General features: G+C 62.8%; 48 protein-coding genes and 1 pseudogene (1 of these 49 running past the window's edge). 32 read left to right on the top strand and 17 right to left on the bottom strand.

What is annotated here, in order from left to right:
* Positions 1-334, bottom strand: a pseudogene (locus LK12_RS17795) (nitric-oxide reductase large subunit); the annotation flags it as partial.
* A 583-nt stretch (positions 335-917) separates the two neighbouring features.
* On the opposite strand from LK12_RS17795, the gene LK12_RS17800 reads away from it, so the two are divergent.
* Positions 918-1,523, top strand: coding sequence for a cytochrome b/b6 domain-containing protein (locus LK12_RS17800; RefSeq protein WP_039287101.1), 606 nt, complete (start codon positions 918-920; stop codon positions 1,521-1,523).
* A gap of 327 nt (positions 1,524-1,850) precedes the next feature.
* On the opposite strand, the gene terL is transcribed toward LK12_RS17800, so the two are convergent.
* The 3 genes from terL to LK12_RS17815 all read right to left on the bottom strand — a co-directional run bounded on the left by terL (position 1,851) and on the right by LK12_RS17815 (position 5,469).
* Positions 1,851-3,311 (bottom strand): phage terminase large subunit, encoded by a 1,461-nt coding sequence (gene terL / locus LK12_RS17805; protein ID WP_052223575.1) that lies wholly within the window; start codon positions 3,309-3,311, stop codon positions 1,851-1,853.
* A complete protein-coding gene (locus LK12_RS17810) occupies positions 3,308-3,904 on the bottom strand; it encodes a DUF5681 domain-containing protein (protein ID WP_052223576.1) in 597 nt (198 codons plus the stop codon). The genes terL and LK12_RS17810 overlap by 4 nt, the downstream gene beginning before the upstream one ends.
* Positions 3,905-3,972: 68 nt before the next feature.
* Positions 3,973-5,469: a site-specific DNA-methyltransferase gene (locus tag LK12_RS17815; protein WP_231568413.1), complete on the bottom strand. Its 1,497-nt coding sequence runs from the start codon at positions 5,467-5,469 to the stop codon at positions 3,973-3,975.
* Between the two features lie 938 nt (positions 5,470-6,407).
* Between LK12_RS17815 and LK12_RS17820 the strand changes: the two genes are divergently transcribed.
* From LK12_RS17820 to LK12_RS25210, 3 genes are all read left to right on the top strand, one after another.
* Entirely contained in the window at positions 6,408-7,841 is a 1,434-nt protein-coding gene (locus tag LK12_RS17820) for an MFS transporter (RefSeq protein WP_039287103.1), read from the top strand.
* 79 nt (positions 7,842-7,920) lie between these two features.
* A complete protein-coding gene (locus LK12_RS24975) occupies positions 7,921-8,118 on the top strand; it encodes a hypothetical protein (RefSeq protein WP_197063585.1) in 198 nt (65 codons plus the stop codon).
* Between the two features lie 63 nt (positions 8,119-8,181).
* Positions 8,182-8,268: an Arm DNA-binding domain-containing protein gene (locus LK12_RS25210; protein WP_231568423.1), complete on the top strand. Its 87-nt coding sequence runs from the start codon at positions 8,182-8,184 to the stop codon at positions 8,266-8,268.
* Positions 8,269-8,460: 192 nt separating this feature from the next.
* Here LK12_RS25210 and LK12_RS17825 read toward each other — a convergent pair whose 3' ends face one another.
* From LK12_RS17825 to LK12_RS17840, 4 genes are all read right to left on the bottom strand, one after another.
* A complete protein-coding gene (locus tag LK12_RS17825; RefSeq protein WP_039287105.1) occupies positions 8,461-9,693 on the bottom strand; it encodes a cytochrome P450 in 1,233 nt (410 codons plus the stop codon).
* A gap of 299 nt (positions 9,694-9,992) precedes the next feature.
* On the bottom strand, positions 9,993-10,823 hold the full coding sequence (locus tag LK12_RS17830; protein ID WP_039287106.1) for an alpha/beta fold hydrolase: 831 nt from the start codon (positions 10,821-10,823) through the stop codon (positions 9,993-9,995).
* Between the two features lie 57 nt (positions 10,824-10,880).
* Positions 10,881-11,801 carry a catechol 2,3-dioxygenase gene (locus tag LK12_RS17835; protein ID WP_231568414.1) on the bottom strand — a complete coding sequence of 307 codons (921 nt, stop codon included), beginning with the start codon at positions 11,799-11,801 and terminating at the stop codon, positions 10,881-10,883.
* Between the two features lie 34 nt (positions 11,802-11,835).
* On the bottom strand, positions 11,836-12,171 hold the full coding sequence (locus LK12_RS17840; RefSeq protein WP_231568415.1) for a 2Fe-2S iron-sulfur cluster binding domain-containing protein: 336 nt from the start codon (positions 12,169-12,171) through the stop codon (positions 11,836-11,838).
* A 273-nt stretch (positions 12,172-12,444) separates the two neighbouring features.
* Between LK12_RS17840 and LK12_RS17845 the strand changes: the two genes are divergently transcribed.
* From LK12_RS17845 to LK12_RS17865, 5 genes are all read left to right on the top strand, one after another.
* On the top strand, positions 12,445-14,148 hold the full coding sequence (locus LK12_RS17845; RefSeq protein ID WP_039287109.1) for an N-acyl-D-amino-acid deacylase family protein: 1,704 nt from the start codon (positions 12,445-12,447) through the stop codon (positions 14,146-14,148).
* A gap of 40 nt (positions 14,149-14,188) precedes the next feature.
* The gene (locus tag LK12_RS17850; RefSeq protein ID WP_039287111.1) at positions 14,189-15,808 is read left to right on the top strand and encodes a GMC family oxidoreductase; all 1,620 of its coding nucleotides are present in this window, start codon (positions 14,189-14,191) and stop codon (positions 15,806-15,808) included.
* Positions 15,809-15,938: 130 nt separating this feature from the next.
* Positions 15,939-17,360 (top strand): hypothetical protein, encoded by a 1,422-nt coding sequence (locus tag LK12_RS17855; RefSeq protein WP_052223577.1) that lies wholly within the window; start codon positions 15,939-15,941, stop codon positions 17,358-17,360.
* Positions 17,360-18,796, top strand: a complete 1,437-nt coding sequence (locus tag LK12_RS17860; RefSeq protein WP_039287114.1) for an acyl-CoA reductase — start codon at positions 17,360-17,362, stop codon at positions 18,794-18,796. The genes LK12_RS17855 and LK12_RS17860 overlap by 1 nt, the downstream gene beginning before the upstream one ends.
* A gap of 101 nt (positions 18,797-18,897) precedes the next feature.
* The gene (locus LK12_RS17865) at positions 18,898-20,034 is read left to right on the top strand and encodes an epoxide hydrolase family protein (RefSeq protein ID WP_039287117.1); all 1,137 of its coding nucleotides are present in this window, start codon (positions 18,898-18,900) and stop codon (positions 20,032-20,034) included.
* A gap of 43 nt (positions 20,035-20,077) precedes the next feature.
* On the opposite strand, the gene LK12_RS17870 is transcribed toward LK12_RS17865, so the two are convergent.
* The 3 genes from LK12_RS17870 to LK12_RS17880 all read right to left on the bottom strand — a co-directional run bounded on the left by LK12_RS17870 (position 20,078) and on the right by LK12_RS17880 (position 24,133).
* Positions 20,078-20,842 (bottom strand): SDR family oxidoreductase, encoded by a 765-nt coding sequence (locus tag LK12_RS17870; RefSeq protein WP_039287119.1) that lies wholly within the window; start codon positions 20,840-20,842, stop codon positions 20,078-20,080.
* A 60-nt stretch (positions 20,843-20,902) separates the two neighbouring features.
* On the bottom strand, positions 20,903-22,615 hold the full coding sequence (locus LK12_RS17875) for an FAD-dependent oxidoreductase (protein ID WP_039287122.1): 1,713 nt from the start codon (positions 22,613-22,615) through the stop codon (positions 20,903-20,905).
* A gap of 318 nt (positions 22,616-22,933) precedes the next feature.
* Positions 22,934-24,133, bottom strand: coding sequence for a helix-turn-helix transcriptional regulator (locus LK12_RS17880; RefSeq protein ID WP_039287125.1), 1,200 nt, complete (start codon positions 24,131-24,133; stop codon positions 22,934-22,936).
* Between the two features lie 289 nt (positions 24,134-24,422).
* On the opposite strand from LK12_RS17880, the gene LK12_RS17885 reads away from it, so the two are divergent.
* The 13 genes from LK12_RS17885 (at position 24,423) to LK12_RS17945 (ending at position 39,091) form a co-directional block, all read left to right on the top strand.
* Entirely contained in the window at positions 24,423-25,373 is a 951-nt protein-coding gene (locus LK12_RS17885; protein WP_082010626.1) for a zinc-binding dehydrogenase, read from the top strand.
* A 13-nt stretch (positions 25,374-25,386) separates the two neighbouring features.
* Positions 25,387-26,217: a sugar phosphate isomerase/epimerase family protein gene (locus tag LK12_RS17890; protein WP_039287127.1), complete on the top strand. Its 831-nt coding sequence runs from the start codon at positions 25,387-25,389 to the stop codon at positions 26,215-26,217.
* Positions 26,218-26,376: 159 nt separating this feature from the next.
* Positions 26,377-26,802, top strand: a complete 426-nt coding sequence (locus LK12_RS17895; RefSeq protein WP_039287130.1) for an ester cyclase — start codon at positions 26,377-26,379, stop codon at positions 26,800-26,802.
* An 84-nt stretch (positions 26,803-26,886) separates the two neighbouring features.
* A complete protein-coding gene (locus tag LK12_RS17900; protein ID WP_197063586.1) occupies positions 26,887-27,879 on the top strand; it encodes an MDR family oxidoreductase in 993 nt (330 codons plus the stop codon).
* Between the two features lie 15 nt (positions 27,880-27,894).
* Positions 27,895-28,767 carry an enoyl-CoA hydratase/isomerase family protein gene (locus LK12_RS17905; protein WP_197063587.1) on the top strand — a complete coding sequence of 291 codons (873 nt, stop codon included), beginning with the start codon at positions 27,895-27,897 and terminating at the stop codon, positions 28,765-28,767.
* Positions 28,768-28,827: 60 nt separating this feature from the next.
* The gene (locus tag LK12_RS17910) at positions 28,828-30,081 is read left to right on the top strand and encodes a cytochrome P450 (protein ID WP_039287139.1); all 1,254 of its coding nucleotides are present in this window, start codon (positions 28,828-28,830) and stop codon (positions 30,079-30,081) included.
* Positions 30,082-30,107: 26 nt separating this feature from the next.
* The gene (locus tag LK12_RS17915) at positions 30,108-30,626 is read left to right on the top strand and encodes a VOC family protein (RefSeq protein WP_082010628.1); all 519 of its coding nucleotides are present in this window, start codon (positions 30,108-30,110) and stop codon (positions 30,624-30,626) included.
* Positions 30,619-32,124, top strand: coding sequence for an FAD-dependent oxidoreductase (locus LK12_RS17920; protein ID WP_052223579.1), 1,506 nt, complete (start codon positions 30,619-30,621; stop codon positions 32,122-32,124). The genes LK12_RS17915 and LK12_RS17920 overlap by 8 nt, the downstream gene beginning before the upstream one ends.
* A 25-nt stretch (positions 32,125-32,149) precedes the next feature.
* On the top strand, positions 32,150-32,557 hold the full coding sequence (locus LK12_RS17925) for a VOC family protein (RefSeq protein ID WP_039287144.1): 408 nt from the start codon (positions 32,150-32,152) through the stop codon (positions 32,555-32,557).
* 147 nt (positions 32,558-32,704) lie between these two features.
* A complete protein-coding gene (locus tag LK12_RS17930; protein ID WP_039287145.1) occupies positions 32,705-33,544 on the top strand; it encodes an alpha/beta fold hydrolase in 840 nt (279 codons plus the stop codon).
* A 160-nt stretch (positions 33,545-33,704) separates the two neighbouring features.
* Entirely contained in the window at positions 33,705-35,804 is a 2,100-nt protein-coding gene (locus LK12_RS17935; RefSeq protein ID WP_039287147.1) for an acetate--CoA ligase family protein, read from the top strand.
* Positions 35,805-35,850: 46 nt separating this feature from the next.
* Entirely contained in the window at positions 35,851-36,570 is a 720-nt protein-coding gene (locus tag LK12_RS17940; protein WP_039287149.1) for an alpha/beta fold hydrolase, read from the top strand.
* A gap of 199 nt (positions 36,571-36,769) precedes the next feature.
* Positions 36,770-39,091 (top strand): arylsulfatase, encoded by a 2,322-nt coding sequence (locus tag LK12_RS17945; RefSeq protein WP_082010629.1) that lies wholly within the window; start codon positions 36,770-36,772, stop codon positions 39,089-39,091.
* Between the two features lie 57 nt (positions 39,092-39,148).
* Here the strand turns inward: LK12_RS17945 and LK12_RS17950 are convergent, their stop codons facing one another.
* The 3 genes from LK12_RS17950 to LK12_RS17960 form a co-directional block, all read right to left on the bottom strand.
* Positions 39,149-41,545: a membrane-bound PQQ-dependent dehydrogenase, glucose/quinate/shikimate family gene (locus LK12_RS17950; RefSeq protein ID WP_039287763.1), complete on the bottom strand. Its 2,397-nt coding sequence runs from the start codon at positions 41,543-41,545 to the stop codon at positions 39,149-39,151.
* A 42-nt stretch (positions 41,546-41,587) separates the two neighbouring features.
* Entirely contained in the window at positions 41,588-42,070 is a 483-nt protein-coding gene (locus LK12_RS17955) for a nuclear transport factor 2 family protein (RefSeq protein WP_039287154.1), read from the bottom strand.
* A gap of 85 nt (positions 42,071-42,155) precedes the next feature.
* Positions 42,156-43,310 (bottom strand): acyl-CoA dehydrogenase family protein, encoded by a 1,155-nt coding sequence (locus tag LK12_RS17960; protein ID WP_039287765.1) that lies wholly within the window; start codon positions 43,308-43,310, stop codon positions 42,156-42,158.
* A gap of 311 nt (positions 43,311-43,621) precedes the next feature.
* On the opposite strand from LK12_RS17960, the gene LK12_RS17965 reads away from it, so the two are divergent.
* Together LK12_RS17965 and LK12_RS17970 are read left to right on the top strand one after the other, a co-directional pair.
* Positions 43,622-44,332: an SDR family NAD(P)-dependent oxidoreductase gene (locus tag LK12_RS17965; RefSeq protein WP_039287157.1), complete on the top strand. Its 711-nt coding sequence runs from the start codon at positions 43,622-43,624 to the stop codon at positions 44,330-44,332.
* Between the two features lie 198 nt (positions 44,333-44,530).
* Positions 44,531-46,255 (top strand): FAD-binding protein, encoded by a 1,725-nt coding sequence (locus tag LK12_RS17970; RefSeq protein WP_052223583.1) that lies wholly within the window; start codon positions 44,531-44,533, stop codon positions 46,253-46,255.
* Between the two features lie 139 nt (positions 46,256-46,394).
* On the opposite strand, the gene LK12_RS17975 is transcribed toward LK12_RS17970, so the two are convergent.
* Positions 46,395-47,285, bottom strand: coding sequence for a VOC family protein (locus LK12_RS17975; protein ID WP_039287159.1), 891 nt, complete (start codon positions 47,283-47,285; stop codon positions 46,395-46,397).
* A 57-nt stretch (positions 47,286-47,342) separates the two neighbouring features.
* Positions 47,343-47,570 carry a ferredoxin gene (locus tag LK12_RS17980; protein WP_039287162.1) on the bottom strand — a complete coding sequence of 76 codons (228 nt, stop codon included), beginning with the start codon at positions 47,568-47,570 and terminating at the stop codon, positions 47,343-47,345.
* A gap of 233 nt (positions 47,571-47,803) precedes the next feature.
* On the opposite strand from LK12_RS17980, the gene LK12_RS17985 reads away from it, so the two are divergent.
* From LK12_RS17985 to LK12_RS18020, 8 genes are all read left to right on the top strand, one after another.
* Positions 47,804-48,760: an NAD-dependent epimerase/dehydratase family protein gene (locus LK12_RS17985; protein ID WP_039287165.1), complete on the top strand. Its 957-nt coding sequence runs from the start codon at positions 47,804-47,806 to the stop codon at positions 48,758-48,760.
* A gap of 60 nt (positions 48,761-48,820) precedes the next feature.
* Positions 48,821-49,807, top strand: a complete 987-nt coding sequence (locus tag LK12_RS17990; protein WP_039287168.1) for an aldo/keto reductase — start codon at positions 48,821-48,823, stop codon at positions 49,805-49,807.
* A 44-nt stretch (positions 49,808-49,851) separates the two neighbouring features.
* A complete protein-coding gene (locus LK12_RS17995) occupies positions 49,852-51,093 on the top strand; it encodes a cytochrome P450 (protein ID WP_052223584.1) in 1,242 nt (413 codons plus the stop codon).
* Positions 51,094-51,146: 53 nt separating this feature from the next.
* Positions 51,147-51,527: a nuclear transport factor 2 family protein gene (locus LK12_RS18000; RefSeq protein WP_039287171.1), complete on the top strand. Its 381-nt coding sequence runs from the start codon at positions 51,147-51,149 to the stop codon at positions 51,525-51,527.
* 109 nt (positions 51,528-51,636) lie between these two features.
* Positions 51,637-53,130: an FAD-linked oxidase C-terminal domain-containing protein gene (locus LK12_RS18005; RefSeq protein WP_039287174.1), complete on the top strand. Its 1,494-nt coding sequence runs from the start codon at positions 51,637-51,639 to the stop codon at positions 53,128-53,130.
* Positions 53,130-54,293: a glycolate oxidase subunit GlcE gene (gene glcE, locus LK12_RS18010; protein ID WP_039287177.1), complete on the top strand. Its 1,164-nt coding sequence runs from the start codon at positions 53,130-53,132 to the stop codon at positions 54,291-54,293. Before LK12_RS18005 ends, glcE begins: the two co-directional genes overlap by 1 nt.
* The gene (gene glcF, locus LK12_RS18015; protein ID WP_039287179.1) at positions 54,294-55,622 is read left to right on the top strand and encodes a glycolate oxidase subunit GlcF; all 1,329 of its coding nucleotides are present in this window, start codon (positions 54,294-54,296) and stop codon (positions 55,620-55,622) included.
* The gene (locus LK12_RS18020) at positions 55,619-56,044 is read left to right on the top strand and encodes a GlcG/HbpS family heme-binding protein (RefSeq protein ID WP_039287182.1); all 426 of its coding nucleotides are present in this window, start codon (positions 55,619-55,621) and stop codon (positions 56,042-56,044) included. The genes glcF and LK12_RS18020 overlap by 4 nt, the downstream gene beginning before the upstream one ends.
* A 43-nt stretch (positions 56,045-56,087) precedes the next feature.
* Here LK12_RS18020 and LK12_RS18025 read toward each other — a convergent pair whose 3' ends face one another.
* On the bottom strand, positions 56,088-57,671 hold the 3' portion of the coding sequence (locus tag LK12_RS18025; protein WP_039287184.1) for a malate synthase G. It continues 483 nt past the right edge of the window; 1,584 of the gene's 2,067 nt are visible here — the last part of the coding sequence; its start codon lies beyond the right edge, outside the window — the gene reads right to left on this strand; it ends in the stop codon at positions 56,088-56,090.

Genomic DNA, 57,671 nt, shown 5'->3' on the forward strand with positions numbered 1-57,671 from the left:
CGAGCTTGGCAAAGGGCATGCCGTGTTCGCGCCGCGCCCAGATGTCGAGCAGGGCCGTCGATTCCCGGTGGAGCCAGTCTGCGCCCCAATCGGGCGCGACATAGCCGCCGTGTCCCCACACGGTGCCAAGTTCCATGCCGCCCAGTGTCTGCCAGACTTCACGGCCATCCTGGATATCGGCCTTGGTGTATAAGGTCGTGCCCTGCGTGGTTGCGACCCGAGAAGGTACGGGCGGAGCCTGCATGAAGATATCCCGGCCCAGCCAGCCGAGTACGGCGAACGAGGCGCAGAATATCACGCCCAGCCACAGCCAGAGTTTCCTTGAGTTGATCATCGTGTACCCCCGAAATCGGACGAAATACGGATGATTGCTCAGTAGATTGATGCCCTTCGGCGCAAAATTCGGGAGCGCGACCTAAGGGCCGTACCGGAGGCGCCAACCGTCTTCTCGGTGAGGCATTTGACTGCTCCGAAACAGAGGTCGGCCCGCTGTTCAACGACGAGATAACTGACCGGCCGGAGCATCAGGAAAAGCTCTGCGCCTCCTGTTACGCCGTAGGTGACAGAGCAGGCTTCCACCCTGCCACAGTTTCGCATCGCGTTAAGGAGGCTCGTTTTTGCAACGACCAAAACGGCCGAAGCGTCGATTGCGCTGAACGCAAGCGTGTTCTCAATACCCAAACCGCCCCGATGAACGGATGGCCGGTTTCGGGTTTTAAACTTGGACAGCTGAACGTCGGGTTTGGCGGCTTTGCGGCTTCTGGCGAAAAGTCTCGATTAGCTGCCTTGTCGGGTTTCATGGCGTGCTCCGGTCGACTTTAGGGCCGAAATGTAGGGAAGAATAGCCGATGCTGTCAGGCTGCCGTCAGCGCGGCGCGGTATCAGGGAGCCGAGGGGGCAGTCCATCCGAGGTTGCCATGAAGACATTCCGTATCTTTCACATCCTGCTCGCAGCGACGGTTGCGGCCGCCTATTTTACAGCGGAAGAACTTGGGCTCGTCCACGCTTGGGTCGGCTATGCCGTCGCCGCGCTCATCGCGCTGCGGCTGGCTCTGGGCATGGCCCGCGCGCGAGTCTTCGAGTTCCGCCGCCTGGTCCCGTCACTTGGAGCCCCGCCGCGCGGACAGACCGGCATCCGCCATCCGGCAATTGGGAGATCGCTGACCCTGGCGCTGCTCCTCGCGATCGCTGGAACCGCGACGACCGGAGTACTGATGGACCGTGGCGGTACGTTGGTCGGCCAGAGCATGCGCGCCCATGACGACGAGCGCCACCGGGGCGGCCGCGAGGGAGAGGAACGCGAAGCCAGCGCCAGTTTCATGACCCTGGTGGCCCCACCCGCCAACGCGCGCGAGGAAGGCGAGCGCGGTGAAGGACAAGAAGGCGCGCTGAGCGAGATCCACAAAACGCTCGGGAATGCTGTGCTGCCACTCGTCATCGCGCATCTGCTCTATCTGCTGGTATTCCGCTTCGACCTGGCGCGTTTCATGTTGTTCATTTCACGCAAGCCCTCCATGCGGTAACGAACCGGCGACGGAGGCGTCCCCCGCTTTCGTCGCCGCTTGGCCGGAGTCGCGCAAAGAAGTTCTAACTGAACGATCGGCCGCTTTTGAGAGAGCGCGGACTGGTGCCGAATTACGAGAATGTCGGCGGCACCGGACGGTACATGGACGACTGTTTCGCGTCCGCCATTGCCACCTCGATGCTCTTAAGCTGACCGTCGCGAAGGTCCCAGAGCCGGTCATTCACGGTCGCCCACAGTCCAATACCGCATATAACCTAAGTTTTCTCGTAAGAACCAAGGGATGCAGAAAACACAGGGCCGGAGAAATCCGTGAGCACCTGGCTTTCTACCAAGGCCTCCTTTCCAGGCGCACGACGTTTGATGCACGCCCATCAGGCTCGTATTCGGTCAGAAGCCACGTCCAGTGCTTCAGCTGATGCCGAACAAACTGGCTGAAGCTGTCGGCCTGATCGTCTTGCTTGCCATGAGGAAAGGCGCGCAGTTCGTTCCGGAAATCATCGAGCCACGGAGCCTGCCGCGGGAGAAGAAAGCGCCCCGACTCCACCTCGGCAAGGCAAGCATTGAAGCGGTCTTCCTTGCTTGTCACGGGCCTGACTGCCATTGGACACCACTTGTTCGTCGCCCGCAGCTCCTGGATGAGCGCATGCCCGCTTCCGGCCTTTTCAATGATGACCCGGTCCGCCCTGTACCGCCGGTGAAGATCAAGCACTGCACGATAGAGGTCAGGATAATCCAGCCGCCTGCGCAGGACATCGAGCAGGTACCATTTCCTCTCGTGGCGCTCGAAACCCCAGGTCGTGCAGACAGAAAAGTCACTGGTGGGAGCCGAACTCATGCCCGTGTCCCAGCTCTGGATCACCTTGAGGAACGCGTGCCGCTCCGGGGTCTCCTCGTAGCTTCCAAACCACTCGAGCCGGATCATGTTGCCCTCGGCCGTAACCGGTTCCTGCTGGTACTGGGCAGAAAAGACGACCGGTCCCAGATCGCGCCGCAACTGCTCGAGCGTTGAGTGGTCCTCTCGGGCTGGGTTCAGCAGGCCTCCGACAGGGCGAAGGTGCTCGCGCCCTCTTCCAGTCGGAATTCGCTCTTCCTTCTCCCCGATCGCGGGCAGGTTGAGGTGCCTATACCCCTTCTCGAACATGTACGCAGGCAGGTCATCCTCGTGCAGCCGTTGCTGGATCGAGATGATGCGCCCCGTTGCCTTGTTGTTGAGGCGGCTCAACAAGGTGTTGTCGAACCAGTCGCGCAAGTTCTGCCGCTCAATCGCGCTCTTCGCCTCGTCCGCTTTCATGCAGTCATCGACGATGATGATGTCGGCTCCGAAGCCCGTGATCGAACCCTGCACGGAGACTGCCTTGCGTACGCCGCCTGCCGTCGTCTCGATTTCAAGGGCGCGGTTGCCGCGATCGCTTATCCGCGTGTCCGGAAAATCCTTCCGGTACCACACGCTCTCCATGAGCGTGCGGGTCTGGTTCGAATGGTGCCGGGCAAGGTCCTGGCTGTAACTCGCAACCATGATCTTGGCTTTTGGCTCGTGCCCGAGGACCCACGCGACAAACGCCACCGACGCGGTCACCGACTTCAGGTGCCGCGGCGGAACGGTGATGACGAGGCGCCGCTCTTCTCCAGATTGTGCCTGCATCAGGGCATGGCAGATCGCCTCGAGGTACCATGCCAATTCGAGGGGCGGGTCTCCGGGGTGAAGCGTCTCGAACGCCTTGATGAGGAATAGCTCGAACCGCTGGCGGCGCATGGCGGAAAGGAGGGCAGGGGTTGGCAGTTTCATGACCTCACTCCTGCCTGCTCGGTCAGCTGTGCTTCGAATGCAGCGAGTATGGCGAGGTCGGCAGAGGAGAGACTTGCCCCGTTCTCCGCCGCGTCAGCGGCTTCAGGAGCATCCGGGACCGCGACCCGCCACAACTTCATCAACTCGAACTGGGCGCGGGCATCGCCCTTCAGGGCCTTCTCGAGAGTTTTCTGCAGCACCGCCTCGATCTTGCTGATCTTCCTGGTCCCCTCGGAAGTCCGGACAGCCAGCTTTCCGCCAAGGGTCTCGCGCACGATGGTGTTGAGGCTCTTCGCGCCCTTGGGCCGTCCCCTTGGATTTCCGGACTGGCCGGGCTTGAAGCGGGTCCTCACTGGCGGTTTCCCGTAGCCCACTTCGTAGACCGTATCTTGTGAACCCATTTCAGGCTCTTCATCCGCCTTTACTGGAATGGGCTCGGCAGGCTTGGCGTAGCCGGTGTCCGGATGCGGGTCGGGAGTTTCTATCGGCGGCATTGTGCGGGTGCGTTTTCTTGCTGGCGGCAATCGGCGGGGCTGGTCTTCGTCCTCCTCGGGAAAGGCACTGATCCAGTCGGAAGCAGGTTTGAATGGCATGGGGCGTCTCCGGAAAATCTGGAAAGGCGCGCCAGCCCCTTGTGCGGGGCGGCGCGCCAATGAGCTGCTCAGGCAGCGTCGGTCGTCACTTGGCTTGGTGTCAGAGCTTCATTCACGGCTGGGTTGTCCGTGCGGAGCGCAGCAACTTCGGCGAAGGCCTGGCCGGTTTCGAGCAGCACGGCTTTTGCGCCTGTCATTGCTTCCCATCGCCGGATGGCGACATCGACATATCCCGGCTCGATCTCGATGCCGTACGCTCGACGCTTCGTGCGCTCGCAGGCCAGGATCGCGGTGCCGGAGCCCATGAAAGCATCCAGCACAATCTCACCCGGATGGGTGACGTCGCGAATCGCATCGGCAACGAGGGCCGTGGGCTTGACCGTCGGGTGGTCCGCAAGATCCTTCATGCGGTCCCTCCCGAAGGTGTTGATCCCTGCGTAGTCCCAGACGTTTGTGCGATAGCGCCCGTGCTTGCCCAGCTTGACGTTGTTGGTGTGCGGGGCCTTGCCTTTCTTCGTGATGAAAACGAGTTCGTGCTTCGACCGGTACAGGCTGCCCATGCCCCCGTTGTTCTTGTTCCACGCACACAGGTTGAGCAGCGAAAGCCCGTTACCCTCGATGGCGGACAGCATCTCGCCGAGATGCCGCCAGTCCATGCACAGGTCGAGCACCGCGCCGTCCTTGCAGTGCGGAAGCATGGCCGCGAGAAACTCAGAGATGAATGCAGTAAACTCGGCCCTGGTCATCTCGCCCGAGGCCATTGCAAACTCGGCATGGCTCACCTTGCCAAGCCCACACACGTGGCCAGACACCGGGACGTTATACGGTGGGTCGGTAAACGCCATCGCTGCAGTCTTGCCTTCGAGCAGCGTCGACCAGTTTGAAGCATCGAGGCTGGAACCACACAGGAGGCGGTGCTCGCCGAGAAGCCACAAGTCGCCAGTACGACTGACTGGCATTGTCGGCAGTTCGATCTGGTCGTCAGCAGGGTCCGCGCTGGACTCATCGGCCGGCCCGAAATCTTCGTCGAGGAGAAGGTCGATCTCGGCCGTTTCCCAGCCCAGTATCTCGACCGGCGACTCATCGAACTCGATGATCGCGGCCAGCTCGATCGCCAGCGCCTTGCTATCCCAGACCCCGAGTTCAGCCAGCCGGTTGTCGGCGAGCCGATAGGATCGGACCTGCGCTGCGCTCCATTGATGGGCCACGATAACAGGGACCTCGATGATCCCGACGCGGCGAGCTGCTTCGAGCCGTGCCTCGCCGGCAATGATGATGTCCTGCTCATCGATTAGTATCGGCATCGCAAACCCGAACTCACGGATGGAACCAGCGAGTTTGACGAGCTGCTTCTCCGGATGCTTTCGCGGATTGTTCTCGTATCGCTTGAGCGAGGCCAGCGGCCGATACTCTATTGGGCCGAGCTTCTGCTCGATCGCAGCGATGTCATTTCGAATGCCGTTAGCGGCCCGCTTCTTTGGTTGGCTAGTCATTTGAAAAGTCCTTCGTTGCCGAGCAGGCAGCAAAAGGAGGGACGAGGCTTGCAGCACGCAGGCGACAACCAAGGTCCCGCCAGGTGCTGTGCACGGCGGTTGCTATTGGTTGTCCCGAGATTTGCTGCTGTGCGCCCAGGTGACGCGGTGCCTCTGCCTCGAAGGACAGCAATGAGGTTGGATTGGCCGCCCTGATCGTCAAGGTAACCGGGTAAAAATAGTCCGCGCAAACGAGAACTTATTTCCCTGCTCCTCCTCGGTTTGATCCCTGACCGCGCCTGCAAATTCCCTGTTAGCGTTTTAGGGAATTCCAGGTCGCAAATGGCTGATTTCCGACGTTCGCGCGTGCCCATGCGGTCCCTGTCTGGAGGGTGGTCTCATTTTTTCCCTGTAAATTCCCGCGTAGCAGGGAATTGAATGCGGAGAGCGGTTCGCCGCTGACTGCCTCCTCCGCCAGACACTCGTTGTTTTTCCAGTAAAAATTGCAAAACTATCGAAAGGTGCGCGGTTCTGCGGGCTTGCGGCGGGCACCCCGGTCTGGAGGGTGCGCATTCGCGCTAGCATTCAGCGCTCTCGGCGACTCTTTCTCTGTTGCCCCTTTTTGTCAGTAAGGACCTGGCTGGCGATCCAGGGGATGGCGGCTTTTCCAGCAGTGCGAGCGGGTCGTCGAAGGCTTTGGCCAGCATTGTGGTGACCGCGGCTTCGATCTCGCCTTTCGTTCATCCAGGCTGATCGCTGGCGAACGAACGGCCGCTCAGCCTGTTTGGAATAACGCTCCCGCTTTTCGAGCGCAGAAGTATCTTGCCGGTTCCATGCTCGATAAGTCGGTTCTTGAAACCAAGGGAGGAACTCGGTCGGGGACCTGAAATATCCGATCTAAACCCTGTCCGAATATTTTCAGACTTCTCTAATCAGGGCACGTATGGCTGCCACTGAACTGGTGGCACCCGCCAACGATCGCTTTTGGACCACCGCGCGATATAACGCCTTCTTTCTGCAGAGTATCAGACATGAAATCGAACTATTTCGCGATAATCACCGCGCTATTCCTGGCCGAAATCGCAGCAACTTTTGAATCGGCGATGCTGTATGCCGCGCTGCCGACATTGATCAGGGAGTTCGGCGATCCGATTACCGCGGGCTGGCTCGTTACGATGCACATGCTGATCGGCGCGGCGGCGGGTGTTCTTGTGGGCCGCATGGGCGATATTTACGGGCGCAAGCGAATGACGTTGCTGATGCTCGCGGTCGCCACGGTCGGGTCGGTCATGAGCGCGGTGACAGACGATTTCGGAGTCGTTCTCGCCGGCCGCGCGCTTCAAGGTCTTTCGGTCGCGGTTATCCCGCTAAGCATCGGCATTATCCGGGAAGCGCTTCCCAAGGAACGCGTGCCGGTAGCAGTGGGCCTGATGACGAGCGGATCGGGTGTCGGCGTGGCCATCGGTCTTGTCCTTGGCGGGGTCATCGTTGACAATTTCAACTGGCACTGGCTGTTCGTGGTCAGCGCGGCGCTGCTTGCCATATCCTATATCGCGATAAAATTCTGCGTGCCCGGCAAGCCCGGCATCCCGCCGAAGCAGCCCATTGACTGGGCGGAAGGATTGCTGCCCGCGCCCGGCATCATGGCCATGCTCTACGGCGTCAGCCAATCGAAAGCTGTAGGTTGGAGCGATCCCTGGGTCTGGGGAACGATTGGCGCGGGGGCGCTGATCATGGCTTATTGGGCGCGGCGCAGCCTTCGCGCCGCCGAGCCCTTCGTCGACTTGCGTTTGCTGACCACGCGTAACGTCGCCATCGCCAATCTTCTGACCATTTGCCTAGGCATGGGCACCATGCAGGTCGTGCTGGTGTTTTCGACCTATACGCAGTCGCCTGTCTGGACGATGGCGGGCCTCGGCCTCGGCGCGACGGTGGCAGGGCTCGCCAAACTGCCCTCGAACGTGCTGTCATTCTTTGCCGGACCGCTGTCGGGATGGCTCACCAAAACATTCGGCGACCGCCCCACGGTGGTGCTCGGCCTGCTGCTCGCGGTGGTGGGCTGGCTCATCGGCATCAGTCTTCCCGGCACACTGATCATGGTGATCGCCATCCTGTGCATCATTTCTTTCGGCACGACGATCCTCAACGCGGCAATCTACAATGTCATCGTCGGCAGCGTGCCAGAGGCGCGAACTGGAGAAGCAATCGGTACGATCGCGGTGACACGCGGAATGGCGGCGGCGGTCGGTGCGCAGATAATCGCGGTCCTTCTGGCTACGGCGACGCTGACCGACCCGGCGAGCGGGGCGCAGCTGCCCTCGCCCGAAGGCTTCCGCCTGACGATGGCGTGGATTGCCGGACTGACCGCGGCGGGAACGGTGATCGCGCTGTTCCTGCGCGTTCACTGCAAGGTCGCGGCTGATTCCGAAGCGGCGGCGCGAGAGCAGGCCGCTAGCGAGGGATGACGACCGCCCTTCTTCTTACAGTTGAAGTAGGTCGCCTGGCTGATCCCTGCCTTGCGACGGCACGGTCAAAGCAAACTGGTTGAGCGGGCAGGGCGGTGGTAGCGGGCTTGTGAGCAAGGCTGGCAACCCATTCAGCTACTTCCATTCGTCACCTGAGGTGATCCGCTTGGTCGTGCTGATGTATGCCAGGTTCCCCATGTCGCCGCACATGGCTCATTTTCTGGGCCTCGATGTATTCGACCAGTTCGCCGGCGATGTAGCTTGGGCCGTTGTCTGACGGCAGTCGGGGCTTGTGCAGCACGGTGGCGCTGTCACGTCAAACGGCGGCAAGCTGTGGCGGATGGACTACAGTTTCGATGGTAAGCGCAAACCTCTCTCGCTTGGCCCCTATCCGCTCGTGAGTCTTACGCAAGCGCGTGAGAAATGAGATGACGCCATGAGGCTGTTGGCTGGGGTGCGCATTTGATGGGCAATGAATTTTAGAATGCGGGACAGGGCAATATATCGGACCACTGATTGCCAACACAATTCAGCCCGCCCGACCAATTTGGTCAGGCGGGCGCTGGATCGTTCGACAGTTGAGTTTTGAAAGCGGTCGCCTGAACCGCTTCGCGATCATTCAGGGCAAGACGAGATGGACCTGCTCGTACCCATAGAAAAGACCGACGTCGCGCGCGAGGTACTTGTGCACATCGTCTTCGACCCGGAAGCCCGGGACGCGGGTGAGCAAGGCTTCCAGACACACGTTGATCTCGATGCGCGCGAGGTGTGACCCGAGGCAGCGGTGCGGCCCCATGCCGAAAGTGAAGTGACGGTTCACTTCGCGGTTGAAATCAAGCTCGTAGGGTTCGGGGAACTCCTTGGGATCGTGGTTCGCGCCCATGATGCTGACGAGGACCTTGGTGTCGGCCGCGATCGTCTCTCCCTCGACGACGACGTCCTCGACGGCTTCGCGCGCGATGTTCTGCGTCGGCGGCCAGGACCGCAGGAACTCCTCGATGGCGTTGGACATCAGTTCGGGGTGATCGATCAGCACCTGCTGCCGGTCGGGATTGTTCCCGAGATAGACCGTCGCCGACCCGATCAGGGCCTGGGTCGTGTCGAGGCCGCCGCCGAGCAGGATGAAGAAGATGTTCCAGATCTCGTCGAGCGTCAGTTCGCGTCCCTGGAAGCGGGCCTCCTCGCTCAGGTACTTGAGCAGTCCGGTCGCTTCCGGCGTTCCGATCCGCGAGCGCAGATCGTTCCACAGCCGCTCTTCCATTTCCTTGATCTGGACCGCGGCCTCTTCCAGGCTGATCGTGCGGAAGGCGAGGTTGTGGAAGGGAACCGCGTACTTGTCCCAGTCATCGGGATCGAGACCGATTAGACGCAGCGTCGTGCGCCCGGTGAGGGGCTGGGCCACGTCGTTGACCATGTCGACCGACCCCTTGGCCAAGGCCGCGTCGAAGAGTGCGAAGGCTTCCTCGCGAAGCTGCGGCGCCTGGGCCTGCATCAGCTTCGGCGAGAAGTGCTTGTTCAGGATGTTGCGCCATTCATAGAGGTCCGGCGGATCCTGATTGATGGGGATCATGGTATTTGGCACCGGCGTGGCCGGTACGGCAAGGCCACGCGAAGAAACGAACACTTCGGGCTTGTTGAGGATTTCGCGCGCGACCCTCGGCTCCATCGCATACCAGAAGCCGCCGTGCTTCGCGCTGTGCCCGAATGGACAGCGCGAGCGGTATGCTTCCACGTTGGCTTCGAGATTGTCGCGCCACTCGGCAGTGGTGTGATCCAGATCAGGCAGGTCCTGACCCTGTTGCGCTTCGAGATTCGCCGCCTTTGAAATCGCGCTCTCGCCTGATTCACTCATAGTGGACATCCGCTCTGCTTGTGATGCTTGTTGCATCCGGTTGTACGGGGCTGGCGATGCGCGAGCATCGTCCGCGTGGATGATCCGGGCATCGAGACCGTAACACGACAATCGCATCACGGTGTCTCTGTACGTCCATGCGCGCACGGACGTTTTGTCTGAGGCGGAGAATAACCCCTTACTTCAAAGTTTTGACAGGCCGCTGCGCCAGTTGGAAGCCTTGAAGCACCCAAAAAAAAGGGAGGCCGGCAAAGGGCCTCCCTCAAATTTCGTCGCTGCGATAACGGAAGTGGTGCTGTTCAATCGGCTTCCGCGAAAAAGCCCTTGAGCAGTTCCGTGAAGCGGGCCGAATGCTCGATCTGGGACCAGTGGCCGCATTGCCCGAAGACATGGAGCTGCGATCGCGGGATCCAGTCCAGCAATGTCAGCGAGGTCTGTAGCGGGATGACCAGATCGTCACGGCCATGAATGATCATCGTGTCCTGGGTAATGCCGCGGATCGCCTCTTCCGAAGAGCACATGGCATCGACCCACCGCTGCCGCGGGGCAGGGAACATCGCCGAAAAGGCTTCCTGGATACCGGGCCGAATGCTTGCCGCATAGCGGACCTGCGCCAGTTCATCGGTGACGATGGACCGGTCGTAGGCAAAAAGGTCCATCATCTTGCGCATGTTCTCGACGGAGGGTTCATAGCCCCAGACCGCGTCGAGCGCAGGCGTCAGTTCGAAGGGAACCCCCGTCGCGCCCATCAGCGCGAGCCGGCTTACCCGATCCGGATGGCGCGTCGTCAGGGCCAGGGCCAGTGCGCCTCCGAACGAGTTCCCGACCAGGTGGACCTTGTCGAGCTTCAGCGCGTCGAGCACGCCGAGCGCGTGGTCCACCCAGCCGTTCATGCTGTATTCGATGCCCTCAGGCCGATCGGTGAATCCGAAGCCCACCATGTCCGGCGCCAGCACCCGGTAATGTTCCGAGAGCTTCGGTATCACCAGGCGCCAGTTGGCATAGGCGCTGACGCCAGGCCCCGAGCCGTGGATGAGAAGTACGGGCTTCCCGGTTCCGACATCGTGAATGTTCGTCTTGATGCCGGCGGCAACGATGGTCTTGCCGATTTCGGGATTCGAGTCAGGCAACGCGGTTCTCCAGATGCGTATTGAAAGGGCAGGGCCGGCGTCAGGGACGCCGGCCGTTCAGGTCGTCGTTTCGAAAAACAGCGGGTCGACGTTGCGCTCGTGGAAGAAGACGGCCGAGCCCATTTCCTCGAATGTCCATTCGATCGGCTCCGCATCCGGATACGTCTCGTAGCCGCCGCTGAAGGTCTCGAAGCGGTTGCCCGAGGGGTCGAAGGCATAGACCGTCGCACCGCGCGTGACGCCGTGGCGGGTCGGGGCAATGTCGATGGAGACCTTGTTCATCGACATGATGTCGGCCGCGCGCAGCACCTGCTCCCAGCTTTCGAGGCGATAGGAGACGTGGTGAAGCCGTCCGGGTTCGGGGTGAAGGCCGAAGGCGATGTCGTGCGATTTTGTCGAGCATGACAGGAAGACGGCGGCACTGGTCACGCCGTCGTCGAGCAGGATGCGTTCGGTGACGTAGAAATCCAGCACTTCGGTGAAGAGCTTTTCGGTCTTTGCCACGTCGCCGCCGGCGAGGAACGAATGATCCATCCTGATCGGGGCAATCCCCTTGAGGCCCTGCGGCCAAGGATCGGGGTTGCGATTGCCCATCGGCGTTCCGACGTGCTTCTTTTCCGCGTAGAGTTCGAGCAAGTGGCCCGAGGGGCTTTCGAAGCGGACACGCTCGCCCGTCGCGAGCATTTCGCCTGCCGCAACACGCTCGGTGGAAATGCCCCAGGCCCGCAAATTGGATTCGAGCTTATCCAGCGAGGCTTCGTCGCGCACTTTGAACCCGAAGAAATCCAGCCCCGCACGGTCGGACTGGCGAAGCACAAGGCTGTTGTGATCGCGTTCGTCCCAGGCCTTGAAATAGACGCGCCCGAAGGAGTCGCGCCCGGTCTCCAGCATGCCCAGCACGTTGGTGTAGAAATGGACGGCCTCGTCCAGGTCCAGCACTTTGATCGCCGCGTGTCCGGGGCGCAGAACTCCGCTCATTCCCATGTTCAGATCCTCAACCTTGTTCGTCAGTTCATCTTGCAGCGGGCGTGTGCGCGGGGGCGAGCTTGCGCCCCATCTTTCCCAGCACCCGCACTGTCAGATCACCTTGGGGAAAGACCTTGCAGGCCAGCGCGACGCCGTTTTCCTCTTCCTCGGCCGATACGCAGGCCCGGCTCATCCGGCCTTTCTCGTAGGAGCCCGAAAGAACTTCGATCTTGCATACGCCGCATCCACCGTTGCGGCAGCCAACCGGGATGGCGCGGGCGGCGACGCGCTCCATGCCGCGCAGCAGGGACTGATTGGCCGGGCAAGCGAACTGCAGGTCGAAGTCGACGATCCTGACATCGTGCTTGGCACTGCCGGACACGTACATCTCTCCCATCCGTGCGCTCTCGATCCGGGTCGAATCTGCCGGTCTTTCCTTCAATGCGATCATATCGCTTCGGCCCGACAGCTCATCCTCTCAGCGGACTATTGCCGTTGGTGCCGCTTGGTGGGGATCAGTACGGAGGGGATGGCTTTCGCGCCGCAAGAATGTCGGCCCCGGACATGTCCTAGTCCTGCGGGACGTTGTTTGCGCGCGGCTTGTGCGTCGGTCTGGAGGGCAATGCAAAGAGAGCAAAAGGACCGGGAGAAGGCCATGGCTCAATACGATTGCGTGATCCGCGGCGGCACTGTCGTCGACGGGACCGGAGGACCTTCCTACCGGGCCGACGTGGCGATCAGGGATGGTGCCATCGCCGACGTCGGTACGGTGCATGAAGGGGGGGCGAAAGAGATCGACGCGGCCGGCGCGGTCGTAACGCCCGGCTTCGTGGACATTCATACCCACTATGACGGCCAGATTACCTGGGAGAACCGGCTCGCACCCTCGAGCAATCATGGTGTGACGACAGTCGTCATGGGCAATTGCGGTGTCGGCTTCGCGCCGGTCCGCCCGGACGATCACGAACTGGTGATAAAGCTCATGGAAGGCGTCGAGGACATTCCCGACGTGGTCATGGCATCCGGTGTCCCGTGGAACTGGGAGAGCTTTCCAGACTATCTCGATGCGCTCGACCAGCGCCGGGCCGATGTCGATTTCGCGGCGCAGTTGCCGCATAGTCCGTTGCGTGTCTTCGTGATGGGGGAGCGCGGCGCGGCGATGGAGCCGCCTACCCAGTCCGATCTCGAAACCATGAGGGCACTTACGTGCGAAGCCATCAAGGCAGGGGCCCTGGGCGTTTCCACGTCGCGCAACCTCTCCCACCGGTTTCGCGACGGCAGGCCGGCGCCTTCCGTCAAGACCGAGGCGGATGAATTGAAGGCCCTCGCGGCCGGGCTACGCGATGCACGAAGCGGGGTCTTCCAGCTGATCCCCAACCTCGAGACGTCCGCCAAGGGCGAAACCGAGCTTATGCGTGCCATTGCGGAGACGGCTGGCCGACCGCTATCGTTCAGCCTGATTTCCGATTTCAGGATGCCGGAGAACTGGGAGGTTTATCGCGAATTCCTGAAAGAGGCCGACGCGGCCGGGCTGCCTATCAAGGGGCAGTTCTATCCGCGTGCCATGGGGGTCCTGTTCGGCCTCGATCTCAGCTATCACCCGTTTTCGCTCAATCCCAGTTATCGCTCGATCGCGGATCTGCCGTTGCCCGAAAAGGTCGCGGCGATGCGCGATCCCGATCTGCGGGCGCGGTTGCTGGCGGAAGAGCCCGACGATCCCAGTCCCTTCTTCAAGATGATCGTGCAGGTCACCCATGCCATGTGGGCCCTGGGCGATCCTCCGGACTACTGCCAGCGGCCGGAAGACAGCATCGCCGCCCGTGCGCGCCGCGACGGCGTGCCGGAAAAGGAACTGATCTACGACGAGCTGCTGAAGGACGAAGGCCGGGCCATTCTGGTCTCGCTGGGGGATCCTGATCCCGCGGAATATGTGGCTCGGGTCAGCCCGCTGTTCGAGGAACGCGGGGCAATTGTCGGGTTGGGCGATGGCGGCGCCCACTATGGCATGATCTGCGATGCGGCCTACCCCACGTTCGTGCTGACGCAGCTGGTGGCCCCCGGCAAGGTATCGATAGAGAGCGCTGTTCGCGCAATGACCCGCGATACGGCGGCGGCAGTCGGTCTCAACGATCGGGGCGAGATCGCGGTGGGCCGAAAGGCCGACCTGAACGTGATCGATCTCGACAGGCTGCGCCTGGGGCGGCCGGAAGTCTCCCACGACCTTCCCGGCGGCGGCAAGCGCCTGCGCCAGCATTCCGAAGGATACCGCGCGACGATCGTGTCGGGTTTCGAAACCTACACAAACGGGACCGCCACGGGAGAACTGCCCGGCAGGCTCGTGCGGGGGGCACGGAGTTAGGCCCCTGTCTTGCGGGGTGCCCAGCGCGAGAGGAGACAGCGTGGAATTCGATTATATCGTCATTGGTGCCGGATCGGCGGGCAGCGTCGTTGCCAACCGCTTGAGCGCGAGGCCGGATATCAATGTTCTGCTTATCGAAGCCGGGGGCGACGACAGGATTCTGCGCAACCCTTCGCAGGCCGCGCAGAACATGCTGATCAGGGTCCCGGCGGGGTATTGGAAGAACACATCCGATCCGCGCGTCGACTGGGGCTATAGCGTCATTGAGGGCTCCGAGCAGGCGGGGCGCCCCTCCGCCTATCCGCGCGGCAAGGTGCTTGGCGGGACATCCTCCATCAACGGCATGCTCTACGTGCGCGGACAGGCCGCTGATTTCGATCGCTGGGCGCAACTGGGCTGCACCGGCTGGAGCTGGTCCGATGTCCTTCCCCTGTTCAAGCGATCGGAAGACCAGTGCCGCGGCGCGGATGAGGCGCATGGAGCCGGAGGGCCGTTGGCGGTGTCGGACACGGCAGCCCATCCCGTTTCGGATGCCGTGCTGGAAGCGGCCGAGCAGGCCGGTTATCGCAAGGTTGCGGATATCAACGGCGGCGATCAGGAAGGCTTCACAAGGGTCCAGACCAACATGCGCCGCGGACGTCGTTGCTCCACGGCCGTAGCCTATCTTCACTCTGCCGATCATCGCCGCAACATGCGGATCGTAACCGATACCCGGGTGACCCGCATCCTGATCGAGGGCGGGAGCGCGGTCGGTGTTCGCTTGCGCGATCGCAAGGCGGAAAGCGAAGTCAGGTGCCGCCAGGAAGTGATCCTGTGCGGAGGCGTGATCAATTCTCCCCAACTGCTCGAGGTTTCCGGCATCGGCGATCCGGCGATCCTGCGCAGGGCCGGAATCGAACCGGTCCACGCGTTGCCCGGGGTGGGGCGCAATCTTCAGGATCACTATTCGGTTGCCGGACGCTACCGCCTGAAGGCCGGCGCACCGTCGCACAATACCGTGGGATCGGGTGGGAAGCTTGCGCTCCAGGTGGCGCGGTACCTCATGGGTCTGCCAAGCCTGATGACGTCTCCGCCGAGCGACATCGTGGGCTTCGTGCGATCGACCGCCCAACTCGACCTGCCGGATATCCAGTTTTTCTCGATACCAGCGACTGCAGATCCTGAAACCGGGGAGATCGATACGTTTCCGGGCCTGACGCTTGCGGGTTGCCAGCTTCGGCCGGAAAGCCGCGGCCATGTCCATGTTACGGCACCCGACCCGGCCGAGCGTCCCAGGATCGTGACCAACAGCCTCACCGATCCGGAGGACTGCCGGATCGCCGTTCGCGCGCTGCGGCTGATCAGGCGCATGGCCGAACAACCCGCGCTGCAATCCTTGCTGCAAGAGCATGTCGGACCTTTCCCGGCCGACGGGGACGAGGAAGGCCTTGTCGACCACGCCAGGCGCGTCGGCTTCAGCATCTACCATGGGGTTGGAACATGCCGGATGGGCCTTGACGGGGATGCTGTCGTAGACCCGCGTCTACGCGTGCATGGGATGGCAGGGCTTCGTGTCGCCGACGCTTCGATCATGCCGCGCATCGTCTCTGGCAATACCAACGCCGCTGCCATCATGATCGGCGAGAAGGCAAGCGATCTGATCCTGAAGGACATGGCGTGAGCGCGAGCGACCGTAGGCCGTGGGGACTATGACACAGCCGGCCGGGTTGCCCTAGGTTCGATGCAAACCAGAAGCCGCATTCATGCGCGAGCGGAATGCGTCTGGCAAAACGATATAGCGGGAGACGCACTTGGCACAGGCACCGGTCGACGACGCCCTGGATGCGCGCAGCTTCTATGAAAATCCGCAGGACATGTTGCACCTGCCGGTGTCGGAAAGTCTCGCGATGCCATCGGACGATGTCGAGGCGCTGCAACTCCACGCAGTGCGCAAGCGCTTCGCGGAATTGCGCGACAGGCTTCCGCCGCTTGCCAAGCTGGCGGCCGAGCACGGGATCGACGAGATTGCGGATCTCAACCAGGCGGCAGCATTGCTGTTCAAGCATTCGGTCTACAAATCCTACCCCCTGTCCCTCATCGAGAAGGGGCGTTTCGACCGTCTGACCCATTGGCTTGGCAACCTCACCACCGCGGACCTGTCTGGCGTCGAGGCCAAATCCATCGGTTCGGTCGATGAATGGCTCGACACGCTGCTGGAACAGGCCAATGTGCGCGTGGTCCACACCACCGGGACGAGCGGAAAGCTGTCTTTCCTGCCTCGCGGTCCGGACGATGAGCCGATACAGGCGCGTAGCACGCTACTGCCGTACCTGCGCATCGGAGAACCCGAGCCGACAGATCTCGCGCAAGTGCCGGTGATCATCGTCGGCCATCGCACGATGTTCAACGCCTATGGTGCCGGTGTCGATGCACTGGCGAAGCATCTCTACGGGGATGATGAATCCATGCTTCCGGTCATGGATCCGGGCCGTCTCAGCGCGGATGTCCTGTCTCTGGCCGGTCGTCTCGCCTCGGCGGAAAATCGCGGGGAACTAGGGCGTTCGCAGATCTCGCAGGGTATCCTTGATCGTCTGGACGCGTTCGTGGAGGCACAGAAGTCCGCCCCTCAGCGGCGCGCCGCCTTCTTCGAGGACTTGTTCGAAAGTCAGCGTGGCAAGCGCGTGATGATGGCCGGGAACTGGGGCATGTATCTGGAGATGGCCGAGGCCGGCAGCCGGCTCGGGATCGACAAGGTCTTTTCTCCCGAGAGCCGCTTCCTGTGCTCGGGCGGCACCAAGGGCAAGACCCTGCCTGACGATTACCGTGAGCGCATTCTCGACTTCCTCGGCATCGAGGACATGCCGGAAGGCTATGGCATGAGCGAGATGACGACACTCATGCCGCGGTGCTCTGCGCGCAAGTACCACGCCCTGCCGTGGATGCTCGTCTTTCTTCTCGATCCGCGCACGGGCGAACCTGCGCCCCGTTCGGGAACCCACACCGGCCGGTTCGGTGTGATCGACCTGGCCATCCAGTCGCGCTGGGGCGGGATATTGAGCGGGGATGAAGTGACCATGACATTCGGCAAGTGCGCCTGCGGCCTCGACGGCCCCTATATCGAGGGTGACATACGGCGCTTCTCCGAGGCCGAGGGCGGCGACGACAAGATTACCTGTGCCGGCGCGCCCGAAGCCCATGACAATGCCCTCGCATTTTTGGCGGACCTGGATTGATGGCGGACGATACGCAATTCCGCGTTCCCCTGATCATCCGGGGAACGGTTATCGAGGACGCCGATGTCGACAATGGCGGGCGCGGCGGCGCGATCAGTTTCACCAGTCCGGACGTACGCCGCCATCTTGGCAAACTGGTGCTGCCCGAGCCCGGAGCGATGGAGGACCTCTATCGGCTTTCCATGGACGAGATCCTGGATTTTCTGCAGGAACTCGGCGGCCGGCTGACGCTGGGCAACAACCCGTGGGTAGAGCAGGCCTTCGAGATTTCCTGCCGAACTTCGGGCCTCAGCGAGCCGATACTGCGGCAGATGTACGCGACGATGGGGGCCGGGCTGCGGCGCGAATCCCTGCGCGAGGTCGCACAGAACGCCATCGGCATCGACTATCTCGAAGGCTGGGTCGAGCGGCCGCTTGAAGACGGTCTGATCTCGCGCACCCGCGCATTCGGAGCCCGGTGCGTCCACATCGTCGCCGGCAATGCGCCGGGGACTTCGGTACTGACCATCGCGCGAAATGCAATCACGCGGGGTGATGCGATCATCAAGACGCCGAGCAACGACCCGCTGACCGCGGCCGCCGTGGCGCGCACGATGATCGACATGGCGCCGGATCACCCGCTCACCCGGCATCTCAGTGTTGCCTATTGGAAGGGCGGTGATGCCGAGCTCGAGGAGCAGATCTACCGGCCGAGGAACATCGAGAAGATCGTCGCCTGGGGCGGGATGGCCTCGATCAAGCACATCTCCGGCTATATCCAGCCCGGCATCGAACTTGTCGCGCTCGATCCCAAGCTCAGTTCCACCATCATCGGCAAGGAAGCCTTTGCAGACGATGCCACCATGCAGGCGGTAGCAGGCAGCCTGGCAATGGATGGCGGCGGCATGAATCAGGAAGCCTGCTCGAACGCGCGCGTGGTCTGGGTTCAGAGCGGCACCGACGGCGAGGGGCTGGAACGTCTGAACAGGCTGGGAGCCATGGTCTACGATGCCATCCAGGCGTTGCCGGAGGGGATGAGCGGCCCCGCAGTGAGGCTGGATCCCCGTCTGCAGGAAGAACTGGAGGCCATACAGTTCGGCAGCGAAGACTGGTACAAGGTGATCGGCGGCGGAGCGGAAGGCGCGGTGATCGTTTCGCAGATGGACGAGCCGGTCGATTTCGCCCCCATCCTTGCCAACCGGGTGCTCAATCTCGTGCCGGTCGATGATATCGAAACGCCGGTTCGGGCCGTCACAAGTTACACGCAGACGATCGGGATCTATCCCGAAAGTCTCAAGCATGCGCTCAGGGACCGCCTGGCCATCTACGGTGCACAGAGAATCGTGACCCTGGGCCATGCCTTGGCGATGCCTGGCCATGGCCTGCAGGACGCGATCGAGCCCTGGCGGCGCATGTGCCGCTGGATCGTGGAGGAAGAGGCCGTCGAAAACGCTTGATCGTGGCTCCGGTCCCATCTTCGGACTGGACGATGCGCAACGGCGGCGACGGACTGGCTGCGTGAAACCTTGCCGAAAATGGCGAACGGGAGAGTATGCCCATGCGAATAGAGCCGTTCCAGCTTTCGGTCGAGGCCGATGCGCTCGATGATCTGCGCGATCGCCTTCGGCGCACACGTTGGCCCGAGGCGGAGACCGTTTCCGATTGGGGGCAGGGCGCGCCGCTCGATCGCGTAAGGGCCTTGTGCGAATACTGGCGCGACGAATACGACTGGCGACGTTGTGAGGACCGGCTCAATTCGGCCGGTCAGTTCATCGCGGAAATCGACGGCCTGCCGATCCATTTCCTCCATGTGCAATCACCGGTCGAAGGGGCCTTGCCGCTCTTGCTCACGCATGGCTGGCCAGGTTCGGTGATCGAGTTTCTGAAGGTCCTGGGTCCGTTGAGCGATCCGGCAGCCCATGGGGGAGACCCCGCCGACGCATTCCACCTGGTGGTACCCTCGCTGCCGGGCTTCGGGTTTTCAGGCAAGCCGCAGTCGAGCGGCTGGGGGGTTGAGCGGATAGCGCGGGCCTGGATCGAACTCATGGAACGACTGGGCTATGGCCGGTTCGTGGCGCAGGGCGGCGATTGGGGCTCGGCCGTGACCACGGCCATTGCCATGGCGGCTCCCCCGCAATGTGCCGGGATCCATCTCAACTTGCCGGTGGCGTATCCGACGGAAGCGGACCTTGCCGATTTGAGTCCGGACGAGGCCGCCTTGCTTAGCGCGATGGAAGAGGTGAATCGTACCGGCACCGCCTATGCCCAACTGCAGGCGACCAAGCCGCAAACGATCGGTTATGCGCTGACCGATTCTCCAGCGGGCCAGGCCGCCTGGATCTACGAGAAATTCCACGGCTGGACCGACAATCCCGGCACGCCCGAGGGCGTCTTGAGCCGCGATGAACTGCTCGACAACATCATGATGTACTGGCTGCCCGGGACGGCGGCTTCCTCGGCGCGGCTCTATTGGGAAAGCTATGACTTCTTCGAATCCCACACGATCGGCATCCCGGTGGGCGTGACGCAGTTTCCGAAAGAGATCTTGCGCACGTCACGCCGCTGGGCGGAGCGCTGTTACAGCAACCTGATCTATTGGAACGAGGCGGAGAAGGGCGGGCATTTCGCGGCGTTCGAACAGCCCGAGATCTTCGTCGACGAAGTGCGCAAGTGCTTCAGGCTCTTGCGGGGCTGACGACAGAGGGCGCCAAACTTTCCTTAGCGGGGCAACCGCCGCGCTACATCCCTGGGTGGGCTGCGAGCATGCCGCCGTCGACCTTGAACTCGGCGCCGGTGGAGTAGCTGGCATCGTCGGATGCGAGAAACACAGCCATTGCCGCCAGTTCCGAAGGTTCGGCGATGCGGCCCATCGGAGACATCCCGTTGATGGAAGCCACCACTTCCGCACCGAGATCCAGGTGGTCCTGCAACATGCCTGTGCGCGTTGAGCCCGGAATGAGCGCATTGCAGCGGATGTTCAGCCCACGGGCGCAATGCACAGCGACGGACTTCGTCAAGGCACGCACCGCGCCCTTGGTCGCCGTGTAGGCGAGGTCCTGGGCTATGCCCATGTAGGCGACGGTGGAGGCCGTGTTGATGATCGAACCCGAGGAGCCTCCGGGGTTCTTCTTCATCAGCCGGATGGCCGTCTGGCAGCCGAGCATCACGCCGGTCATATTGACGCCGATGGTTCGGTTCCAGGTCGCGAGATCGACCTCCTCGACGTTCTGCACGGGCGCGATGCCCGCATTGTTGAACATGACATCGAGGCGGCCGAAGCGGGCCCTTATCAGGTCTTCGATTTCGGCCCAGGCCCCGGCATCCGACACGTCATGCTCGACGAAGATTGCCCCGGCTTCCTCGGCGATCGCCTTGCCGGCGTCCACCTGGACATCGGTGCTGACGACCTGTGCGCCTTCCGCCGCGAATGCACGAACGGAGGCAGCTCCGATTCCCGAGGCGCCGCCGGTTATGACGGCAACCTTGCCGGACAGTCTGTTCATCTGGATTCTCCAAGTCGTATGGCTGCAGGCGGGAGCCCACAGCAAAGACGTATCGTTGGGCTACCGTGGCGGCAGGTTGGAAGTCGTCCGCGCGATGTGATCGGCTGCAACCATGCCGAAGACCATGGCTGGACCGATCGTCGAGCCCGGCCCGGGATAGGCACCGGCCATTACGGAGCCGGCGACGTTGCCAACGGCGTAAAGCCCCTTGATCGGCGTGCCATCGGCCTGCAGCACGTTTGCGTACTCGTCTACCTTGGGGCCGCCCTTGGTGCCGGTGTCGCCGAGATCGAGACGCATGGCGTAGAACGGCGCCTTCTCGATAGGGCCGAGATTGGGATTGGGCATAATCCGCTGGTCGCCGAAATAGCGGTCGTAGGCGCTCTCTCCGCGAGAGAACTCCTCGTCGATGCCGGTGCTCGCATAATGGTTCATGCGCTGCACGACCGCTTCCAGCTTGGCCGGTTCCACCTCGATCTTTTCGGCCAGCCCGCGCACGGTATCGGCGCGATAGAGAATGTTATCCCACCAGTCCTGCGGAATGAATCGATCCGGCTTGACGGCACTCGGCCAGATGGAGCCGATCGGATACTTGGCGCGGGCCTGGGCGTCGAAGACGATCCAGCAGGGCAGGTTGGCTCCCGTCTTCTCGTTGTCGGCAAGCATGGCCCAGCCAAAATCGTTGTAGTTCAGCGCCTCGTTGGCGAACCGGTCGCCATTGCGATTGACGCAAACCGTGTGGGGAAGGGCCCTGTCGCTGAACAGCCCGACACGCAAGTCCACGCTCGACATGACCGGTCCGGGAAGGCGAATCGACGGGCACCACCAGGCCTTGTCGAGAAATTCGGTGGCGGCGCCGATCTTCTCTGCTGCGTTCAGGCCATCGCCGGTGTTCGGTGCGGGCGTGATGCTCCATTCCACCTGGGTATGGCCCATTTCCCGGTTGCGCAGTTCCTGGCTCTTCTCGAACCCGCCGCTGGCAAGAATGACGCCCTTGCGCACGGCGACACGCCGGCGCGAGCCCTTGTACGTGACATAGGCGGCGGTAACCGCGCCGTCTTCGCGAACGAGTTCGTCGAGAGGGGTGGACAGGAACAGCGGAATGCCGCGTTCCAGCATGTTCTGGCGCAGCCCCGCCATCAGGGCGTTGCCAAAGGTCAGCCGCCGGTCGCGCGAGGATTTGAAGCGCCAGGGGACGTCGAGCGCATAGCGCGACAACAATTGGAAGACCTGCCGTTTCCAGCCCTTGGGCCGCTGGATCAGCGCCCCCATGTCGGCGAGATCGATATGGACCTTGCGCAGAACCCGGTAATAGGGTTGCGGTTCGCGCAGATGGAACAGCTCGTCGCCGAGCTTTCGCCCATCGCGCGGACTTGGCAGCATGTGCCGGCCTATCGGCAGCGCGCCAGGCAGCTCGAGCCGATAGTCGGGGTAGTGCGCCGTGTGGTAATAGTGGATGCCCAGCGTCGCCATGAGATATTCGACCAGCTTGGGCGCACTCTCGATATAGGCCTTGAGCTTGTGTTCGGGCACCTGACCGTCGGTGATGGCCTTGAGGTAAGTCAGGGCGAGTTCCGGACTGTCTACGTCCTTGATCGCATCGTTGTTGGGGATCCAGATGCCCCCGCCGGCGACAGCCGTGGTGCCGCCATAGCGATCCGACTTCTCCACGACAGCGACTTTCAGCCCATTGTCGTGCGCGCGAACGGCCGAAAGCAGGCCGCCCCCTCCCGAACCGACGACGAGGACATCACACTCTTCGGGCAGCGACATCAATCTTCCCCTTCTCCCAGGTACAGGTCGACATTCCGGTTGGTGCCCGGGGATGGCTGCCGGCCCGCTGGGGAGCAGGCAGGTCCCTGCCGATCATTGTCCATCGAATAGAGCCGGGGCCCTGCCGCCAACATCCTCTGGGAAGACGATGCCTTGCGTCGAACTTTTTGAAGCGGACGTCGCGAGGCGCGTCACCGCCATGCGATTCGTGGCAGTCTCAGGCAGCGGGAGAGGGCGGAAAGGCCCTGTGTTCCGGTCGGGCATGATGCCAAGGCCGGAGCACAGGGCCTCCAGGGGTTCGTGCGATGCCGGGAGAACTCAGCTGTTCAGCCGGATATTGCTATCGAGCGATGGCCAATCGACGTTCGATTGCGCGATGCGTCCGACCGGTATGGTGCGGCTTGCCAGCAAGTGGATGAGCTGTGCCATGCTGCTCACTTCCGCCTTCTGATAGATGGAGCGCAAATGTGCTCTCGCCGTATTGTGCCGAATGTTGATGAGCTGTTCGATCTCGTCGAGCGGCTGACCACGGGCAAGGTGGATGGCAATGCGCGCCTCTGCGGGCGTGAAATCGAACATCTGCTGGATCAGTTCGAGATCGGCCAGCGACAGCGATTCCGGTTTCCGCACGAATACGAGAGCGCAGTAGTCTTCATCGCTGTTGATCAGTGAGCGGTAGGGGCGCGACTTTACGACGACACCGAGGCCGTGGCGGCATCCCTCACGTGCGAACGTGAGGCCGAATTCGTGGAGCCTGCGCTGCGACGGACAAAGCGCCTCGTTGAGCATCTTCTGGAAGCGCACGTCGTCCGACTTGTCGGTCGCCACGAGGCGATTGTTGATCAGTTTGAGGCCATCCTTTTCGCCGACTAGGGTTTCGGCCAGCTCGTTCAAGCTATGGACAATACGGTCGGGCGTGATGAGGAAGCCTGCCACACCAAGATTGTCGAGCGCGGAAGCCTGATAGTCGGAGGTGATCATCGCATTGCCGAGCTTGCGCTTGAGGTCGAGCGCGCGGCCGAAATGGGGGCTGACACGCTTGGCGAAGCGCAGGTCGTCCTCCGTATAGCGGCCGTACTTTTCGACGCTGGAGGAACTGCGGGTGAACTGCAGGACGCACTTTGTCTTCTCGTAGCTTTCGACACACGTCGACAAGCTCGTGTCTATTGCGAACTGCTGGTAGTAGACGAGCGATCGTCCGTGGAGGTTGTGCGGGCTCCAGCGCGTGACGACAGCATCGTTCAGCGCCAGATCGGTTGGCAGGAACTCGGCTGCCTGCTCCTTGAGAAACTGCTCCTGTACGTCCGGCAGGCTGCCTGCTTCGCCGACGAAAGCTTCCTTGAGAATGGAACTTCTCATCGCTCCGCTGGCGGGCGAGATCATTCGCAGGGTGACCCAGTCCGACCGGGTAAGTTCCTGCAACGTGGCCAGAGCGGCCTGCCAAGGCGAACTGTCCTGAATTCCGCTATAGATCGCGCTGGCCAGCCGATCCGGAATCGTTTCGAATTGTTCAGTCATGGATTTACGATCCTCTCCCCAGAACATCGCACAAATCGGCTCATCATTGAGCTCTGTCGCTATAGTGACTAGGTTCTGCTTATAGGTTTGTTTTTCTTCAATTATTTTTACTTTGTGGAACGAAGCATACTCCTTTGTGAAGGTCCATACAAAGCAAATGTGTGTACCGTTTCGATCAAGTGCGGACACCATACACGCTCGCAACCCGAACTCTATCCTCCGCAAGGACGATGCGCCTGCAGACTTTATGTAGCTAACGCCGCGACCGACTCGAAAATGGAGCCCCCGAATGAGTGGAAGTATGAAGGCCTGGGTGGCAGACGGCGGTGGAACAGTCGCGCTCAGGGAGGTGCCTCGACCGCAGGCGGAAAGCGGCCAGGCGCTGGTCCGCTGCCATGCTACCACGATTGCACGGGGGGAAATCCGGTATCTCGGCCAGTTTACCGAAGGCCGTGTCCTGGGGCTTGATCTGGCCGGCGTTGTTGAGGTGCCCGCCGCAGACGGGAGCGGCCCCCCGGCAGGAACCCGAGTGATTGCCCAGACCGGCTACTGGGGCGGCGGCTGGGGCGAATATGCGGCTCTGCCGACGTCTGCATTGGGTGCCGTGCCCGATACGCTTTCGTGGAAGGATGCCGGCGCTCTCCCCAACTCCGGTCTTACGGCGCTTCTTGCGGTGCAGCGCGGCGGTTCGCTGCTGGGAAAATCCGTGCTGGTGACCGGGGCGACAGGAAATGTGGGCAGTATTGCCGCGCAGCTGGCAAAGCTGTCCGGCGGCGTCGTTACCGGGACTGTCCGTGGACCCGAGCGGATTGCGGCGCTCGACCATCTCGGACTTGCGCGTGTCGTGGTCGGCACCGAAGCCGAAGGCCCATTTGATTTCATCGTCGAGACCATCGGCGGCGGAGTGCTGGGCCATGCCATGACGATCGTATCGGGCGATGGCACTGTCGTAACCATCGGTGGCGGCGAGGGTTTTGATGCGCCGGATGAACCCGCAATCATCCCGCACGGCTGGTTCTTCAGCAAGCCGAATGCGCAGCTCGTTGCGGAGAATGTGGGAGTCCGCGTGATGCAGGGCGTCGGTGTGGCGCAAAACCTTTCCGTGCTGGGACAACTCGTTGCCGATGGTGCCGTTTCCCTCGACGTGGCTGGCGAAGAGCCCTGGGAAGCGATTCCGGATGCTATCGCCAGGCTGAAGGCGGGTGGTCCGCGTGAAACCGTGACGTTCCGCATCGCCTGAGCGGGGCGAGCACATGTCGCCGCGCCCGAGGCTCTCGCTCGACCATCTGACCGTACTCGACGCGTCGCCCCTCGAGGCGATCGACCTGGCGGTGGGCGAGGGGATCGGGCACGTCAGCGTCATCCCCGCTCTGCCCGGACTTCCCGCGTTGCGCGTTCCCGATATTCTCGATGATCGCGACCTGCACCGCTGCATCGCGAAGGCTTGCAGGGACGCGGGCGTGACGGTGCATACGCTCGAAGGTTTCGTGCTGACGCCCGAGACCGGGCTTTCGGAGTTCGATCGGCTTTTCGCGATGGCGGAAGCCATAGACGCGCGCAGCGGGGTCGTGGTTGTTTCGGATCCCGAACGGACACGCGCCGCCGATCTGCTGGGGGCGCTTTGTATCAGGGCCGCGCGGCAAGGCATGCGCCTCAACATCGAGTACGTGCCGGTGACGTGCGCGCCTACGATGGACGACGCGCTGGCCTTGATCGATGGGGCCGGTGCGCCTGAAAACGCCGGTCTCGTGATCGATATTCTCCACCATGTCAGGTCGGGCGGCACCATGGCCGATATCCGGCAAATCGATCCGGCACGGATCGGCGCCGCGCAAATTTGCGACGGTGCCCTGGCGTTCGACGAGCAGCTCTATCTTGAAACCGAGATGCTGTTCGAACGCCTTTTACCGGGCGAGGGCGAATTTCCCTTGCGCGAGTTTCTCGCAAGCCTGCCGGGCGACGTCGTTGTCGGCATCGAAGCCCCGATGGCCTCGCGCAAGGTAGCCGGCGTCTCCGCGCGCGAGCGCGCGGCCATGGCCGTAGCGGCTGCGCGGGATGTCGCCGGCGCGATCGGACCGGCTTAGCGCCCGGCCGAAAGCGAGGCAGGCGGAACACCGGATGCATATCATCCGGCCAGACGATGCCGCGTCGCATCCGGGCCACTAGGACCCGATTGTTGGACTGAGGCCGGCAGGCCGGTCGAACGCAAAAACAATCAAGACGAAGTCTTTGGCAGGATGCAAATGATTGAAAGCACCACCACCGCCGCAGCCCGGCATAACGAGGCGCTGGTCCGGGATTATCTGGGATGGACCGAGCGTGGCGATCTCGATGCCACGCTGCGCAGGGTCTGGGCCGAAAAGATCGCCTACCACGGTCGTGAACTCGGTGAGATCACGACGCGCGACGGCTTGTACAATATGCTTTCCGGCTTCGCGGAAGCCATGACCGGCATCGTTTGCGACCTCAAGACCGTCCTCGCCAATGACGAATATGTACTCGCGATCATGGATGTGACCGGGAGCCAGGGTGGGGATGACGGCGCCGCTCAACCCGTGACGTTCAGCGGGATCGATATGTGGCGCGTCAGGGATGGCAAGCTGGTCGAACAGTGGGTCATCGAAGGCATCGCCGATCACCTCAACCCCGACCGGGCGCGCGTGGAATAGGTCCGCGCTTGGCTGTCGGGACGGCCTTCTCGCGTTCGCCGATCGCTCCGGATCAAGCAGGACACAAGGTTTCGCAAGGGAATGATGGAAAAATTCAACGCTCTGGTAATTGCGGACGTCGATGGCAAGCCGCAGGCTTCGTTCAAGGAATTGGGCCTTGGCGATCTTCCCGATCTTGATGTGCTGGTTGAGGTGGCTTGCTCGACGCTGAACTACAAGGACGGGCTGGCGGTCAGTGGCAAGCAGAAGATCGCGCGCAAGCCGCCCCTTATCGGGGGAATCGACCTTGCCGGGAAAGTAGTGGAATCGGCAAGCCCGGACTGGGCCGTCGGGGATCGTGTGGTGGTGAACGGCTGGGGGCTCTCCGAAGTCCACAATGGCGGCTATTCGCGATACCAGCGCGTCAAGCCCGAGTGGATCGTGCGCTTGCCCGACGCGATCAGTTTCGAGCAGGCCATGGCTATCGGTACGGCCGGGTACACCGCCGCTCTATGCGTGAATGCGCTTGAGCGGTGGGGCGCCATAACCCCTGGTAGCGGCGATGTGCTGGTCACCGGCGCTGCAGGCGGCGTGGGATCGGTCGCCATAGCTCTGCTGGCATCGGCGGGTTACCGGGTTACGGCCTCCACGGGGCGTCAGTCGGAAGCGGAATACTTGCGCGGGCTGGGCGCGTCCGAGATCATCGACCGCGCAACGCTGTCCGAAAAGGGACCGCCGCTTCAGAAGGAGCGTTGGGCCGGCGCCGTCGACTCCGTCGGGTCGGTCACACTTGCCAATGTCCTCAGCCAGACCGTCTACGGTGGTGCCGTCGCTGCGTGCGGCCTTGCCGGCGGAGCAGACCTTCCGGCCACTGTGCTTCCGCATATCCTGCGCGGCGTCGCGCTGCTCGGCGTGGATTCCGTCATGGCGCCGCATGCGCTGCGGGCTGCGGCCTGGAGCCGGCTCGAGAAGGACCTCGACTTCGACAAGCTGAGTGCGATGACCACCGTCGAGCCCATGAGCCGCCTGCCTGAACTCGCCGTTGATATTCTGGCCGGCAAGATCCGGGGGCGCGTCGTCATCGACGTGACGCGCTGAATGGAGGACCGCGCCATGGACGCCCATGAACCAGGCAACGACGAAGCCGTCGGGCAGGTGCTCTACCGCAAGAAGGACGGTGTCTGCACGATCACCCTCAACTGTCCGGAACGTTTGAACGCGATCGATCACGGCCCCGGCAGCCTGCACCGCGACATGACCGATGCCGTTGCCCGGGCCAACCGCGAGGATGACGTGGGCTGCATCGTGGTGACCGCGGAGGGCCGGGCCTTTTCCTCGGGCGGGTTCGTGCGCGGCGAGATGCCCGATGACCCGATGCAGTGGTACGAATTCCTCCGCGTGCAGGACGAGGACAACGAACGCCTGCGCGAAATGGACAAGCCCGTGATCGGGGCGATCAATGGTCTTTGCTACGGCGCCGGGCTGATCATGGTCTGCAACTTCGACTTCCTGATTGCAGTCGACACCGCCGAATTCGGCTTCATCGAAATGCGGTACGGAGATCCGGCGGCAGAGGCGCTTGCCTATCTGGTCGGACCGCAGTGGGCCAAGTTCCTGGCGATCACCGGCGAACTGATCACGGCGCAGAAGGCCAAGGAGATCGGGCTGGTACTTGAAGTCTTCCCGGAGGCGACCTTCCGGGACAAGGTGCAGGACCTGGGCCGCCGTATCGCCAGCATCCCCACCAATGCGGTGGTCATGCAGCGCCGGCTGGTCAACTGCGCCATGGAGAACATGGGCTGGCGCAACCAGAAGAACACCGCGAATGCGCTGAACGCGTTGCTGGCCACCCAGGCAAAGGAACACAAGGCGCCCGACGGACGCCGCTATCTCGACATTCGCAACGATAGCTGGGCGGAATTCAAGAAAGTGCGCGACGCGCCCTTTCGGCCGCCCTGGCTCGAACGTCCCGAAACCGACGGCTGACTTATGCACCCGGCGGAGGCCTGTGGCCCCGCGTTCCGGGCTGGAGAGGAGTAAAGCACAGTGAACGATCTGGCAGAGCATCAGATTTCGGTATCCGATCCCGAGATCGTCAAGTGTCCCTACGAGGCCTACGAAAAGCTTCGTGAAGAGGCGCCGGTCTATCTTGATCCGGTTACGCAATTCTATGTCCTCACCCGCTACGAGGATGTTCGCAAGGCGTTTTCGCAGCCGAACCTCTATCTCAACGATGACTGGGTCCAGTCGATCCAGGACGAGGTGCAGATCGCGCGCAGGAAGCATGCGCATGAACGCTTCACCAAGGAAGGGTGGGTGCCGGGGCTCAGCATCGGTATGTTGCGCCCTGAGCGGCACGCGCCGGTGCGGGCGATCTTCAACAACGCCTTCCGGCCCGCGAAGATCAAGGAATACGAACCGTTCATCCGCGAAACCGCCTATCGGTTTGCGCGGCAGTTCGCCGAGAAGGGCTCGGGAGACCTGATCGCCGAATTCGCGATGCCTTATCCGCTGACCGTCATCGCGCGGCTCGTGGGTATTCCCGAAGACGACATGGACCGCGTCAAGGAGTGGACGGCGGCGTGGATCGAGCGCTTCGGAATGATGCTCGACGACCAGGCGGACGATCGCGCGGTCGGTAAGGAAATCGAGTTCCAGCACTATACCAAGAAGATCATCGATCGTCTTCGCGCGGAGCCGGATGGTTCGATCCTCAGCGAAATCATCAACATGCCGACGCCGGACGGCCGTTATCTCGATGACCAGGAACTGTTCACGCACATCCAGGCCGACCTGCTCGTCGCGGGTAGCGAAACCACCACGAACACGATGTCCGCAGGCGTGATGCTGCTGTGCCGCAATCCCGAGATCAACGCCATGGTGCGGTCGGATCCCGACAAGTACCTGCGGGTCTTCATCGAGGAAGTGCTGCGTCTGGAAAGTCCCGTGCAGGGCCTGTTCCGGGTGGCGGCCGAGGACATCGAACTGCATGGCGTGACGATCCCCAAAGGCGCGCTGATCCAGCTTCGCTATGGTTCCGCCAATCGCGATCCGGAGAAGTTCGGCTGCCCTGCCGAATTCGACATGACCCGCAAGGCCAATGCACATGTCGCGTTCGGCGGCGGTCCGCACAGCTGCGCCGGCGCTCCCTTCGCCCGCGCCGAACTCTACTGGGCCTTCAAGGCGCTGTTCGACACCATCGACAACGTGGAACTGCTTCCGGACAACGACTTCGAATATCTTCAGAGCGTCGTCCATCGCAGCCTGAAGAGCCTTAATATCCGCTTCACCAAGAAGTGAGCGGCCTGCCTCTGGAGAGGAATATCATGAACGCCAGCCCGAACTATCAGTCTATGTACCCTGGGTTCCAGCAGGTAGCCTACGTCACGAACGACGTGGACGCTGCCGTCGACAGCCTTCGCAAAGCCTATGCGGTCGAGAAATGGTTCCGGGTCGATGACTTCTCGTTTGCAATGGCATCGGGCAAGGATGTTCATATCCAGGTTGCGATCGCGAACCTTGGCGGGACCCAGTTCGAGATCATCAAGCCGGTCGGCGGGGACGACGCGATGTACCGCGATGCACTTGACGACAAGCCAGGCTTCCAGCTCGTCTTCCACCACTTGTGCAAGGTCTTCGACGAGGAAGCGCAACTGCGTGAACATCGCGATTACCTGAAGGGGCTGGGCGTACCGATGCCCATGGACAACTGCGACAGTCCGTCGAACGGCATCGCTTTCGCCCTGTATTGCGATTTCCGCGATACCCTCGGGCACTATCTCGAATATGCCTGGTTCACCGATGCGGGCAGGGAATGGGCCAAGCAGATTCCGCAAAATGGCTGATGTGCGAACCGGCCCCGAAGGCAGCGACGCGATCCTGATCGATGCCTCCACGATCCCGGGATGGGATAGAACCGCGGACGTGATTGTCGCAGGTTTCGGCATGGCCGGCGCCTGCGCCGCGATCGAGGCGAGCGAGAGCGGTGCAAGCGTTCTGATCGTCGAGGCGGCGGCTGGAAGCGGGGGCACGAGCGCGATCGCGACGGGGCATTTCTACCTCGGTGGTGGCACGCCGGTTCAAAAGGCCTGCGGCTTCGAGGATTCCCCGGAGGACATGGCCGCCTATCTCATGGCGGCGAGCGTGGACCCCGAACCGGAGCGTATCGCTCTTTACGCGAAGTCGAGCGTCGATCATTTCGCGTGGCTGGAGCGTCAGGGCATACCGTTCGAACGCAGCTACTTCCCCTCAAAGGCCGTGGCGCAACCGGGAACGGAGTGCCTGATCTGGACCGGTAACGAGAAGGTCGCCCCGTTCCGCGATGTTGCCCATCCAGCGCCACGCGGTCACAAGGTGGCGGTTTCCGATCCGGAGACGGGCGGCGGTCGGGCGATGCAGGTCCTGACCCGGCGAACCGAGGATCTTGGCGTCGAGGCGCTCTACGGTCATCGCGTGACGGCCCTCGTTCTCGAGGACGGCCGCGTCGTCGGGGTGCGGTGCCTGGCTGCCGGGCAAGTCACCTATCTGAGAGCCATGGGCGGTGTCGTCTTGACCACCGGGGGCTTCGGCCAGAACGAGAGGCTGCTGTCGAAGCATTTGCCCGATCTGATGAGCGAACATGTGGTCCGCATCGCCGATGCCAACGACCTCGGGCAGGGCATCGAACTGGGCATCGCGGCCGGCGCGGCGACGCGGCACATGGATGGCGCCTTCATCTCCACCTACTGGTATCCGCCTGAAAAGCTCATCAACGGCATCATCGTGAACAGCAAGGGCGAGCGATTCGTGCCCGAAGACAGCTATCATGCGCGCACAGCCGGACAGATCCTGGCCCAGCCGGACCGGCGAGCCTGGCTGATAGTCGATTCCGAAAGTTTCGACTGGCCGCTCTACGGCAAGTCGCTCGGGATCGATCTTGTCGACGGCTGGGAAGACGTCGCCTCGATGGAGCGCGATCTGGGCATGCCGGAAGGGGCCCTGCAAAAGACCATTGCCGACTACAGCGCGGCCGCGGCCGAAGGCAAGGACCCGCTTGGGAAGAATCCCGAATGGCTTCGGCCCTTCGATGACGGCCCCTATGCCGCATTCGACCTCTCGTTCGGTAGCGCGTCTTATCGCGCCTTCACGCTGGGCGGCCTCGTGGTGACCCTAGAAGGCGAGGTGCTGCGCGAAGACGGGACGACGATCGAAGGACTCTATGCTGCCGGCTCCTGTGCGACCAATCTCGCGCAGGAAGGTCTCAGCTATGCGAGTGGCCTTTGCTTGGGCACGGCGTCGTTCTTCGGCAGGAAGACCGGAGCCAGTGTCGCCTGTCGCGCGGTAACCGCCCGTTCGGAAAACTGACAATTCTGCCGCAGGAGATTCGCTTGTGATCGTTCAGGGACTGGATCACGTGAATATCAGGACGCCCGATCTTGAGGCCACCCGGCGCTTCTTCACGCAAGTGCTGGAGATGCGGCACGGCCCTCCTCCGGGCATGGACGACGAGGGTATGGGTGTCTGGCTCTACGATGGCGAAGACCGTGCGGTAGTGCATCTGGGCAGACCGGAAACGCCGTACCCCAGCGACGAGACGTTCCCCTTCGAAGGGAAGGCCGGTTCGGCGCGGCTGCATCATGTGGCGCTGCGCTGCCGCGATTTCCCCGGGGTGAGGGATCGGCTGCGCGATGCCGGATATCGCTATTCCGAAAACCGCGTTGAAGCGATCCGGCTTCGGCAGCTGTTCGTGGAAGAATGGAACGGCATCCTGCTTGAGCTCAATTTCTTCGAGGATTGAGCGCTCCGGGATGGCTCGTACTGCCGGCCTTTACGCCCGGCGGCATCTCCCTGTGCGGCTTTCGTCCTCGCAGACGATGAAAGCCTGTGCCCGGCCCTTAATGTGCGGCTGAAAGAAGTCGCTTGCGGCCGGTAAGGAGATCGAAGGATGCAAAAGGACCGCCCTATTCCCGAGGGCAAGTACCACCGGACCGCGGATGGGTACGACATCCATTATCATGAACTGGGCTCTCCGGTAGACGGCAAGCCCTCTGTCCTGTTCCTTCATGGCAGTGGTCCGGGCGCATCGGGCTACAGCAATTTCAAGCACAACATGCAGCCTCTGGCTGATGCCGGCTTTCACGTGCTCGCTCCCGACTATCCCGGCTACGGTTATTCCTCGATGCCGACGGACGTGGACTACGATGCCGCCTTCTTCGTGCGCGCCATGCACGATCTCGTGCAGGCGACCGGGGCGAAATCGCTGGTTCCAGTGGGCAATTCGCTCGGCGGCGTCGTCGCGCTCGAATATGTCTTCACCCATCCCGAACTTATTGAAAAGCTCGTGCTGATGGCCCCGGGCGGCATGGATCATCCCATGAACTATGCGCCTTTCCAGGTCGGGCTTGCGGCCATGTTCGGCTGGGTGGCCAACCGGCCGACGGACGAGGCCTCGTTTCGCCAGGTGCTGAGCCTGCTCGTTCACGATGCGGCGGACATTACCGACGACGCGGTTAGCGAGCGCTTCGGCATCGCTCTGAAGCAGCCTGGAGAGGTCTGGAGCCGGATGCGCACGGGCAGCTATGCGGAGCGTCTCGGCGAAATCGCGTGCCCCGTGCTGGCATTCTGGGGCGCGCGCGACAAGTTTATCCCTGTCTCGCAAGCCATCACGCTGGCGCAACGCGTGCAGAACCTGAAGCTCGTCATCTCCGGCAAGGCAGGCCACTGGTACATGGTCGAGGAGAAGGACGACTTCAACGCGGAGACGCTGGAGTTTCTGCAACGCTGACCGGCGCAGCGCCGGTGCCGCCTGGTCGGACGAACCCGAAGTCGCGTCCATTACCCATGGACGTTGCCGCCGCGATGCTGCGGCTCTCGGGCATCATCCCGGTCGAAGGCGCGATGCATGCCCCGCCGCGGCGGTTCGGCACGGTAATGGAATGGAACTGATGGATCTCAAATCGCTCGATGTGCTTCTCAAGCCGCGTTCCGTGGCCGTGATCGGTGCCTCGGACAATCCCCACCGCCTGCCCGGGATGTCGTTGGCATACATGAAGCTGGCCGGGTTCGAAGGCGACCTCTGGCCGGTGAACCCGAAGCGCGAGACTGTGCAGGGGCTGAAGGCCTATCCCTCGGTCGATGACCTGCCGGGCACGCCGGACGTCGCCATCATCGCGACCCCGGCGCACCTCGTCCAGCAGGCCGTGGAGGATTGCAGCCGCCTCGGCGTCGGAGCGGTCGTCATTTTCGCGGTCGGATACAGCGAGGCGAACGAAGAAGGACGCAAGGCCGAGCAGGCATTGCTCGATGCGGCACGCAAGTCGGGCATGCGCGTCCTGGGACCGAATTGTCTTGGCTGCTTCAATGCGGCGACCGGCTACTATGGTACGATCTCCATCTCGCTGGCAAGCGGCCTGCCGACGGCCGGAAATGTCGCCGTGGTCAGCCAGAGCGGCGCTTACGGTGAACAGCTGGCCTACCTTCTCAAGGAACGCGGTGTCGGGGTTCGTTACCTGGTAACTACCGGCAACGCCTGCGACGTCGACGTGGGCAGCGCTATCGACTGGATGGCGGCGCAGGACGATGTCGACGTCATCGTCGGCTATGCGGAAGGCGTGGGCGATAGGGACCGTTTCGTCTCGGCACTCGAACGTGCCCAGGCGGCGGGAAAGCAGCTCGTGTTCATGAAGGTCGGGCAGTCCGAAACCGGCATGGCCGCGGCGATGAGCCACACGGCATCGCTTGCCGGTGACGACAAGGTCTGGGATGCCGTGCTGCGCAAATATGGAGCGTACCGACCCGTCTCTACAGAGGAACAGGTCGATATTGCCTACGCGGCCTCACGCGGTCTGCTGCCGGCCGGACGCAAGCTCGGCATCCTCACGGTGTCGGGAGGGTTTGGCATCCAGCTTTGCGATGCGGCCGACCAGTATGGCCTCGAGGTGGCGCCCCTGCGCGACGAGGTCGCTCGAGAACTGACCGAGTTGCTCCCCTTCGGCTCGATCAACAATCCGGTCGATGCCTCGGGGCAGATCGTGGGCGAACTGGAACGGCTCAAGGCCAGCATCGCCTGCCTCTCCGATCCCGCTGCCGGGTACGACGCGACGGCGGTCATCCTCGGCTCGGTGCCGCTTGGCCCCGGCATGGGCACTGTCCTCGTCGACGCCTTGCTGGAACTGGCGCCAACGGTCCGCGATCGCCTGGTCGCGCTGTGCTGCGTGGCGGACCGCGAAACGGTGCTGCGCGTGGAGCAGGCCGGATATCTGGTGTTTGCCGATGTTCACGATGCGGCGCGGGCGATTGCTGCCCTTGCGACCCTTTCGGAATACAAGAGCCGGCAAGCAAGCGGTGCCATCGCGCTGCCGTCACCGATTCCGCGCGGGGGCAAGCTTTCCGAATTCGATGCAAAGCGCGTTCTCGAAGCAGCGGGCCTTCCGGTGCCGCCGGAGCGTCTCGCCCGATCCGCCGATGAAGCAGTCGCTGCAGCCGATGCCATCGGCTATCCGGTCGTTCTCAAGGTCTGTTCGCCCGACATCCTCCACAAGACGGAAATCGGCGGCATCCTGCTGAATCTTCCCGACGCGTCTGCCGTGCGCGAGGGCTATGCCACTCTGGTGGAGCGTGCCGCCTCGGCGGGATTTGCCGAGAGCGCGCTGCAAGGCATTCTCGTCACCGGCATGGCGCCTCGGGGGACAGAGACCATTCTCGGCGTTCAGGTCGACCCCACGTTCGGGTCGACCGTGCTGTTCGGGCTGGGCGGCATCCATGTCGAGGTGATGAAGGACAGTGCCTTGCGCCTTGCGCCCGTGAGCGAAGAAGAGGCCCACGAGATGATTCGCGAAATCAAGAGCTTCCCGCTTCTCAACGGGGTGAGGGGCAGCCGGCCTTCGGACCTCGATACCCTGGCACGGGCGATCGCATCGCTTTCCCGGTTTGCCGCTGCAAATGCCGACACCATCACCAGCGTGGACGTAAATCCCTTCGTCGTCTGGGAAGAAGGCAAGGGCGGTGCCGCGCTCGATGCGCTGATCTCCGTGCGGGAGGACTGATCGGTTGGCAATCTCCTCCAGCCCCCGCGTTCAATAGAGGCTGGCGATGGCCCGTTTCATCCTTGTCCATGGTGCATGGCACGGCGGCTGGTGCTGGGAGGAGGTCGTCCCCTTGCTCGAGATGCGCGGGCACACGGTGCTTGCGCCGGACCTGCCCGGCATGGGTGAGGATGCCAAGGGCGGATATGTCGCCACGCTGGACGAATGGGCAGCCTGCATAGCGGGTCTGGCGGCGGCCGGGCCGCCGCCCATTCTGGTCGGACATAGCCGGGGCGGCATCGTCGTCAGCCGTGCCGCGGAGATCGCGCCGCGTGCGATTGTGCGCTCCGTCTATCTTTCCGCGGCCATGCCTTTGCCTGGGCAGAGCATCCGGGAGGCTTTCGCCGACTTCCCCAGCGAGGCCGTGCAGCGGGCCGTCGTGCCCTCTGCCGATGGGCGCACCTTGCAGTGGTCGGACCGGGCACAGGCGGCAGCGTTCTTCTTCGGCACCACGCCCGAGCATTTCATCGATGCCGCTTTCGAACGGTTCACGGCCGAGCCGGCCGCTGTCGCAGACACGCCGCTTGTCTTGTCCGCCGGGCAATACGGCACGGTGCCGCGAACGTTCGTCCGCTGTCTGCGCGACAACGCCGTGCCGTTGGCGCTTCAGGATAAGATGATTGCGGAACAGCCCTGCGAGACCGTCACGCTCGATACCGACCATTCCCCATTCTATTGCGCGCCCGAAGACCTGGCCGCTGTGCTCGACGGCCTTGCGGGGCGATAGCACCTTGTCGCCCTGATTGGCTCAAGGGCGATCGTTGCTTCCATTAGTCCGCTTGGACGTAGAGCCCCACGATGCGCATTCTGCACAAGATACGATGCTTTCGGGACAGATGGGCCTGAGTGAATTCTGCCTTCGCGTGGTCTCAGCCCTTCAGGGATATCCTGAAATCATCGGGAAATATAAACGTCGGGGTGAGGCGATGCGAAAATGGCGAGGAGTTCTGTATATATCCGCGGCATGTGCGGCGCTTGTCCATTTGCCCGCGCAAGCTGCATCCGATCCGGCAGCAGCGAGTGCGCCGGCGCCCCTGCCGTCTTCGTTCCCGCCACTGGCTGAAGCAGCGGCAGGCGCTCCCAACATACTTCTCGTGCTGACCGATGACGTCGGGTTCGGAGCTGCATCGGCCTTCGGCGGGCCCGTGCCTACGCCCAACCTGGAGCGGCTGGCCCAAAACGGGCTCAAATATACCCGCTTCCACACGACAGCGATGTGCTCGCCGACGCGCGCTGCCCTGCTGACGGGGCGCAACCATCATGCCGTAGGGACCGGATCGCTTACCGACTTTGCAATGGGTGCGCCCGGCTATACGGGCATGATCCCCAAGAGCGCCGCCACGATTGGCGAAGTGCTGCGGGAGCTGGGCTACAGCACGGCCTGGTTCGGCAAGCATCACAACGTTCCCAAGGGGCCGTTTAGCGGTGCCGGACCGTTAGACTATATGCCGAACCACCTGGGTTTCGACTATTTCTACGGCTTTATCGGTTCCGATACCGACCAATGGTATCCCACCTTGTATCGCAATGGCGTGCGCGTGATCGATGACGCAGACCAGCCAATCCTTGACCAACGCCTTGCCGACGATGCGATACACTGGATCCACCAGCAGCAGGCGAACGGCCAAGGAAAGCCGTTTTTCATATATTATGCGCCCGGTTCTGCCCACACGCCCCATCAGGCGCCGACCGAATGGATCGATAGGTTTCGCGGGCAGTTCGCTGCCGGATGGGAAGTGGTTCGAAAGCAAACCCTGGCGCGGCAGAAGGCGATGGGACTGATTCCCGGCAATACGAAACTGCCGCCATGGCCTGACGACCTGCCCCACTGGGATGATCTGGCACCTAAGGAACGGGCTTTTCAGCAGCGCGCCATGGAAGCCTTTGCAGCGCAGCTGGCATTCCAGGATGCCCAGTTCGGCCGCCTTCTCGATGAACTGGCCCGCATGGATGAACTCGACAACACGCTGATCGTGTTCATCGAAGGGGACAATGGCCCGGATGCGGCGGCATCGCCGGACGGCTCCCTTGCGGAGGGCGGAGAGCATGCCAATCGCAAGCTTTCGCAGGAAGAGCACTGGTCGATGATCGACAGGCTCGGCGGCCCCAGCGCAGGCAGCAACTATGGTTCAGCCTGGGCCCAGGCTATGGCGAGCCCATTCCCATACTACAAGCAGATCGCGTCCCACCTGGGTGGCACGCGCAACGGAATGGTGATCTCATGGCCCGACGGGATAGCGGCGCGTGGCATCCGGACACAGTACAGCCATGTGATCGACGTCTATCCGACATTGCTGGACGCTGCCGGCATCGTCGTGCCGCAAGAGGTTGGCGGAATCCCGCAGCAGCCCGTGGACGGCATCGACCTTTCCTATTCCTTTGCCGATGCGCAGGCGCCGTCGCAGCGCAAGACCCAGTATTACGAGATGTTGGGAAACCGGGCGATTTACGACGACGGCTGGCTGGCCGCGACGAAGCCGGTGCGCCAGCCCTGGAAGATGGCGTCAGGGCCCGATGCGGCCATCAACAAGGCGCCCGACTATGAGTGGGGGCTCTATGATCTGCGACACGATTTCAACGAGACGCAAGATCTGGCCGCTCGCTATCCGGACCGGCTCGATGCCCTGAAGAAGGTCTTTGACCAGCAGGCTCTGCGCTACCATGTCTATCCGGTAAATGACCGGACGGACATGACGCGTGTCACCTTGGGTGCCCGGGCCTATGTCGCCCCCCGCGATCACTATGTCTATTGGGGCAAGGGGCTGACAATCGCGCGCGACGATGCGCCGCAAATGGCCGCGCGGTCGTTCACGATCACGGCGCATGTGACCGGTGGCGACGGCGTCTTGCTGGCAACCGGAAGCCGCCGGGGCGGATGGAGCTTCGGCATAAGGGACGGACATCCCTTTGCGCACCAGGCATTCACGCTCATGCCTTCCGATCAGTTCGAACTGGTCTCGCCTCAGATCGTGTCGTCAGGGCAGGACGTTACGCTGACCTTCGATTTCGACTATGACGGTGGCGGCATGGGCAAGGGCGGGATCGTCTCGATCGCGATCGATGGCCGCAAGGTTGCCCACGGGCGCGTCGAACAATCCATACTCGTCGGTGATCCCGTCAATGAAACCTTCGACATCGGTCTGGATACGGGCGTTCCGGTAGTCGAAGTCCGCTCTCCTTCGAACTCATTTACCGGCGACCTGAAGAAGCTCTCAGTAGACCTCGGTCCGATCGGATCGCATCGGTGAGGCCGGACACACGGTCGATCTGCCCGGCTCGCTGCTGCCCCCGACTGCCTACCGATGCTATTGGGGCAAGGCAAAGGCCACAAGGGCATCGCCTGTCTTGGACTGGAGTGGAATATTGCCGCCGGCCGCGATCACGACGAACTGGCGTTTGGACTTGTTTGACCAGTAAGTCATCGGGCTGGCTTGTCCGCCGGCGGGAAGCCGTGCGCTCCACAGCGTTTTTCCGGTTGCCTCGTCGAGAGCGCGCAGGGCCCGTTCCTGTGCAGCGGCGATGAAGACGATTCCGCTGCGGGTAATCAGCGAACCGCCGGTGTTGGGCAGCCCCATGGAGAGCGGCAGCATCGAAGGTATGCCCATGGGGCCGCTGTCCCGTGCCGAGCCGAGCGGGCGGGTCCAGATCAGCTTGCCCGTTCTCAGATTGACTGCCGACACCTTGCCGAAGGGCGGTTCGTTGCAGGGAACCCCGAGAGGCGAGAGAAACCCGGCCGCAGTCGCCGCGTAGGGCGTGCCCTCCTGCGGCATGTTGAGGCCGATCTTGGCTTTTCCGGCGCTGCGCTTGATTCCCATCGCATCTGCAACCCGGCGCTCGATCAGCGTGATAACGGTCCCCATGCGATTGGAATTCACGATCATCACATCGCGATCGCGGTCCACCGCAACACTGCCCCAGTCGATGCCGCCCATGAACCCGGGATGGGCAATCGCGGTCCTGACTCCGGGGGGCGTCATCCTGCCCTCGTAGCGGTGTTCCTTGAAGGCGGTCCGGCACCAGAGCTGGTCGAAGGGGGTAAGGCCCCACATGTCACGCTCCTGCCAGGTCGCTCCGCCGAAGGCAGGCAGGGCCTCGGAAAACGGCTGCGTGGAGGCGAGCCGCTCGCCCGCAACCAGCCCGCCCTGCGGGACTGTTCGCTCCTCGATCGGGAAGATCGGTTCGCCGGTCTGCCGGTCGAGGACGAAGATTTCGCCCCGTTTGGTCGCCTGCACCAGAGCCTTGCGGACACCGGCTGGCGTGGCGATGTCGACGAGGCCGGGCTGGGCGGCGACGTCGTAGTCCCAGATGTCATGGTGCGCGGTCTGGAAAAACCAGCGCAATTTGCCCGTTTCGGCGTCGATCGCGACCACGGAGCTGGAAAACCGGTCGTCGAAATCGCGGCGGTTCCCGCCATAGTAGTCCGGGGTGGCGTTGCCCGTCGGGGCGAAAACGAGGCCGAGATCCGGATCCGCGCTCATCGGCGCCCAGCTGTTGGGCGTGGAATCGGTGTAGGTTTCGCCTGGCGGCGGCGGGCCCTGGCGATCGAGGCGGCCTACGTCGAACGCCCATGCCAGTTTTCCGGTGATCGCATCGAAAGCCCGGATCACGCCGGAAGGTTCGCCCCACAGCAAGCCATCGGCCACGCCCCCGCCGAGCACGATCTTGCCGCGTACGAGCGTTGGCGCGGAGGAGACGAAATAGTAGCCCGGCTCATGTGTGCCGAGACCCTCCATGAGGTCCACTTGTCCGCCATCCCCGAAATCCGTGCATGGCTTTCCGGTAAGGGCGTCGAGAGCGATCAGTCTGGCATCGAGCGTATTCGTGATGACGCGCTTGGCACACGGGCCGCGCCCATCACCCGGCTTTTCGAAGTAGGCCACCCCCCTGCAGGCGTGGATGGCATAAGTGCCGGGCGCGATCCTGGAATCGAATCGCCAATTGGTACGGCCGGTTTCGGCGTCAAGCGCGATCACGTCGTTGAGGCCGGTGCACACGTATAGCGTGTTTCCGATCTTCAGTGGAGTGACCTGCAGGCTTCCTTCGGCGCGGCCCGGTACTCGCCCGAGGTGGGCTGTCCAGGCAACTTCGAGCTGCCCGACATTATCCTTGTCGATCTGGTCGAGCGGGCTGAAGCGTGATCCTCCGGGATCGTTGCCGTAGTTGCGCCAGTCGCGGCCATCAGAGGTCGTGGTCAGTGAGCTGGCCTTGGACACCTTTTCCGGGAGGGCGCCGGATACACCGGCCTGGTAGATCGGATCGGGTTTGTTGTCGCCGCGGGTGGTGCCGAGCCAGCTTCCGATTGGGGCGGCTAGGGCGAAGGAGGCCAGAAACACACCCCAGCCGGCCCTCGCGGTCTTGCCCTTCTGGTGGCCTGTGCGGTTCGAAACGCCGGGAAGCAGAAATCCAAGCCCCAATACCAGGAAGAAGGCGAGGCGGGGGAGTAGTGCCCATCCGTCGAGCCCGGCTTCCCAGAATGCCCACGCCGCCGTAAAAACCAGCACGGTCGCATAAAGGGGCCGCGCGAGCCGGTGCCGAAAGGCGGTGAGGGCGGCAATGCCGATCAGAACCGCGCCGCACAGCGCGTAGTACGCCGAACCCCCGAGGCTGACGAGGTGCGCGCCTCCGGCCAGAAGCGCAAGTCCGGACGCGGCCAGGACGAGTGCGTACAAGAGGCGCACGACCCCGCCTGCTTTGATGGCCATGGGCATTCCTCTCTCCCCTGTCGCGCCTGGAAGGCTACGCGTTCAGGCTGTGATCTTTTCTGCTATGTAAAGGCGGGTCAGCCGCATTTCGGCGATCTGCCAGCCGCTTTCGGTCTTCAGGTAAGTCTCGTGATAATGGCCGTAGGCATGAAGGCTGTGGCGGGGCTGGTTCGCGCCATTGCGAATGATATCTTCCATCGCCCAGATGCCGCTTGCATGCTCCGCGTCTTGTACCGTGATCTCCGGGCAATGGCCGTGGTGCACGGTGTGCATCGGCCCGAGGGCATCCTTCAACATCGCCACGAAGGCGTCCCGCCCCACAAGTTTGAAGTTGTCGTCGAAGGGTGGCACCCACTGCCCGCTGTTGGGGTCCGGCACGCTCCATGCCTGGGACATGTCGAAGTGGGCGTCGGGCGTGAAGACGTTGACGAGGGCATCCCAGTCCTTGGCGTCCATGCAGCGGAAGTATCGGGCCTTGAGTTGCTTGATATCCTCGATTGCCAGCAACCGCGTTACTGCATCCATTACCCTTTTCTCCTCCCCGAACTCGCCATCGCAAGCGGGGCCGCCATCGATCGAACGATGGCGGCCCCGCTGCTTCAACAGGTGGTCAGCAAAGGATGTCTTCGACGGGCTGGCCCAATGCAAAGGAGCCGAGCGTCCGGCCATATCCCTGGTAGTTGGCGGTCGCGTGCTGGCGGCCGGTGAGCATGTTGCGGAAGATCCGCTCCACGCCGTTCTTCTTGTAGACCAAGCCGCTGCCGGTCATGCGGACGAGATCGTCGGCGAGGTCCACGCACCGGTTCGCGACTTCCGCGCTCTGGTACTTGAACTTGAGCCGCTCGCCCATCGGCGGGTCCTCGTCGCGCTCGGCATAGGCCCATAGCTTGTCGAAGTTGCAGTGTATCGTGTCGCGCATGTCGGCAATGCCGGCCACGGCCCGGCCGATCGCGATCTGCAGGTCGGGATCGCCGGCCAGCGGCTTGCCCATGACGATCTTGTCCTTGGCATAGCCGAGCGTGAACTCGAGGATCGACTGCAGCGCGCCGAGCTGCCCATTGGTGATGGCGCGCAGGAACACCTGCATGAACGGCATCTTGAAGAGCGGGCCATCGTTGAACGCGCGCCCTGGATTGGTCCGCTGAAAACCGTCGAGCATCTTGTGGGTGCGATGTTCGGGAACGAAAGCCTTGTCCACCACCACGTCGTGGCTTCCAGTCGCGGCAAGACCCAGGGTGTCCCACGTGTCGAGGATCTTGGCGTCCTCGCGCGGCAGGAGGAACGAGCGGTAGTCCGCCGGATTATCGTCGACAAATCCGCCCAGCAGGGTCCAGGGACAATGTTCCGAGCCACTGGAATAGGCCCAGCGGCCGGAGAATTCATAGCCGCCTTCGACAGACCTCACCTTGGCGGTGGGCATGTAGGGTGAGGAAATCAGGACCGAGGTATCCTCGCCCCAGACGTCCTGGGCTGCCTGGTCATCGAATAGGCACAGGTGGTAGGGGTGGACGCCCACGACGCCGTACACCCACGCGACCGAGTGGTCGCCGCGCGCCAGTTCATACTGGACGTCGGCAAACACCTTGGGGTTCATTTCGTAGCCGCCCCAGCGCTTGCCCTGCAGGACGCGGAAGAATCCGGCCTCCTGCATTTCGGCGATGGTTTCGTCGCAGATGCGCCGGGCCTTTTCGTCCGCTGCCGCGCGCTCCCGAAGCCGCGGGACCATTGCGCGGGCGCGCTCCACCAGTTCCTCGGGTGCCGGCACTCTGGTCGCGTCCTGCGCTGCTGAATTCTCAGCCGAAGTTGTCAACATCGCCTTTCATCTCCGTAGTCAGATGGTGCCTCGTGACTGGGCTGCCATCATCTTGGGCGAGGGCGGTTGGCCGATCGGTTGGGGATGCGGCTTCTGCCCCTCATTTGCGGAATCCGTCCTATATGGCGATGCCGCGGTCGCCATCGTCTGGCAGGACGACGAGGCCGGAGCAGGCGCAGCCTATCTCTCCAAGCCGGCCGAAAACCGGGCACTGCGGCGGAAACGCATTCCTCCGTCAGCGAAGGAATTGGGAGAGGTGGCAAATGGCGAAACGAGCATTGATAACCGGCGGGGCCCATCCGATGGGCATCGGCTTCGCGACTGCCCGCGCGCTGGTTCGCGATGGTTTCGAAGTCACTGTTACCGGTCTGACCGAGGCGGAAATCGCGCTGACACCTGAGGTTCCAGGGATCGACACCGTGGTACTCGATGTATCCGATGGAGAAGCGGTCAAGGAACTGGTGTCCGGTTTCCGGACGTTGGATGCTCTCGTCAACTGTGCCGGCACCGCGACGCCGCGCGAATTCGACCCGGAGGTCTTTGCCAGGACGCTGGACGTCAATGTTACGGGATCGATGCGCACTGCCGTGGCGGCGCGCCCGCTGCTCGCAGCGTCGAAGGGTGCCGTCGTCAACATCGCGTCGATCTACGCCTATTTCGGCAGCGCGGTCGTGCCGGGCTATTCGGCCTCGAAAGGCGGAGTCGTGCAATTGACGAAGGCCCTGGCAGCGGCTTGGGGGCAGGATGGAATTCGCGTGAACGCGATTGCCCCGGGATTCATCAAGACGGATATGGCCCGCGAGACATGGGAGAACGCGGACTACGCGGCGGCAATCGTCGCACGGACTCCGCTGGCACGGTTCGGCGATCCCGCTGAATGCGCAGATGTCATAGCTTTCCTGTGCGGCCCCGGCGCGCGCTTCGTCAACGGCGTGACGCTCCCTGTCGATGGGGGCTATCTGGTCACCGGTTGACCGCCGTCAGACTGCCGCGCCGGGCCATGACCACATGGCGCCCGCTCATCGTCCGCAAGAACGATGTAGCTGTGCCTGGCCGCACTTAATCGATGATCAAAATGCCGCCCGGTTTCCGGAGCGGGTGGCGCAGCGTGACTGCTGCAATGGGATCGTTTGGCCCTTTCCATAACTCCGGATGCAGACGAGAGGCGAGGAATGAACAGCGAAGGTGCCGCAAGACCGGGGAGCCCCGAATGGTTTTCGCAAGTGCCGGAGGCCTTGCATGTCAGCGAAGCGGATGCGGTTCAATGGGATGAGTCGGCTGACTTCGTGATCGTCGGTTACGGCGGCGCAGGCGTATCGGCCGCGGTCGAGGCTGCGGAGCGTGGTCTCGACGTTCTCGCCATCGATCGCTTCGATGGTGGCGGTTCTACCGCGATGAACGGCGGCGTCTATTATGCCGGCGGTACATCGGTGCAGGAGGAAGCGGGGATCGAGGATTCGGTCGAGGAGATGTACAAATATCTCAAGACCGAGGTGGGCGATGCGGTGCAGGACGAAACCCTGCGCGAATTCTGCGAGACAAGCCCGGAAAGCATCGAGTGGCTCAAGAAGCACGGGGTGGGCTTCAACAGTCGCGCCTACATGAAGAAGATCAATTACCCCGATCCGACCTATTACCTCTACCACTCGGACAATTCGCTGAATGAAGCGCGCCAGAAGATTGCGCGCTCGGCACCGCGGGGGCATCGCGTGCAGGCTCCGCCCAAGGACATGCCCACGGGTTATGGTGTCTATCTTACCGGCCCGCTGAGCAAGAGTGCCGAGGATCTCGGTGTGCGCTTCCGGCCGCAATGCGAAGCCCGCCAGTTGATCGTGGACGATACCGGGTCCGTCATCGGACTCGTCGTGCTGGAAATCCCGACAGGTACACCGGCATGGGAAGAGCGGCGCAAGTTGCAGGCGCGAGCAAACCGCCTCATGACCCTGCTGCCGCCCACGTTCCCCGGTGCGTTCCTGACATATGGCATGGCGAACAAGGTTCTGGCCAAGGTCGCGAAGATCGAGGAAAAGCACAGGGTCAGCAAACGGATACGCGCCCGCCATGGCGTGTGCCTGAGTGCCGGCGGTTTCATCTTCAATCGGCCGATGGTTCACCATTTCGCGCCGCAGTACGATCTCGGTCTGCCCCTCGGGCAACCGGGTGACGACGGCAGCGGCATCCGGCTTGGCCAGACGGCGGGCGGCGCTGTCGGGCGCATGGGCAAGATCAGCGCATGGCGCGGGATCAATCCCCCCGACACCTTCCCGCACTATCCGATGGTGAATGCCGAAGGGAAACGGTATATCGACGAGACGCTGTATATGGCCAATATCGGCGACGAGATGTGCGAGCGGCAGGACGGTGTCGGTTTCCTGATTCTCGACAAGGCGGGCAAGAAGGCGACCTGGCGCGAGCTGTTCTTCGGCAAGCTGATGGGCTTCCAGCGAAACCCTGCGATCCTCACGATGATGATGCGCTCAAAGAAGGCCAGCACCATAGAAGGGCTGGCGAAGAAGCTGGGAATAGACCCAGGCACCTTGCGCAGGACCGTGGAACACTACAATCGGGCTGCCCGCGGCGAGATTGCCGATCCGCTGGGCAAGAGCGCCAAGGACATGTCCCCCATCGCGGAGGGCCCCTATTACAGCGTCGATGTGTCGATCACGAACAACCTGTTGCCCATGACCACGATGACCGTCGGCGGTCTCAAGGTGGAGGAGCGCAGCGGCCGGGTCATTCGCGAGGATGGTTCTCCCATCGACGGACTGTACGCTGCCGGCCGGACCGCGGTGGGCATTTGCTCCAACATCTACGTCAGCGGATTGTCGATGTCCGATTGCGTGTTCTCAGGAAGGCGCGCCGCCAGACACGTCGCAGCCAAGGCCGACGGCGCATAGCGTAGCGGTAGCGAGACCGCACTATTCCATCGCGCGAGTGAAGAGCGGCATGTCCCGGGAGTTTTGGGACATGCCGCTCAGGTGGGCCGGGAGAGAGGACCCAACTCGCAATTCGGCGGCAGCCTTTGGAGCGGCCGCTTCAGGCCAGCGGCACGAGGTGTTGATGGCCCCAATGGCTGCCCTTGGTCGTTTCGAAGACGGTGTGCCGGTCCCAGTCGATAATCCGGCCGCCCGTACCGATCTCGATGTCGAAGCCGGTCGGGGTCTTCATGTAGAACGAGAACATGCCGTCGTTGACGTGCCGGCCCAACGTTGTCGTGAACGTGGCCTGTTCGGCCGCGGCGCGATCATGGCAGTAGCCTACGTCATCCACGGTGGCGACTTCCAGCATCATGTGGTTGCAGCCGTCGGCGCTCGGCAACTCGGCCAGAGCATAACTGTGCTGGCGGCCGTTGCCGCAATGATAGAAGTAGACGCGGGGCGGCCTGGGAGCATCGGGGATCGGGATGTGCAGGATGTCCGAGAGGCCGAAACCCATGACCTCGGTCATGAACCGGTGCGTCTCATCGAAGTGCTCGGTGCTCGTGTGCACGACGTGGCCCAGCCCCAGGTCTCCTGTCACGAAGCCGGAAACGCGGGTCGGTGAGGTGAATGCGACATGGTCTGAAATTGGCCCCCAGGCGATCTCCTGACGTGAGCCGGAGGGGTCGATGAAACTGGAAAATCCCGTCACGTGGCGGATCGCGCATTCCTCGGGCGTGCCCTCCGTCACGGTCACGTTCGCGCCGCGAAGTTCGGCAATGGCGGCCTGGTAGGCATCGGGGCCGGAAAGCAACCATCCCGGCGCAATATAGCGGTCCCGCTCGTCCGGCCTGATAAGGATGCGTCCCTGGCGGTCGTCGATCTTCAGGTCGAGGCCGCCGTCGTCCCGGTCGATCGCCATCGCCCCGATCACCTTCGAACCGAAGGCCCGCCACTCTTCCATGCCCGGCGCGCCGAGAAGCATGTATCCCAGTTCTCTGATAATCATGTCGTGCTTTCCCGTGGATTGGCCCGTGGATCGGCCGAGAGGCCGTGTTGGCCCGGACTAACCGAGTTTCTGGACGGGGTTCCCATCGTCGTCGACCAGCGTGAGCACGCGCTCCGGGCAGCTGCGCACGCCCCTTAACGCCAGCCTTTCCTTGCCTTCGGGCACGACTACGCCATCGGCCACGGAATAACCCTGATCGTCCAGAGGGAAGAGGTCGGGGTCCACGGCTGCACATCGAGCGTGACCCGAGCAACCGTCGCGATCGAGTTTGATTGTAAATGGCATGTCGTTCTCCGTTAGCCGCCCATTCTTCTGGCTTCCGGTTGGGCAGTTCTGAAGACCGCGCTACACGGTGATCGTAGGCCCGATCATCCTCCCCCGAGACTAGGTGCGCGTTGGGACGTTGCACCTGCCGCTCGCCTCGTCGTGCCGGACGATGAGGCGCCATGCGCGCGGCGCTAAGCCCCCTCGTGAAATGCGGCAGGCTCGACACCAATGCCGCAAAGCGGGAGAATTACATGAAGGCGCTTGTCATTGGCGCGACGGGCTATGTCGGCAAGGCGGTTGCGCGGGATTTCAGATCGCGCGGTCACGAGGTCTGGGGGTTCGCGCGCAGCGATTCAAATCGCGAGAAACTGGGCGCCGAAGGTATTGCGACGGTCGACGGTTCGCTCGACGATCTGCCGGCCTTGCAGAAGCAGGTTCAGGATTTCGACACGATCGTGTTCGTCCCTATGATTCCCTTCGAGGACGAAGCGCGAATCCTGACGGGGCTCATCGATGCCTGTCGCGGCAGCGACCGCCATCTGATGTTCGCGTCCGGCACGGGCGTTCTTGCAACGGCGGCGCCTGAAGGGATCTGGGACGAGAACACTTTTGCCGAGGATGATCCTTTCCCCTTCCCGCCGCTCGGCTCGCGCCCGATCCGGATCAAGACCGAAAATCTGGTGCGCGATGCGGCCAAGGACGGCGTTCGCACCACCGTTGTCCGCCCCCCTTGGATATGGGGTGACGCAGGCGGCATCTTCGTGTGGCAGCTCGTCGAGTCCGCGCGTCGGACCGGGTCCGTATGCTATGTCGGGCACGGGCTGAACCTCTATTCGAATTGCCATGTGGAGGATGTGGCCCAGGCTTTTGGGCTGGCTGTCGAACATGGAACGCCCGGCGCTCTCTATCATACGGTCGCCGGCGAGGTGAACATTCGCACTGTTGCAGAAGCCGTTGCGCAAATGATCGGCTGCGAGACCCGCAGTGTCGACTACGAGACGGCCTGCCAAATCTGGACCAAGGAATTCGCCGATCTCATCCTGGTCGTGAACAGCAGGTCGCGGGCCGTTCGCGCCAGGGCCGAGCTCGGCTGGAAGCCGCGGCATCTCGACGTCATCGAAGACATTCGCTCGGGCAGTTATCGCGATGCCTACAACGAGGCGATGGCGGGGGAGGGCTTTTCCTATTCCTGGGAGAAGCACGGCTGAGAGTGCGTTGGCCGGCGGCTCGCCGGCGCGATGGGACCGAAGACAAAAAGGGATGGCAGGATGAAAAAGCGCACGTTGGGCCAGCAGGGCCTCGAAGTCTCCGCGGTGGGTCTTGGCTGCATGGGAATGAGTGCGAGCTATCCTCCCTATCCAGATGAAGCGCAGTCGATCACGGTCGTTCACCGGGCTGCGGAGCTGGGTGTGACGCTGTTCGATACGGCTGAAGTCTATGGGCCCTTCACCAACGAGGCGCTGGTCGGGAAGGCGTTGAAGGGGGTGCGCGACAAGGTCTGCGTAGCGACCAAGTTCGGGATCAATCTTCGCCAGGCCGAAGGCAAAGCCGGGTTGGACAGTCGACCGGAGACCATCAGGCTGGTTGCAGAGGAATCCCTCAAGCGGCTGGGCGTGGATGTGATCGATTTGTTCTACCAGCATCGTGTCGATCCGGATGTGCCGCCGGAAGAGGTGGCGGGGGCCGTGGGAGACCTGGTGCGTGAAGGAAAGGTTCGATTCTTCGGGCTGTGCGAGGCCGCTCCGGAGACGATCCGCCGTGCGCACAAGACTCATCCGCTCAGCGCGGTCCAGACCGAGTACTCACTATGGACCCGTGATCCGGAGCGCGACGTGCTGCCCTTGTGTGAGGAGCTGGGCATCGGCTTCGTCCCTTACAGCCCCCTGGGGCGCGGCTTCCTGACAGGAAAGATCAAGCAGCCCCCGCAAGGTGAGGATGACATCCGGTCGACCTATCCCCGTTTTACCGCAGAAGCGATCGGCACAAACCTGGGACTGGTCCAGGAACTCAAGAGGCTCGGGCAGGCCAAAGGCCGAACGCCGGCCCAGCTCGCACTGGCCTGGATCCTTCACAAGGGTGACCACATCGTTCCCATCCCGGGCACGACCAAACTGAACCGGCTTGAGGAGAATGTCGCGGCGGCAGACATCACGCTTTCGGATGCGGAAATCGGGGCTCTCGAAAAAGCCATGCCCGAGCACGCCGTGGCAGGTGCACGCTACGACGAGATGAACTTCTCGCTTGTGAACCTCTAGGCGACGGACGTCCGCACCCCTGTCGGTGTGAAAGGAAGGCAACGATGACCGACGGCGAAAACCCTGAGGCCAACCAGGCGCCGGACACCGTGCCGGACCACGTCCCGCCGGAACTGGTGAAGCCCTGGGAATATATCGAGGCTCCCGGCGCCCGCGATGACGTGCATGGCGCCAATACTGTTCTCTTCGATGGTCCGGACATTTTCTATTCTCCGAACATCCTCGTGGCGTCGCAATTCGGCGGCTGGCAGGTCACGCGGGCAAGTTTGATCCGGGAGATCCTGCGCGATGCGGAAAACTTCACCAGCCACAACCTGACGGGATTTCCCCAGGCCATCGGAGAACGCTGGGACCTGATCCCGCTGGAAATCGATGGCGAGGCCCATGCAAGGTACCGGGGCTTGCTCAACCCCCTGTTCAATCCGGCAAAGGCGGACGGCCTCGTCGAAAAGGTTCGCGAACTGGCGATTTCACTCGCCGAGCAGGCCAAGGGCGGTCGGGGAACCGATTTCCAGTCCACTCTCGGTGACCCGTTCCCGGTCGGGGTGTTCCTTCATTTGATGGGCTGGCCTGTCGAGGACATGCCGACTTTTCTCGGCTGGGTGCACAAGGTGCTGCACGGTGCCACGCTGGAAGATGTGCGGGACGGGGCGCGGTCCATCAAGGGCTACCTGCTCGAGGTGGCGGCGGAGCCGGACCGGGAAGGGCTTTTCAACGCCATCCGCAATGCACGCATCGACGGCCGTATGCTGGAGGATGATGAATGGCTGGGAATTGTCTTCACGCTGTTCCTCGCAGGGCTGGACACGGTGGCCAACACACTCGGTTTCTCGTTTCGCTATCTTGCGGCCAACCCGGCTCAGCAGAACCTGCTCCGCGGCAGTCCCGAACTCATCCCCAATGCCATGCACGAGCTTATCCGAGCCTTTCCACCGGCGACGACGACGCGGGCCGTCACGCGCGATCTTAAGTTTCATGGCGTTCAATTCAGGAAGGGCGATATCGTGCGTCTTCTCGTCCAGATTGCGGGGCGTGACAGCGATGTGGTCGAGGATCCCCTCGCACTGGACTTCCACCGCCGACCGTCCAGCCAGCTTTCGTTTGGCATCGGCCAGCATATCTGCCTGGGCCAGCATCTGGCGCGACTGGAAGTGCGCATAGCCCTTGAAGAGTGGCTGCCTCGACTGCCCGAATTCCGGCTCGATCCGGACATTCCGCCAGTGTTCGAGCCGCACGGGGTGTGGGGGGTGAAGACCCTGCCGCTGCTTTGGGAGCGCGCCGCCTGAGCGGATATCCTTCCCCTTTTCTTTGAACGGAAATTTCGAAACCGGAGAGTGACATGCAGACCAATCTAGATCTTGCGAAACAATTGCTGAAAGCCATCGGCACGTTCAACGTCGCCGAACTCGATCGCCTTCTTGCCGACGATGTTCACTACTGGGTGGCGGGCATGCCGCGCGATCAATTCATTCCGCGCGATGCGCTGCTGCAGGCGCTGGAGCAGATGGGCAAGCAAGTGTTCGCCAGCCCTTTGGAATTCACCATTCACGACACCACGAGCGAAGGGGGCAGAGTGGCGATCGAAGCGACTTCATCGGCCAAGCTCTGCAACGGCAATGACTATCACAACGTGTACCACTTCCTGTTCGAATTTGCCGACGGCAAACTGATCGTCGGCCGCGAATACGCGGATACCAAGCTGCTCGAACAAATAGGTTGATCGCGGCCCGGTGCCTTCCCCATTCTGCTAGTCTCGCAGGACGTTGCCGGGTAGGCCCCGGTCGGAGGAAGGCCGAGGCAGGGCCGAGCAATGTGGAAATGCGTAGCGTATGTCTTTGAAGATGCCCGAACCGGACGAGGGCGTGATCGCCCGTCGCGCGGAAATCGCGGCGGCCTTGCGGGCTATCGTCGGCGAGGACAACGTCATCGACAGTCCGACGGGATTGCGTCCCTACGAGAGCGACGGCCTGACGGCCTATCGTCAGGTCCCGTTGCTCGTTGTCCTGCCTGAAACTACCGCGCAGGTCTCCCGAATCCTGGCCTGGTGCAGCGAACAGGGCATCAAGGTCGTTCCGCGCGGCTCCGGCACCTCGCTTTCGGGTGGCGCGCTGCCGCTTGAGGATGCGGTGCTGCTGGGCCTGGGCAAATTCAACCGGGTTCTGGAAGTGGATTACGAGGACCGGCTGGCCGTCGTCCAGCCGGGGGTTACGAACCTCGCGATTACCAAGGCGGTCGAAGACGCCGGCTTCTATTATGCGCCGGACCCCTCCAGCCAGATAGCCTGCTCGATCGGGGGCAACGTCGCGGAGAACTCCGGCGGCGTGCATTGCCTCAAGTACGGTCTCACCACCAATAACGTACTTGGCGCGGAACTGGTGCTGATGGATGGTGAAGTCGTGCGGGTCGGCGGCCGGACGCTCGATGCGTCCGGTCTCGACCTGCTCGGTGTGGTGGTCGGTTCGGAAGGGCTGGTGGGCGTCGTGACCGAAGTCACCGTGCGCCTGTTGCCCAAGCCCGAGGCCGCCCGCGCCATGCTGATCGGGTTTCCCAGCGTCGAGGAGGCGGGGCACTGTGTGGCGGACGTCATTGCCTCAGGCATCATTCCGGCTGGCATGGAAATGATGGATCGGCCCGCCATACACGCGGCGGAGGCCTTCGTGAAAGTGGGCTATCCTCTCGATGTGGAAGCCTTGCTGATCGTCGAACTGGATGGCGTCGCGGCCGAGTGCACACACCTGCTCGAGGAAGTGGAGGCGATCGCCGGTAGGCACGGCGCCGTCGGCATTCGCGTTTCCACGACCGAAGAAGAGCGCAATGCATTCTGGGCCGGGCGCAAGGCGGCTTTCCCGGCAGTAGGACGGCTGGCGCCGGACTACTATTGTATGGACGGCACAATCCCGCGGCGCCAGCTGCCGCGGGTGCTCAAGCGCATGGGCGAACTTTCCGAGCACTACGGGCTGGGCGTCGCCAACGTCTTCCATGCTGGCGACGGCAATCTTCATCCGCTGATCCTCTACGATGCCAACAAGCCTGGAGAACTGGATCGGGCCGAAGAGTTCGGTAACGACATCCTGCGTCTTTGTGTCGAGGTGGGCGGCGTCCTGACCGGCGAGCACGGTGTGGGCGTGGAAAAGCGGGACTTGATGCCGGAGATGTTCGGAGAAGACGATCTCAAGCAGCAGCAGCGGGTGAAGTGCGCGTTCGATCCCGATCTGTTGCTCAATCCGGGCAAGGTCTTTCCGACGCTGCATCGCTGCGCGGAACTGGGGCGCATGCATGTCCATCACGGCAAGGTGCCGTTTCCCGATATCCCGCGCTTCTGATGGACAAGGCCATGATACTTCGCCCTGCCGACGAGCAGGAACTGTGTGAGACCGTTCGCGCCGCCGCGAGCGCGGGCACCAGGCTTTCGCTGGAGGGCGGCGGAAGCAAGGTGTCCATGGGGCGTCCCGTAGACGACTGCCGGACACTCTCGCTAGGTGCGTTCAGCGGCATCGCCGACTATGATCCGCCCGAGCTCGTGCTGACGGCCGGAGCTGCGACGCCGCTGAGCCAGATCGAATCTGCGCTTGCAGAGAATAACCAGATGCTCGCTTTCGAACCCTTCGACCTCGCCCCTATCCTGGGTGGCGAGCCCGGTGTGACGACCATCGGCGGCGTCGTCGCCTCGGGTCTGGCGGGCTCGCAGAGGCTGGTCCACGGGGGCGTACGTGACCATCTGCTGGGGTTCAGGGCCGTATCGGGGCGCGGCGACGCCTTCGTCGCAGGCGGCAAGGTCGTCAAGAACGTGACGGGGTACGATCTTTCCAAGCTGATGTGTGGAAGCTGGGGGCGGCTGGCAGCACTGATGGAAGTCACGCTCAAGGTCCTGCCACGTCCTGCTTCGCAAGCCACACTGATTGCGCGCGATCTTGATCCGCGCGCGGCCTGGGCCAGTTTTGCCCGGCTGCTGGGTTCGCAGGCGGAGATCGCCGCTGCCGCTCATTTTCCTCCCGGTACGCTGGAAGATCATGCGATTTCCGCCGTCCGGCTTCAGGGCTTTGCACCTTCGGTCGATGCGCGTGCTGCGATGGTCGAACGGATCGGCAGCGCGGAGGGGTACCGGCGTGCGGACGCGAGTGTCGCAACCGGCATTTGGGCATCGCTGCGCGATCTTTCCGTCCTGCCTCGCAATCCGGCCATGTGGCGGGTCTCGCTGCCCGCGCGGCAAGCCCCCGACTTTCTCGAGGCGTTTGCTCCCGGCGATGTTCGCTGGGTCATGGATTGGGCAGGCGGCCTGATCTGGCTTTCCACCGACCGTCCGGCCGAAATGGTCCGCACGGCGGCACAGCGGTGCAACGGGCACGCCATGCTTCTACGCGCTTCTGCAGATATTCGACGTGCCGTGCCGACCCTCCATACCCAGCCAGATGCGCTTGCGCGCCTGGAGGAACGTGTCCGCCGGGCTTTCGATCCGGCATCGGTATTCGAGACGGGGCGATTTTGAATGCAGACGCGATTTTCCCCGCAGCAACTGGCCGATCCCGCTACGGCGGACTCCGAACAGATCATCCGCAAATGTGTACATTGCGGATTTTGCACCGCGACCTGTCCGACGTACGTGCTTCTGGGGGACGAACTCGATTCCCCACGCGGGCGCATCTACCTGATCAAGGACATGCTCGAGAACGAGCGCCAACCGGACAAGGAACTCGTCACCCACGTCGACCGGTGTCTCTCTTGCCTGTCGTGCATGACCACGTGCCCCTCGGGCGTGAACTACATGCACCTGATCGACCACGCGCGGGCCTATATCCACGAGACTTACGACCGGCCCTGGCATGAGCGAGCCTACCGGTCCGTGCTGGCCTGGGTGCTGCCCGAGCCGGGACGCTTCCGGCTGGCGCTGGACTTCGCACATCTGGCCAGGCCGTTCCGCTCCCTGTTCGCCCGCTTTGCGCTTACTCGCCCGCTGTCGGCCATGCTTGAGCTCGCACCTTCGAGCCTGCCGTCTCCTTCGCCCGTGCAGAATGCACAGTCGAAGGGGACCAGCCGCGGGCGGATCATCATGCTCCAGGGTTGTGCCGAGCCCGTGCTCAAGCCGCAATACCGCGGTGCGGCGGTGTCCCTGCTGACACGCCTCGGCTTCGACGTGGTTTTCGCCCGGGAAGAAACCTGTTGCGGGGCGCTCGTCCACCACATGGGCCGGGAAGAAGCTGCGCGCGACGCGGCAAGGGCGAACGTGGATGCCTGGATGGCGGAAATCGAACGGGGCGACGTTGCCGCGATCATTACCACCGCTTCGGGCTGCGGTACGGTCATGAAGGATTATAACCATCTGCTGCGTGAGGACCCGGACTATGCGGAACGGGCTGCGACGTGCAGTGCGCTCGTCAAGGACGTGAGCGAAGTCCTTGCGGACATCGACTTTTCCGCAGCGTTGCGGCCGGCACGGGAGACGAAAGCGCTCGTCGTGGCCTATCACCCCGCCTGTTCGCTTCAGCACGGGCAACAGATCGGCGATGTGCCGAAGCGGTTGCTTGAGCGTGCCGGATTTACGGTGCGCGTGCCGGCCGAAGCGCACCTGTGCTGCGGTTCTGCGGGAACCTACAACATTCTCCAACCCGAAATCTCGGGCCGGCTTGCCGAGCGCAAGGCGGATGCCATTTCCGCGCTTCAGGCTGATGTCGTTGCCACCGGCAATGTCGGCTGCGCGGTGCAGATCGGAAACCGGATGGATGCCCCCGTGTTCCATACCGTCGAACTTCTCGATTGGGCCACGGGAGGTGATCTGCCTCCGGCGCTCGCCAGGACAATGAAGGACAAGGTTCCATGACCACCATCACGCTCGAACAGGCCAATACCATTTCCGCCGCAGCCTTTGCCAAGGGACGCGATCTGGGCCTCAAGCCGCTGGCCGTTGCCGTGGTCGATGCCGGGGGCCATCTCATTTCCTATCAAAGGCAGGACGGCGCTTCGATCGGTCGGTTGCAGATTGCATCGGGCAAGGCATGCGGCGCGCTGTTTCTGGGCGTCTCTTCGCGCACCGTGGCGGAAATGGCAGCTGACCGGCCAACCTTTATCGCGACGGCGGCAACCGTTGCACCGCAAGGCCTCATTCCCGCTCCCGGAGGCGTGATCGTGGTCGATAAGGATGGCAGCGTGATCGGTGCCGTCGGTATTTCCGGCGATACCTCGGACAACGACGAGGCCTGCACCCTGGCCGGGATCTCGGCTGCCGGGCTGAGCGAGCAATAGTCGGTTCGGCTGGTTGGGGGCGAGGCTCGCCCCCAACCGCTCGTCAGGCCTGTGCCTTCACCTTGAGCCGGAAGGCATGGAGCAGGGGTTCGGTATAACCGCTGGGCTGCGAAATGCCTTCGAAGATCAAGGCGTGGGCGGCCTGCCATGCGGGACCGTCCGGCGATAGCTTGCGATAGGACGGATCGCCTGCGTTCTGGGCGTCGACCTTGGCCGCCATGCGTGCGAAGGCATCTTCCACCTGTTCCCTTGTACAGACGCCATGATGCAGCCAGTTGGCAATGTGCTGGCTGGAAATGCGCAGCGTTGCACGATCCTCCATCTGGCCGACGTCATGGATATCGGGTACTTTCGAACAACCGATGCCCTGATCGATCCAGCGCACGACATAGCCCAGGATTCCCTGGCAGTTGTTCTCCAGTTCCTCGCGTACCTCCTCGTCCGACCAGTTACGGCCGGGCTCCGCTACGGGGATCGTCAGCAGCCGGGAAAGGTCCGGGGCGGCTTCATCCGCCAGTCGCTTTTGAATCTCGAACACGTCGACATCGTGGTAGTGCATGGCGTGCAATGTCGCGGCGGTCGGGGAGGGTACCCATGCAGTGTTCGCGCCGGAGCGCGGATGGGCGATCTTTTGTTCCAGCATCGCGGCCATCATGTCCGGCGCCGCCCACATGCCCTTGCCGATCTGTGCCTTGCCGGACAGTCCGCAGGCGAGCCCGATGCGCACATTGCGGTCTTCGTAGGCCTGCAGCCAGTCGCTGCCTTTCATCGCCGCCTTGCGGATCATCGGTCCCGCCTGCATCGCGGTGTGCATCTCGTCGCCGGTTCGGTCGAGGAAGCCGGTGTTGATGAACACGACGCGGCCACGCGCGGCAGCGATACAGGCAGCCAGATTGGCCGAAGTGCGGCGCTCTTCGTCCATCAGTCCCATCTTGATCGTGTTGCGTTCGAGCGAGAGCAGATCCTCCACGGCATCGAAAAGACGGTTCGAAAAGGCAACTTCCTCCGGCCCGTGCTGCTTGGGCTTTACGATGTAGATGCTGCCGGCGCGGCTATTGCGAAGGCGGCCGAGCTGTTTGAGATCATGCACGGCGCAAAGAGAGGTCAGCACGGCATCCAGAAGGCCGAGCGGCGCTTCCTTGTCATCGGGAAGGCGGACTGCCGGTGTCGTCATCAGGTGCCCGACATTGCGCACGAACAGGACCGACCGACCCGGGAGCGTGAACCCGGTGCCGTCGGGAGCCGTCCAGTGGCGGTCTTCCGCCAGCTTGCGCTCACGTGTTTGCCCGGCCTTCTCGAACGTCGCGGTAAGCTCGCCGCGCATGAGGCCGAGCCAATTGGAATAGCCGTGGACGAGGTCTTCACCGTCGACCACTGCGACCGAATCTTCGAGATCGACGATGGTGGTAAGGGCCGATTCCAGTATCACATCGGCGATGCCGAGCGGATCGGTCCGCCCGACAGGGCTTTGCGGATCGATCACGATCTCGATGTGAAGGCCGTTGTGACGGAACAGTACGCCGCCGTCCTTGCGGCCGGCGAGGGCGGGATGTTCGTCTCCGGAAATCGCGCGTTCCCAGCCCGGTATCGTCGCATCCAGAAAGGCGCGGACCCGGGCAATGACGGC

It is taken from the genome of Novosphingobium malaysiense (genome assembly GCF_000802225.1).
GTDB classification, from domain to species: Bacteria; Pseudomonadota; Alphaproteobacteria; order Sphingomonadales; family Sphingomonadaceae; genus Novosphingobium; species Novosphingobium malaysiense.

Coding starts and splice junctions, on each gene's coding strand:
- LK12_RS17800 (WP_039287101.1), top strand. CDS start 918: ATGAAGACATTCCGTATCTTTCACATCCTGCTCGCAGCGACGGTTGCG.
- terL (WP_052223575.1), bottom strand. CDS start 3,311: ATGAAACTGCCAACCCCTGCCCTCCTTTCCGCCATGCGCCGCCAGCGG.
- LK12_RS17810 (WP_052223576.1), bottom strand. CDS start 3,904: ATGCCATTCAAACCTGCTTCCGACTGGATCAGTGCCTTTCCCGAGGAG.
- LK12_RS17820 (WP_039287103.1), top strand. CDS start 6,408: ATGAAATCGAACTATTTCGCGATAATCACCGCGCTATTCCTGGCCGAA.
- LK12_RS25210 (WP_231568423.1), top strand. CDS start 8,182: ATGGACTACAGTTTCGATGGTAAGCGCAAACCTCTCTCGCTTGGCCCC.
- LK12_RS17825 (WP_039287105.1), bottom strand. CDS start 9,693: ATGAGTGAATCAGGCGAGAGCGCGATTTCAAAGGCGGCGAATCTCGAA.
- LK12_RS17835 (WP_231568414.1), bottom strand. CDS start 11,801: ATGAGCGGAGTTCTGCGCCCCGGACACGCGGCGATCAAAGTGCTGGAC.
- LK12_RS17845 (WP_039287109.1), top strand. CDS start 12,445: ATGGCTCAATACGATTGCGTGATCCGCGGCGGCACTGTCGTCGACGGG.
- LK12_RS17860 (WP_039287114.1), top strand. CDS start 17,360: ATGGCGGACGATACGCAATTCCGCGTTCCCCTGATCATCCGGGGAACG.
- LK12_RS17865 (WP_039287117.1), top strand. CDS start 18,898: ATGCGAATAGAGCCGTTCCAGCTTTCGGTCGAGGCCGATGCGCTCGAT.
- LK12_RS17870 (WP_039287119.1), bottom strand. CDS start 20,842: ATGAACAGACTGTCCGGCAAGGTTGCCGTCATAACCGGCGGCGCCTCG.
- LK12_RS17875 (WP_039287122.1), bottom strand. CDS start 22,615: ATGTCGCTGCCCGAAGAGTGTGATGTCCTCGTCGTCGGTTCGGGAGGG.
- LK12_RS17880 (WP_039287125.1), bottom strand. CDS start 24,133: ATGACTGAACAATTCGAAACGATTCCGGATCGGCTGGCCAGCGCGATC.
- LK12_RS17885 (WP_082010626.1), top strand. CDS start 24,423: ATGAGTGGAAGTATGAAGGCCTGGGTGGCAGACGGCGGTGGAACAGTC.
- LK12_RS17890 (WP_039287127.1), top strand. CDS start 25,387: ATGTCGCCGCGCCCGAGGCTCTCGCTCGACCATCTGACCGTACTCGAC.
- LK12_RS17895 (WP_039287130.1), top strand. CDS start 26,377: ATGATTGAAAGCACCACCACCGCCGCAGCCCGGCATAACGAGGCGCTG.
- LK12_RS17900 (WP_197063586.1), top strand. CDS start 26,887: ATGGAAAAATTCAACGCTCTGGTAATTGCGGACGTCGATGGCAAGCCG.
- LK12_RS17905 (WP_197063587.1), top strand. CDS start 27,895: ATGGACGCCCATGAACCAGGCAACGACGAAGCCGTCGGGCAGGTGCTC.
- LK12_RS17915 (WP_082010628.1), top strand. CDS start 30,108: ATGAACGCCAGCCCGAACTATCAGTCTATGTACCCTGGGTTCCAGCAG.
- LK12_RS17920 (WP_052223579.1), top strand. CDS start 30,619: ATGGCTGATGTGCGAACCGGCCCCGAAGGCAGCGACGCGATCCTGATC.
- LK12_RS17930 (WP_039287145.1), top strand. CDS start 32,705: ATGCAAAAGGACCGCCCTATTCCCGAGGGCAAGTACCACCGGACCGCG.
- LK12_RS17935 (WP_039287147.1), top strand. CDS start 33,705: ATGGATCTCAAATCGCTCGATGTGCTTCTCAAGCCGCGTTCCGTGGCC.
- LK12_RS17940 (WP_039287149.1), top strand. CDS start 35,851: ATGGCCCGTTTCATCCTTGTCCATGGTGCATGGCACGGCGGCTGGTGC.
- LK12_RS17945 (WP_082010629.1), top strand. CDS start 36,770: ATGCGAAAATGGCGAGGAGTTCTGTATATATCCGCGGCATGTGCGGCG.
- LK12_RS17950 (WP_039287763.1), bottom strand. CDS start 41,545: ATGGCCATCAAAGCAGGCGGGGTCGTGCGCCTCTTGTACGCACTCGTC.
- LK12_RS17955 (WP_039287154.1), bottom strand. CDS start 42,070: ATGGATGCAGTAACGCGGTTGCTGGCAATCGAGGATATCAAGCAACTC.
- LK12_RS17965 (WP_039287157.1), top strand. CDS start 43,622: ATGGCGAAACGAGCATTGATAACCGGCGGGGCCCATCCGATGGGCATC.
- LK12_RS17970 (WP_052223583.1), top strand. CDS start 44,531: ATGAACAGCGAAGGTGCCGCAAGACCGGGGAGCCCCGAATGGTTTTCG.
- LK12_RS17975 (WP_039287159.1), bottom strand. CDS start 47,285: ATGATTATCAGAGAACTGGGATACATGCTTCTCGGCGCGCCGGGCATG.
- LK12_RS17980 (WP_039287162.1), bottom strand. CDS start 47,570: ATGCCATTTACAATCAAACTCGATCGCGACGGTTGCTCGGGTCACGCT.
- LK12_RS17985 (WP_039287165.1), top strand. CDS start 47,804: ATGAAGGCGCTTGTCATTGGCGCGACGGGCTATGTCGGCAAGGCGGTT.
- LK12_RS17990 (WP_039287168.1), top strand. CDS start 48,821: ATGAAAAAGCGCACGTTGGGCCAGCAGGGCCTCGAAGTCTCCGCGGTG.
- LK12_RS17995 (WP_052223584.1), top strand. CDS start 49,852: ATGACCGACGGCGAAAACCCTGAGGCCAACCAGGCGCCGGACACCGTG.
- LK12_RS18000 (WP_039287171.1), top strand. CDS start 51,147: ATGCAGACCAATCTAGATCTTGCGAAACAATTGCTGAAAGCCATCGGC.
- LK12_RS18005 (WP_039287174.1), top strand. CDS start 51,637: ATGTCTTTGAAGATGCCCGAACCGGACGAGGGCGTGATCGCCCGTCGC.
- glcE (WP_039287177.1), top strand. CDS start 53,130: ATGGACAAGGCCATGATACTTCGCCCTGCCGACGAGCAGGAACTGTGT.
- glcF (WP_039287179.1), top strand. CDS start 54,294: ATGCAGACGCGATTTTCCCCGCAGCAACTGGCCGATCCCGCTACGGCG.
- LK12_RS18020 (WP_039287182.1), top strand. CDS start 55,619: ATGACCACCATCACGCTCGAACAGGCCAATACCATTTCCGCCGCAGCC.